The organism is Actinomyces bowdenii (assembly GCF_017592395.1).
Lineage (GTDB): Bacteria > Actinomycetota > Actinomycetes > Actinomycetales > Actinomycetaceae > Actinomyces > Actinomyces bowdenii.
This window is the reverse complement of record NZ_JAGFOU010000021.1, coordinates 1-57,671: the sequence shown is the minus strand read 5'-3', so window position 1 is coordinate 57,671 and position 57,671 is coordinate 1. Positions and strand designations below refer to the sequence as shown.

Annotated in this window: 43 protein-coding genes, 3 tRNA genes and 3 pseudogenes (1 of these 49 running past the window's edge); 32 read left to right on the top strand and 17 right to left on the bottom strand. The window is 72.4% G+C overall.

Annotated elements, in window-relative coordinates:
- On the bottom strand, positions 1-758 hold the 5' portion of the coding sequence (locus tag J5X07_RS09905) for an alpha/beta hydrolase (RefSeq protein WP_208479692.1). 967 nt of this gene lie to the left of the window's left edge; the window shows 758 of its 1,725 coding nt (coding positions 1-758); its start codon is at positions 756-758; the stop codon falls past the left edge of the window.
- Between the two features lie 96 nt (positions 759-854).
- Positions 855-1,148 carry an MFS transporter gene (locus J5X07_RS09900; RefSeq protein ID WP_124934180.1) on the bottom strand — a complete coding sequence of 98 codons (294 nt, stop codon included), beginning with the start codon at positions 1,146-1,148 and terminating at the stop codon, positions 855-857.
- Between the two features lie 353 nt (positions 1,149-1,501).
- Between J5X07_RS09900 and J5X07_RS09895 the strand changes: the two genes are divergently transcribed.
- Both J5X07_RS09895 and J5X07_RS09890 read left to right on the top strand, forming a co-directional pair.
- Positions 1,502-2,761, top strand: coding sequence for a sensor histidine kinase (locus tag J5X07_RS09895; RefSeq protein ID WP_124934179.1), 1,260 nt, complete (start codon positions 1,502-1,504; stop codon positions 2,759-2,761).
- Positions 2,749-3,393 (top strand): annotated as a pseudogene (locus J5X07_RS09890) (response regulator transcription factor). The gene J5X07_RS09895 and the pseudogene J5X07_RS09890 overlap by 13 nt, the downstream one beginning before the upstream one ends.
- 40 nt (positions 3,394-3,433) lie before the next feature.
- On the opposite strand, the gene J5X07_RS09885 reads toward J5X07_RS09890, so the two are convergent.
- Positions 3,434-3,931, bottom strand: a complete 498-nt coding sequence (locus tag J5X07_RS09885; RefSeq protein ID WP_208479691.1) for a YajQ family cyclic di-GMP-binding protein — start codon at positions 3,929-3,931, stop codon at positions 3,434-3,436.
- A 211-nt stretch (positions 3,932-4,142) separates the two neighbouring features.
- Here J5X07_RS09885 and J5X07_RS09880 point away from each other — a divergent pair.
- The 6 genes from J5X07_RS09880 (at position 4,143) to J5X07_RS09855 (ending at position 7,214) form a co-directional block, all read left to right on the top strand.
- Positions 4,143-4,227, top strand: a tRNA-Tyr gene (locus J5X07_RS09880).
- A gap of 111 nt (positions 4,228-4,338) precedes the next feature.
- A tRNA-Thr gene (locus J5X07_RS09875) sits at positions 4,339-4,411 on the top strand.
- Between the two features lie 38 nt (positions 4,412-4,449).
- Positions 4,450-4,523: transfer RNA gene (locus J5X07_RS09870), tRNA-Met, on the top strand.
- Positions 4,524-4,583: 60 nt separating this feature from the next.
- Positions 4,584-4,754 (top strand): 50S ribosomal protein L33, encoded by a 171-nt coding sequence (gene rpmG, locus J5X07_RS09865; protein WP_124934176.1) that lies wholly within the window; start codon positions 4,584-4,586, stop codon positions 4,752-4,754.
- A gap of 304 nt (positions 4,755-5,058) precedes the next feature.
- Positions 5,059-5,949 carry a MaoC/PaaZ C-terminal domain-containing protein gene (locus tag J5X07_RS09860; protein ID WP_208479690.1) on the top strand — a complete coding sequence of 297 codons (891 nt, stop codon included), beginning with the start codon at positions 5,059-5,061 and terminating at the stop codon, positions 5,947-5,949.
- A gap of 518 nt (positions 5,950-6,467) precedes the next feature.
- A complete protein-coding gene (locus tag J5X07_RS09855) occupies positions 6,468-7,214 on the top strand; it encodes a MarR family winged helix-turn-helix transcriptional regulator (RefSeq protein ID WP_244925093.1) in 747 nt (248 codons plus the stop codon).
- A gap of 62 nt (positions 7,215-7,276) precedes the next feature.
- Here the strand turns inward: J5X07_RS09855 and J5X07_RS09850 are convergent, their stop codons facing one another.
- Positions 7,277-7,921, bottom strand: coding sequence for a Maf family protein (locus tag J5X07_RS09850; protein ID WP_208479689.1), 645 nt, complete (start codon positions 7,919-7,921; stop codon positions 7,277-7,279).
- A gap of 102 nt (positions 7,922-8,023) precedes the next feature.
- Here J5X07_RS09850 and J5X07_RS09845 point away from each other — a divergent pair, with 102 nt between their 5' ends.
- The 4 genes from J5X07_RS09845 (at position 8,024) to J5X07_RS09830 (ending at position 12,107) form a co-directional block, all read left to right on the top strand.
- Positions 8,024-8,923, top strand: coding sequence for a biotin--[acetyl-CoA-carboxylase] ligase (locus tag J5X07_RS09845; protein WP_208479688.1), 900 nt, complete (start codon positions 8,024-8,026; stop codon positions 8,921-8,923).
- Positions 8,924-8,991: 68 nt separating this feature from the next.
- Complete coding sequence (locus tag J5X07_RS09840) at positions 8,992-10,056, top strand: adenylate/guanylate cyclase domain-containing protein (RefSeq protein ID WP_124934189.1); 1,065 nt, start codon at positions 8,992-8,994, stop codon at positions 10,054-10,056.
- A 136-nt stretch (positions 10,057-10,192) separates the two neighbouring features.
- On the top strand, positions 10,193-10,864 hold the full coding sequence (locus J5X07_RS09835) for a response regulator transcription factor (RefSeq protein WP_124934172.1): 672 nt from the start codon (positions 10,193-10,195) through the stop codon (positions 10,862-10,864).
- 163 nt (positions 10,865-11,027) lie between these two features.
- On the top strand, positions 11,028-12,107 hold the full coding sequence (locus tag J5X07_RS09830; RefSeq protein WP_208479687.1) for a sensor histidine kinase: 1,080 nt from the start codon (positions 11,028-11,030) through the stop codon (positions 12,105-12,107).
- Between the two features lie 78 nt (positions 12,108-12,185).
- Here the strand turns inward: J5X07_RS09830 and J5X07_RS09825 are convergent, their stop codons facing one another.
- The 3 genes from J5X07_RS09825 to J5X07_RS09815 all read right to left on the bottom strand — a co-directional run bounded on the left by J5X07_RS09825 (position 12,186) and on the right by J5X07_RS09815 (position 15,248).
- Positions 12,186-13,172: a DUF368 domain-containing protein gene (locus J5X07_RS09825; RefSeq protein WP_208479686.1), complete on the bottom strand. Its 987-nt coding sequence runs from the start codon at positions 13,170-13,172 to the stop codon at positions 12,186-12,188.
- A 192-nt stretch (positions 13,173-13,364) separates the two neighbouring features.
- Positions 13,365-13,838 (bottom strand): GtrA family protein, encoded by a 474-nt coding sequence (locus J5X07_RS09820; protein ID WP_208479685.1) that lies wholly within the window; start codon positions 13,836-13,838, stop codon positions 13,365-13,367.
- 54 nt (positions 13,839-13,892) lie between these two features.
- Complete coding sequence (locus J5X07_RS09815; protein WP_424924123.1) at positions 13,893-15,248, bottom strand: hypothetical protein; 1,356 nt, start codon at positions 15,246-15,248, stop codon at positions 13,893-13,895.
- Between the two features lie 350 nt (positions 15,249-15,598).
- Between J5X07_RS09815 and J5X07_RS09810 the strand changes: the two genes are divergently transcribed.
- The 4 genes from J5X07_RS09810 to J5X07_RS09795 all read left to right on the top strand — a co-directional run bounded on the left by J5X07_RS09810 (position 15,599) and on the right by J5X07_RS09795 (position 20,073).
- Positions 15,599-16,924 (top strand): 5-(carboxyamino)imidazole ribonucleotide synthase, encoded by a 1,326-nt coding sequence (locus J5X07_RS09810; protein ID WP_208479683.1) that lies wholly within the window; start codon positions 15,599-15,601, stop codon positions 16,922-16,924.
- A gap of 150 nt (positions 16,925-17,074) precedes the next feature.
- Complete coding sequence (purE, locus tag J5X07_RS09805; RefSeq protein WP_124934187.1) at positions 17,075-17,605, top strand: 5-(carboxyamino)imidazole ribonucleotide mutase; 531 nt, start codon at positions 17,075-17,077, stop codon at positions 17,603-17,605.
- Positions 17,606-17,785: 180 nt separating this feature from the next.
- On the top strand, positions 17,786-18,775 hold the full coding sequence (gene galE / locus J5X07_RS09800; protein ID WP_208479681.1) for a UDP-glucose 4-epimerase GalE: 990 nt from the start codon (positions 17,786-17,788) through the stop codon (positions 18,773-18,775).
- Positions 18,776-18,960: 185 nt separating this feature from the next.
- A complete protein-coding gene (locus J5X07_RS09795) occupies positions 18,961-20,073 on the top strand; it encodes a PDDEXK family nuclease (RefSeq protein ID WP_124934166.1) in 1,113 nt (370 codons plus the stop codon).
- 61 nt (positions 20,074-20,134) lie between these two features.
- Here the strand turns inward: J5X07_RS09795 and J5X07_RS09790 are convergent, their stop codons facing one another.
- Complete coding sequence (locus J5X07_RS09790) at positions 20,135-21,325, bottom strand: LCP family protein (RefSeq protein WP_341769451.1); 1,191 nt, start codon at positions 21,323-21,325, stop codon at positions 20,135-20,137.
- A 743-nt stretch (positions 21,326-22,068) separates the two neighbouring features.
- Positions 22,069-23,343, bottom strand: coding sequence for an LCP family protein (locus J5X07_RS09785; protein ID WP_244925091.1), 1,275 nt, complete (start codon positions 23,341-23,343; stop codon positions 22,069-22,071).
- A 118-nt stretch (positions 23,344-23,461) separates the two neighbouring features.
- Between J5X07_RS09785 and J5X07_RS09780 the strand changes: the two genes are divergently transcribed.
- The gene (locus J5X07_RS09780) at positions 23,462-24,376 is read left to right on the top strand and encodes a glycosyltransferase (RefSeq protein ID WP_244925090.1); all 915 of its coding nucleotides are present in this window, start codon (positions 23,462-23,464) and stop codon (positions 24,374-24,376) included.
- Between the two features lie 226 nt (positions 24,377-24,602).
- Here the strand turns inward: J5X07_RS09780 and J5X07_RS09775 are convergent.
- Positions 24,603-24,953 (bottom strand): annotated as a pseudogene (locus J5X07_RS09775) (DUF2304 family protein); the annotation flags it as partial.
- Positions 24,954-24,981: 28 nt separating this feature from the next.
- A complete protein-coding gene (locus J5X07_RS09770) occupies positions 24,982-25,704 on the bottom strand; it encodes a glycosyltransferase family 2 protein (protein ID WP_208479696.1) in 723 nt (240 codons plus the stop codon).
- Between the two features lie 181 nt (positions 25,705-25,885).
- On the opposite strand from J5X07_RS09770, the gene J5X07_RS09765 reads away from it, so the two are divergent.
- From J5X07_RS09765 to J5X07_RS09735, 7 genes are all read left to right on the top strand, one after another.
- Positions 25,886-26,497, top strand: coding sequence for an acyltransferase (locus J5X07_RS09765; RefSeq protein ID WP_208479679.1), 612 nt, complete (start codon positions 25,886-25,888; stop codon positions 26,495-26,497).
- On the top strand, positions 26,497-27,618 hold the full coding sequence (locus J5X07_RS09760; protein WP_208479678.1) for a DegT/DnrJ/EryC1/StrS family aminotransferase: 1,122 nt from the start codon (positions 26,497-26,499) through the stop codon (positions 27,616-27,618). The genes J5X07_RS09765 and J5X07_RS09760 overlap by 1 nt, the downstream gene beginning before the upstream one ends.
- 1 nt (position 27,619) lies before the next feature.
- Entirely contained in the window at positions 27,620-28,729 is a 1,110-nt protein-coding gene (locus J5X07_RS09755) for a Gfo/Idh/MocA family protein (RefSeq protein ID WP_208479677.1), read from the top strand.
- A gap of 142 nt (positions 28,730-28,871) precedes the next feature.
- Positions 28,872-30,206 (top strand): lipopolysaccharide biosynthesis protein, encoded by a 1,335-nt coding sequence (locus J5X07_RS09750; protein ID WP_243896693.1) that lies wholly within the window; start codon positions 28,872-28,874, stop codon positions 30,204-30,206.
- A 402-nt stretch (positions 30,207-30,608) separates the two neighbouring features.
- The gene (locus J5X07_RS13430; protein ID WP_341769449.1) at positions 30,609-31,898 is read left to right on the top strand and encodes a glycosyltransferase; all 1,290 of its coding nucleotides are present in this window, start codon (positions 30,609-30,611) and stop codon (positions 31,896-31,898) included.
- A gap of 176 nt (positions 31,899-32,074) precedes the next feature.
- Entirely contained in the window at positions 32,075-33,406 is a 1,332-nt protein-coding gene (locus tag J5X07_RS09740) for a glycosyltransferase (protein ID WP_208479676.1), read from the top strand.
- A 111-nt stretch (positions 33,407-33,517) separates the two neighbouring features.
- Positions 33,518-35,098, top strand: coding sequence for a hypothetical protein (locus J5X07_RS09735; RefSeq protein WP_208479675.1), 1,581 nt, complete (start codon positions 33,518-33,520; stop codon positions 35,096-35,098).
- Positions 35,099-35,448: 350 nt separating this feature from the next.
- Here the strand turns inward: J5X07_RS09735 and wecB are convergent, their stop codons facing one another.
- Positions 35,449-36,543, bottom strand: coding sequence for a non-hydrolyzing UDP-N-acetylglucosamine 2-epimerase (gene wecB / locus J5X07_RS09730; protein WP_208479673.1), 1,095 nt, complete (start codon positions 36,541-36,543; stop codon positions 35,449-35,451).
- 118 nt (positions 36,544-36,661) lie between these two features.
- Here wecB and J5X07_RS09725 point away from each other — a divergent pair, with 118 nt between their 5' ends.
- Positions 36,662-37,783 (top strand): glycosyltransferase family 4 protein, encoded by a 1,122-nt coding sequence (locus J5X07_RS09725; RefSeq protein ID WP_208479672.1) that lies wholly within the window; start codon positions 36,662-36,664, stop codon positions 37,781-37,783.
- A gap of 243 nt (positions 37,784-38,026) precedes the next feature.
- Here J5X07_RS09725 and J5X07_RS09720 read toward each other — a convergent pair whose 3' ends face one another.
- The gene (locus J5X07_RS09720) at positions 38,027-39,679 is read right to left on the bottom strand and encodes a 7-cyano-7-deazaguanine synthase (RefSeq protein ID WP_208479671.1); all 1,653 of its coding nucleotides are present in this window, start codon (positions 39,677-39,679) and stop codon (positions 38,027-38,029) included.
- Positions 39,680-40,116: 437 nt separating this feature from the next.
- Between J5X07_RS09720 and J5X07_RS09715 the strand changes: the two genes are divergently transcribed.
- The 6 genes from J5X07_RS09715 (at position 40,117) to J5X07_RS09690 (ending at position 51,372) form a co-directional block, all read left to right on the top strand.
- Positions 40,117-41,262, top strand: coding sequence for a glycosyltransferase (locus J5X07_RS09715; RefSeq protein ID WP_341769448.1), 1,146 nt, complete (start codon positions 40,117-40,119; stop codon positions 41,260-41,262).
- A gap of 9 nt (positions 41,263-41,271) precedes the next feature.
- Positions 41,272-42,516, top strand: a complete 1,245-nt coding sequence (locus J5X07_RS09710; RefSeq protein ID WP_208479670.1) for a glycosyltransferase family 4 protein — start codon at positions 41,272-41,274, stop codon at positions 42,514-42,516.
- Positions 42,513-44,699 (top strand): DUF6541 family protein, encoded by a 2,187-nt coding sequence (locus J5X07_RS09705; RefSeq protein ID WP_208479669.1) that lies wholly within the window; start codon positions 42,513-42,515, stop codon positions 44,697-44,699. Before J5X07_RS09710 ends, J5X07_RS09705 begins: the two co-directional genes overlap by 4 nt.
- A 136-nt stretch (positions 44,700-44,835) precedes the next feature.
- Positions 44,836-46,140, top strand: a complete 1,305-nt coding sequence (locus J5X07_RS09700) for a nucleotide sugar dehydrogenase (RefSeq protein WP_208479668.1) — start codon at positions 44,836-44,838, stop codon at positions 46,138-46,140.
- A gap of 53 nt (positions 46,141-46,193) precedes the next feature.
- On the top strand, positions 46,194-48,416 hold the full coding sequence (locus J5X07_RS09695) for a DUF6541 family protein (RefSeq protein WP_208479667.1): 2,223 nt from the start codon (positions 46,194-46,196) through the stop codon (positions 48,414-48,416).
- Between the two features lie 511 nt (positions 48,417-48,927).
- Entirely contained in the window at positions 48,928-51,372 is a 2,445-nt protein-coding gene (locus J5X07_RS09690) for a DUF6541 family protein (protein ID WP_124934151.1), read from the top strand.
- Positions 51,373-51,391: 19 nt separating this feature from the next.
- Here J5X07_RS09690 and rfbB read toward each other — a convergent pair whose 3' ends face one another.
- Entirely contained in the window at positions 51,392-52,387 is a 996-nt protein-coding gene (gene rfbB / locus J5X07_RS09685; protein WP_124934150.1) for a dTDP-glucose 4,6-dehydratase, read from the bottom strand.
- A gap of 411 nt (positions 52,388-52,798) precedes the next feature.
- Between rfbB and J5X07_RS13300 the strand changes: the two genes are divergently transcribed.
- Positions 52,799-55,696, top strand: coding sequence for an N-acetylmuramoyl-L-alanine amidase (locus tag J5X07_RS13300; RefSeq protein ID WP_208479666.1), 2,898 nt, complete (start codon positions 52,799-52,801; stop codon positions 55,694-55,696).
- 103 nt (positions 55,697-55,799) lie between these two features.
- On the opposite strand, the gene J5X07_RS09675 is transcribed toward J5X07_RS13300, so the two are convergent.
- From J5X07_RS09675 to J5X07_RS09665, 3 genes and pseudogenes are all read right to left on the bottom strand, one after another.
- Positions 55,800-56,030 carry a hypothetical protein gene (locus tag J5X07_RS09675; protein WP_208479665.1) on the bottom strand — a complete coding sequence of 77 codons (231 nt, stop codon included), beginning with the start codon at positions 56,028-56,030 and terminating at the stop codon, positions 55,800-55,802.
- Positions 56,031-56,087: 57 nt separating this feature from the next.
- Positions 56,088-57,272, bottom strand: coding sequence for an MFS transporter (locus J5X07_RS09670; protein ID WP_208479664.1), 1,185 nt, complete (start codon positions 57,270-57,272; stop codon positions 56,088-56,090).
- An 82-nt stretch (positions 57,273-57,354) separates the two neighbouring features.
- Positions 57,355-57,671: pseudogene (locus J5X07_RS09665) on the bottom strand (hypothetical protein); the annotation flags it as partial.

The following is a 57,671-nucleotide window of genomic DNA, read 5'->3' as shown; positions in this document are numbered from 1 at the left end:
TGGTCCTCGACCTGTTTATCGATTCGGGCTTTCATGACCGACAGCCAGACCATGTTGGCGGCGTGGCGGTCCTGGGCGGGGATGCCGTCGAGGTTGCCGATCCAGGCCGGGTGGGTGTCGATGATGTGCTGGCGCTGCTGGGGGGTCATGGCCGTCCACCAGTCGTTGACGTCCTGGGCCGACCAGGACGCGGGGGGCTGGCGATCGCCGTGGTTGACCACTGAGGCACTGGGCCCCTGGGCGATCGTGCTGACCTGGGCGATGTTGTTGTAGACCCCCTCCAAGAAGACCTCCACATCCCCCGCCTGCTCCAAGACCACGCCAATGCGCGCCTTGAGGGCGAGCTTGGTCGCCTCCCGCGAGGAGGGCCAGGTATAGGCATCATTGAGGGAGCTGTCCGATTCCAGCGCGGGTGAGACGTCGGTGACCTCGCCGCTGTCGCTGATGGTGAAGTGGTCGTTGGTGGCGGTTGCCTGGATATCCAGCGCCTCGGCGGCCAGCGCATCAGCGCTGTTGCCGGCGTCCTGCAGATCCTTGCCGCCGCGATCCAGGGCCGTCCACAGGTCCATGGCGTCATCGGCCAGGATCCGCCGCGCCTTGGCCTCGGCCTCAGCGATCTCACCCTCCAGGCCCTCCACCTTCAGCCCGTCGAGCTCCCCATAGACAAACTCATAGCTCTTGGAGGCCACCACCAGCTCCTCACCCGCATCACGCAAAGCCGTCCCATCCCACGTAAGAACATCCTTGAACGACGGCATCAGCGAGACCTCCCCATCTCATCGTGTCTTCTTATCGGGGGCAGGCTGTCTCCCAGCGACGGGCAGCGGCGTCCCGGCCGGGTAGGCTGTGTGGGCTTAGAGGCTCCTCGTGCCGTTGGCCGAGCCCTCATCGGCTGCTGCGACGTCCTTGGCGGCGTTGTACATGCCGTTGGAGTGCTTGGTCAGGCGCGAGGAGAAGGTCGTACGGGCGCTCGAAACCGCGGTGCCGGCGGTCGAGGCCTTGTCCGTCAGGCTGGTGCCCGCCAGGGTCGCCGAACTGGTGACCTCCTGGTCCCCTGTGGTCCGGGTGATCTCATCAGCGCAGTCCGAGGCAGAGGTACTGACCTTGGACGCCGGCTCCGCGGAGAACTCGAGCTGGCTGCCCACCATGCTTGCCTACCCTTCCCACAATCACGAGCTCGTAGCGGCTCGCGAACCGATCGAGCCCCACCACCCCGGCAGGCCCTGGGCCCGGGGCAGGTGAGACATGCCTGTGACCTCAGCAGAGTACTACGGTCCAGACCTCATCGAGCGGATATTGCCGTCTTTTTCCCGATCAGTCTCCACCGGCCAGTGCTGGTCCCGACTCCCAGAGCCGTGATGGCTACGGCCTCGCCCTGGTCGCCGTCCTCCCGGCCACCTTGCCGCACGGGTGGCCCACCTATGGGCGTCGGGCCAGCCCGACACCCATCCGGCCAGGTCGCTGGGCTGCCTGCGGGGGAGCGTGCGATGAGAATTGAGCCATGAACCTCCTCCGCTCCTGGTCCCGCCGCCTGCCGCAGGCCCGCAGGGACGCCGCCTACCTCCTACTGGCCTGGCCCGTCCACCTGATGGCCTTCTGTCTGGTGATTCCCCTGGCGGCCACCGGCATCGGCACGATCGTCATCTGGGTGGGCCTGCCCATCCTGGTGATGACCCTCCTGATCACCGGCGGCTTCGCGGACATGGCCCGCCGGGCGGCCAGCGCCGTCGACGGCTCCGCCCCCGTTCCCGCCCACTACCTCCCCGTGCCGCAGGGCGCCAGCACCATCCGGGGCCTCCTGCACCCCCTCAAGGACCCCCAGCGGTGGATGGACCTGCTGTGGATCGTGGTCTCCTTCCCGGTCTCCCTGGCCCTGTGGTCCCTGACGGTGATATGGCTCTCCGTTGCCGTGGGCGGCCTGCTGGCGCCGATCGTCGAGGTCGTCCCGGAACTGATCGTCCCCGAGAGCAATCAGGGCTGGGCCGAGCTGCTGGGACTGCCGTACCCCCTCCTGTGGAACATCGTCGTCGACCTCATCATCGCAGTCCTCTTCCTGGCCGCCGCACCCGCCGTCCTGCGGGGCCTGGCAGCCGTGCACAGCGGACTGACCCGTCTCATGCTCTCCTGGCGCGGTGAGGTGGGACGCCTGGAGACCTCCCGGGCCGCCGTCCAGCGCGCCGAGTCCGACACCCGCCGCCGCCTGGAGCGCGACATCCACGACGGCCCCCAGCAGCGCCTCGTGCGCCTGACGATGGACCTGGCGCGCGCCAAGCGCCAGGCGGGCAAGGACCCGCAGGCCACCACCCAGATCCTCCAGGAGGCCATGGGCCAGGCCCAGGCCACCCTCGACGAGCTGCGCCACCTCTCGCGCGGCATCGCCCCGCCGATCCTGGTGGACCGTGGCCTGGGTGCCGCGATCTCGGAGGCCGCGACGCTCTCGGCCGTGCCCGTCACCGTCAGCGCCGACCTGCCCGACCTGCCCGACCACGCCGCCCAGGCCGCCTACTTCGTCGTCAGCGAGGCCCTGGCCAACGTCAACAAGCACTCCGGGGCCACCCGTGCCCACGTGGGCGCCGCCGTGCGCGACGGCCTCCTTCACGCCTGGGTGGAGGACAACGGCATGGGCGGGGCCTCGCCGGCCAAGGGCCACGGCCTGTCCGGACTGGCCGAGCGCCTGGCCGGCGTGGATGGGCGCCTGACGCTCACCTCCCCGCAGGGCGGCCCCACCCGTGTGGAGGCGGTGATCCCGTGCGCGTCCTGATCGCCGACGACTCCGTCCTGCTGCGCCAGGGGCTCGCGCTCATCCTGGCCGAGGGCGGCCACGAGGTGGTCGCCGATGTCGGTGACGGCCAGGCCCTGGTGGACCGCGCCCTGGAGCTGCGACCCGAGATCGTCATCGCCGATATCCGCATGCCGCCCTCGCACACCGACGAGGGCCTCAGGGCCGCCGCCGCCATCCGCGCCCAGTGACCCCAGGCGCCCATCCTCCTGCTCAGCCAGTACGTGGTGGCCGGCTACCTGCCCGAGCTCATGGCCGATGGCGGGGGAGCGCTGGGCTACCTGCTCAAGGACCGGGTCAGCGACATCGACTCCTTCCTGGAGGCCGTCGAGCGCGTGGCGCGCGGCGAGCTCGTGCTCGACCCCGACGTCGTGGCCCAGGTGATGCAGCGCGGGCGGCGCGACGACCCCGTGGAGCGCCTCACCCCGCGCGAGAGGGAGGTGCTCGGCCTCATGGCCGAGGGGCACACCAACGCCGCGATCGCCGCGCGGCTGGTGGTCACCGAGGGGGCCGTGGAGAAGCACACCCAGCGGATCTTCGCCAAGCTGGGCCTGCTGCCCGACGCCGCCGTCCACCGCCGGGTCAAGGCGGTCCTGACGCTCCTGTCCTCGTAGGGCTGTAGGGCCAGGGTAGGGCCAGGCGCCCGCGCGGCCCTCAGCGGTAGTTGACGAATTGCAGGGCCGCGTCGACGTCGAGGCCCTTGAGCAGGGCGATGACCGCCTGGAGGTCGTCGCGCGACTTGGAGGACACGCGCACCTCATCGCCCTGGATCGTGGCCTTGACCCCCTTGGGGCCCTCATCGCGGATCGCCTTGGTGATCCTCTTGGCCACCTCCTGGGTCAGGCCCTCCTTGAGGGGGCAGGCCAGGCGGTAGATCTTCCCGCTGGGCCGGGGCTCCTTGTCACCCAGGTCCAGGGCCTTGAGCGAGACGCCGCGGCGGAAGAGCTTGGACTCCAGGACATCCAGGATCGCCAGGACCCGCTCGGGGCTGTTGGCCTCCATGGTGATCGTGTCCCCGGACAGGGAGACCGCGGCATCCACGCCCCGGAAGTCGTAGCGCTGGGAGATCTCCTTGGCGCACTGGTTGACGGCGTTGTCCACCTCCTGGCGGTCCAGGCGGGAGACGACGTCGAAGGAGGAGTCGGATGCCATGGTGTGCCTCTCTGGTCTGTTCTGGTCAGGAGCGCCGGCCCCGCGGGGCGCGCATGCCGGGCGCGTGCGGGCCCCGCCGCCGGATGGCCCGATCCTCCCACGGAACCCCCTGTGAGCAGGGTCCTACGGAGGGGATTGGCGCCCCGGCTGAGGACTTGCTATTCTTCCACGGCACCGAGCGGCGGCCCTGTCGGGCGCCGCGTGGAGCGAAGGCGGGTTGCCCGAGCGGCCAATGGGAGCTGACTGTAAATCAGCCGCGGAATGCTACGGGGGTTCGAATCCCTCACCCGCCACCATGATCATCCCGGTGATCAGATCCGCCCCCGGGCGGAGGCCCGCGATGAGAGGGAGACCACGGGAGACTGGATTGCCAAGGCGATCCGGATCTGCCTAGGATTCCGCTCGTTGCCCCGATAGCTCAGTAGGCAGAGCGTCTCCATGGTAAGGAGAAGGTCAAGGGTTCGATTCCCTTTCGGGGCTCTCACAGCGGGGGCCGATGGCCCCCATTGTGTTCCTATGGCGAGGTAGCTCAGCTGGTTAGAGCGCACGACTCATAATCGTGAGGTCGAGGGTTCGAGTCCCTCCCCCGCTACGCAAGGTTCGAGTACAGCGCTTCTGACGCATGCTCGAGGATCGACACGAGGAGTCAAACGTGGCCAGCAAGTCCGCCGACGTTCGCCCCAAGATCACTCTGGCCTGCTCGGAGTGCAAGGAGCGCAACTACATCACCAAGAAGAACCGCCGCAACACCCCCGACCGCCTGGCCGTCTCGAAGTTCTGCTCCCGCTGCGGCAAGCACACCGAGCACCGCGAGACCCGCTGATCCTCTCTCCCAGTTGATCGGCCGCCGCTCAGAGCGGCCCTGCGAGCCCCGTCGACCATGCGTCGGCGGGGCTCCTTCACGCCCTCGCCCCCCGTTGCACATCTTGGGATGGGGTGGTGACCGGATCATGCGGAAAGGTCGGGGTTGGCAGGCGCAGGCGGCGCTGAAGATGTGCAGCGGGGTGGGTGTTGCACATCTTGGGGCGGGGTGGTGACCGGATCATGCGGAAAGGTCGGGGTTGGCAGGCGCAGGCGGCGCTGAAGATGTGCAGCGGGGCCTCGGGCGGGCCTCTAGCATCGAGCAGGTGAGCCCCGACCACCCCGACGATGCGCGCGCCCAGGCGCTGGCCGCAGCCCTCCTGCCCATCCTGCATCGGGCGCGGGAGGCGGCGTGCGCCGGCCCGAGCCCGGCCGACGGCGGCGCGCCCTGGCCCGTGGGGGCGATCCACGATGCGGTGCAGCAGCCGCAGGGCCTGGCTGCGGCCGCCCGCCGCGGCGCCCAGGGCATCCTGCCGGCAGTGATCGCCCTGGAGGAGCTGCATGGCGCTATCACGCCCTGGGACGGGCTCCTCCACCGCAGGTGCGCCCAACGGCTCCTGGCAGCGGCGCGGGAGGAGCACAGCCCTCCAGGAGCGGGCGGGGCCGCGCGGGGCAGCGAAGGGGCCGGCGCGCCCCACCGGGCGGGCGCTCCTGAGGTCTCGGTGGTCAGGAGATCGGGATGGGAGCTCATCCGCACCCGCTCCACGGTCCATGTCCTCGGCGGCACCTGGCTGGTGCGCCACGAGCTGGCCCGAAGGCTCGACGCGGTCGAGCACGCGGCGGTGGCGGCCACCGCTGCTCCGGGTGGCCCCCGGCGGGAGGGCGCCCGCAGGACCGCGCTCCAGCTGACCCTGAGCCGGCAGGACCTCCGGGCATGGGCTCACAGCAGCGGGGACGGCAATGCGCTCCACCTGCGCAGCGGGGCGGCGGCGCAGGCGGGGCTGGCGGTGGGCTCGTCCGCCGTCATCGCCCACGGGCTGCTGATCGGTGCCCTCTCCCTGGCACTCGTTCCCAGGGGCGGGGCAGCAGCGCCCGACGACGTGCTGCGGTTCCCCGCCCCTGTGGAGGTCCCGCGGACCGGGACGGCCCCGCTCCGCCTCGATCCAGACGGATCCTGTATGAATGATGAGAATAAACTTGTTCTCCTTCGTGATTGACGTGAGCGATACCTGTGCTTGAGCGCGACGGTGACAGATAGGCTGCGGTGAAGAGAACCGGAGTTGTTCCGGAGTGCTATCGGCGGTCAGTGATCGCTGGGAGCGCGGTCCTCCGGGGGCTCCCGCCCGGGTCGTCATGCGCGGGTGGTAGTGAGAAAAGTCAAAGGCTCCCGGCGGTGCGGCCTTGCCGCCGCCGGGCCGTCGCCAGGGCCTTGCTCGCCGGCGGCGGATGCGCGCCGCGGAAATGCGCAGGTCACGGAATGGCGTCGATACGAGCGCTCCAATGACCGCCGTTCCGGGGGCTGCGACCATGATGGGACTATGCTCGGCGGCGGCCTCCGCCGCCCGTCCCCAGGCACTTGTCCGTGTCCCATGGCACTTGCCGACCGCGGCGAAGGGGGCGACGATAGCCTTAGCAAGTGTTATAAATGGATGATGTGAGTTGTTCAACCCTGAACGACAAGCAGATGGTGGCGAGTGGCTGTGGTGCGCAGCCGTGGTCGAAAGGAGTCAATGCGGTGAGCAGTGCCGACGAGAGGGTCACCGGCATCGACAAGCCCGGTGGCGTTGCCACCGCCTGCGGGCAGGCGGCCATCGATGCGCCGCATGCGCCCGGGCGCATGGTCCCCGGGCCCGCTCAGACCTGCGGTCAGGAGCCCGCCCCCGCCCAGGAAGTACCGACCACTTGTGGCCAGGAGCCCGCTGAGCCCGCCCGGACCTGCGGTCAGGAGCCCGCCCCCGCCCAGGAGGTCCCGACCGCCTGCGGCCAGGCCCCCGAATCGGCTCCGACCTGCGGGGAGACGGCTCAGCACCGCCGTCTCGATCCGCTGGAGATGGACTCCTGGCGGGCCTTCCTGGCCGCCTCCACCGCCGTGACCGCGCGCCTCAACCACGAGCTCGAGGCCGGCTGCGGCATCTCCATGCACGAGTACGAGATCCTCGTGCGCCTGTCCGAGGCCCCCCAGCGCTCCATGCGCATGTCCACCCTCGCCGAGCACGTCTCCCACTCCCGCTCCCGCCTCACCCACACCGTCGGGCGCCTGGAGAAGGAGGGCTACGTGGTGCGGGTCTCCTGCGCCTCCGACAAGCGCGGCGTCAACTGCGAGCTGACCGAGGCCGGCCTGGCCTTCCTGCGGCAGGCCGCACCCGTCCACCTCGACGGCGTGCGCCGCCACGTGCTCGACCGGCTCAGCCGCGATCAGCTCGGCCTGCTCTCCCAGCTCATGAAGGTCATCTCCGAGGCGCCCGGCACCCAGGCCGCCTGAGCCTCCACCGGGCCCGCGCCACAGCCCGGGCCGAGCACCGCCCCGGCTCGGGGCCCGCGTCCTCAGGCGATCGCCTCCGGAGCGGACGACGGCGCTCCCCACAGGTCGGTCCAGGTCACCCCCAGCTGCGCCAGCAGGCGGCGCAGCAGCGGCAGGGAGATGCCCACCACCCCGTGCGGATCGCCCTCCACCCCCTCGATGAAGGCGCCGCCCAGGCCATCGATCGTGAATGCCCCGGCGCACCACAGGGGCTCGCCGGTGGCGATGTAGGCCTCGATCTCCTGCGGGCTCGGCTCGCCGAAGCGCACCACCGTCGAGCTCACGCCCTGCGCGCTGGCGCCATCAGCCGTGCGCACCAGGAAGTGCCCGGAGTGCAGCGTGCCGCTGGCCCCGCGCATGGACGCCCAGCGCTCGCGGGCCTCCTGGGCGGAGGCGGGCTTGCCCACCACGACGCCGTCGATCTCCAGCATCGAGTCGCAGCCCACGACGATGCCGGCCTCATCAGCGCCCGTGCGGCCGGCAACCTCCAGGGCCTTGGCCCGGGCCAGCTCCTGGACCTGCTGGGCGGGCCCCGCGCCCGGATCGCGCCGCCTGAGCGCCTCCAGCACGGCCTCCTCATCGATCGTCGAGACGCGGACGCGGGGCTCGATGCCGGCGGCGCGCAGCGTCGCCAGGCGCCCGGAGGACTGGGAGGCCAGGAGAATCACGCACCCCACCCTAGCGGCCGGCGCCGCAGCCCGGCGGCCAGGCCCCGCCCGGATCCGTCGGCCGCGGCCCCGTTCGCCCTCCACCAGCGGTAGGCTCGGATCATGACCTGCGCCACCTCCACTGCGGGCAGTGACACCAGCGCCTTCTCCCCGCTGCGGGTCGTGCCCATGACCGGCTCCACCCAGGACGACCTGCGCGCCGAGCTCACCGGAGCCGGGGCCGGGCACTGGCCGCACTTCTCGGCCCTGCACGCGCTGGGGCAGAGCGCCGGGCGCGGCCGATCGGGCAGGGCCTGGACCACCCCCGCCACCGGGGCGCTGACCGTCTCGGTCGTGCTGCGCCCGCTCGTGCCCGTCGAGGCCTTGGCCTGGCTGCCGCTCCTGGCGGGGCTGGCCGTCCGCGACGCCCTGGCCCCCCGCGTGGACCCCCTGCGGTGGCGGTTGAGCACCAAGTGGCCCAACGACGTCGTCGCCCTGCCCGCCCCGGGGGGCGAGCGGGCCCCCGCGCCCCCCGAGGTCGAGGGCTGGGGCACCAGCCGCAAGCTCGCCGGAGTCCTGGCCGAGCTGGTGCCCCTGCCGGGCCTGCCCCTGCCCGAGGGCCTGCCCTCCACTCGCGACCAGGCGCCCGCCGTCGTCCTGGGCATCGGGGTCAATGTCCGCCAGGGCGTCGAGCAGCTCCCCGTGCCCTGGGCCGCATCGCTGCGCACGCTGGGCGTGGCGGCGAGCCCGGAGGAGGCGCGCGAGGAGATCGGCGCCCAGCTGCGCCGGCGCCTGGCGCAGTGGGAGGAGGCCGGCGGTGACCCGCAGGCCGCCGGCGGTGGGCTCGCCCACCAGCTGCGCGAGGCCTGCACCACCCTGGGCCAGCACGTCAGCGTCCAGGCCCCCAGCGGCTCGGTGGAGGGCCTGGCCATCGACCTCGCCCCGGGCCTGGTCCTGCGCACCGGGAGTGGGACGGTCGTCCTCCAAGCGGGGGATGTCAGGCTCGTGCGCGCTCATTCCTGAGCTCCGCGTTTCACGGAGTGAAAGCCCAACGAGCGTTCGCGTGTGACCTGCGCTACTCTAGCGCGGTGATGGCAGTGAAGGAGAGCCCCGAGGGGGGCGAGAGTAGTAGGCAGGCGGCGGTCGGGGGATGGGCCGCGCTGGCAGGCCACCAGCGCCTGCTCCTGGGGGAGGATCCCAGCCTGACCCTGGAGCAGATGGCCGAGCAGGCGGGCACCGACCTGGAGATGGCCAAGCGGTTCTGGCGGGCCATGGGCTTCGCCGACGTCTCCCCCGAGGAGGTCCGCTTCACCGGTAGCGACGCCGCAGCACTGCGCAACACCCTGTCCCTCATGGGCCAGGACGGCAGCCAGGGCATGGAGGTGGCCGGGGCTCTGGAGCTCCTGCGCGCCCAGTCCTACACCATGGACCGCCTCGTGCTGTGGCAGTTCGAGACCCTCGTGGGCGACCTCATCCAGCGCCGCGGCCTGGATGACACCCAGGCGCGCCTGGAGGCCCTCAGCGAGGTCGGCGACATGGTCGACACCCTGTCCAAGCAGCTCGCCTACGTCTGGCGCCGACATCTGGCCTCCCTGCTCAGCCGCACCGACGCCGAGGTCGCCAGCCGCGACCGCGAGGAGACCGGCCCCGACCTCTACCCCCTGACCCGCTCCCTCGGATTCGTCGACATCGTCTCCTTCACCCAGCGCGCCCAGGGCATGAGCAAGCGCGCCCTGACCCTCCTGCTGGAGGACTTCGAGACCACGGCCCGCGACGTCGTCACCTCCCGGGGCGCGCGCGTGGTCAAGACCATCGGCGACGCCGTCATGTACATCGCCGACGACCTGCCCACCGCCGCCGACGTCGTCACCTCCCTGGTCGAGGAGCTCCAGAGGGGGCCCGACGCGATCCGGGTGCGGGCCTCCCTGGTGCACGGGCGCGTGGTCTCCCGATCCGGGGACGTCTTCGGCCCCACCGTCAACCTCGCCTCCCGCCTGGTCGACGCCGCCGACCCGGGAGGCATCCGCATGGACGAGAGCACCGCCATGGCCATCATCCACGGGCCGGCCGCCCGCAAGTACCGCGTGGGCCAGTGCCACGAGGTGGTGGCCAAGGGGCTGGGGCAGATCGTCCCCTGGTCCCTGGAGCGGGCCTGATCAGCGCCTTCCCCGCACGGCCGAGCGCGGCGGCCCCGCCCGTGCCGGCCACCCCGGCGCCGTCCCGTCCCCGGTGATCGGATCTCGGCCTGCCGGACGATGGCGGACCTCGCCATCGTCGCCTACGATCACCGGTGTGACCACTGTTCTGCTCGTTGAAGACGACCCTGCTATCTCTGAGCCGCTCGCCCGAGCCTTCGGCCGGGAGGGCTACGCGGTCCTGACCCACGGCACCGGCAAGGGCGCCCTGGAGGAGGTCGGGAGCGCGGACATCATCGTGCTCGACCTCGGACTGCCCGACATCGACGGCCTGGACGTCGCCCGCGAGGTGCGCGCCCAGGGCCTGACCATCCCGATCCTCATGCTCACCGCCCGCAGCGACGACACCGACCTCGTCGTCGGGCTGGACGCCGGCGCGGACGACTACGTGACCAAGCCCTTCCGCCTGGCCGAGCTGCTGGCCCGGGTGCGCGCCCAGGTGCGGCGCGCCTCCGGCGAGGCCACCGAGGACGAGCTGGCCCTGGGGCAGGTCCGCGTCGACGTCGCCGCCCACCGCGCCTTCGTGGGCACCCGCGAGCTCCAGCTGACCATCCGCGAGTTCGAGCTGCTGCGCGTGCTCGTGCGCGGAGGCGGGGCCGTGGTCCACAGCGACGACATCCTCAAGGAGGTGTGGGGGGAGGACCCCACCGGCAGCCCCCAGACCCTGGAGATGCACGCCACCTGGCTGCGGCGCAAGCTCGGCGACGACGAGGAGGCCCCCGGCCTGCTGCTCGCCGAGGCCGACGGCTACCGCCTGGCCGAGGGCTGAGCCCGGGGCAGGAGGGCCCGGGCGGCCCCGCGGCGGCCCACCGCCGTCGGCACCGCCCACCGCGGCCCGCACCAGGGCCACCGCACACCACCGCACCATGCGCCCCGGCCGCACCTCGTGGGCCGGGGCGCCGCTCGCCCGACCTGTTGAGAAGAGGTAGCAGATGCGCCGTCGAACCATGGTGACCTCGATGTCCGCCGTCGCCGTGGCCGTCGTCCTGCTGGGGGTGCCCCTGGGCGGGGGGTGGATCATCCTGGTCCTGCGCACGACGCCGGACCGCGGTGATCAGGTCAGCGCCATCCTCACGGTCGTGGCCACCATCGTGATCCTCACCGTCGTGGCCCTGGCCGCCGCCTCCGTGGTGGCGTCCAAGGCGGCCCGGCGCCTGTCCGCCCCCCTCATCTACCTGGCCGCCGAGGCCGAGCAGCTGGGCAGCGGGCAGGTGCGCCCCCGCCTGCGCTCCTCGGGCATCGAGGAGATCGACCTGGTGCAGGCCGAGCTGGTCCGCTCCGCCGAGCGCGTCGCGGGGCGCCTGGCCGCCGAGCGCCAGTTCGCCTCCGACGCCTCCCACCAGCTGCGCACGCCCCTGACCTCCCTGAGCCTGCGCCTGGAGGAGATCGAGCTGCTGTCCGACCAGGAGGAGGTGCGCGCCGAGGCCCACGCCTGCCTGGAGCAGGTCGAGCGGCTCACCGGCGTCGTGGAGGACCTGCTCAAGATCTCCCGGCGCACCGGCGGGGGCACCACCGAGGCGCTGCACCTGGCCGACGTCTTCGCCCAGCAGCGCGAGGAGTGGGAGCCCGCCTACCAGCAGGAGGGGCGCACGATCACCTTCAGCGACGAGGTGGGCCACCCGGTCCTGGCCACCCCCGGCTCCCTGGCTCAGGTGCTGGCCACCGTCATCGAGAACTCCCTGCGCTACGGCGGGGGCGCCACCACCGTGAGCGTGCGCGGTGCCAACGGCGGGCACGGCGTATTCATCGACGTGGCCGACGAGGGGCCGGGCGTGGGGGACGAGCTCGCCCCCTACATCTTCGACCGCCACGTCTCGGGCCACGGCTCCACGGGGGTGGGCCTGGCCCTGGCCAAGGACCTCGTGGAGGCCGACGGCGGCCGCATCGAGCTGTCCCAGCGGCGCCCGGCGGTCTTCTCCATCCTGCTCAATGCCGTGCCCAAGTCCCTGGACCCCAACAATGTCCTGCCCCAGGGCGCCTTGGTCTCGGTGGGGCGGCGACGCCGCTTCTGACGGCGCCGGCCCCGCGGCCCCGGCGGAGCGGCGTGGCTACAAGGAGCGGGCGCGGGTCCCGGCGGAGGGGCAGCGGGCTCAGGCGCCCGTCTCGGGGAGCTGCCGGGGGGCCGCTGAGCGCCGGGCGACAGCCAGGTCCACCACGATCATCGCGGTCACCAGTGCGAAGCCCAGCAGGCCCAGGGCCAGCACGGTGCCCAGCGGCTGGCCCGGGGGCAGCGCGCGGTTCATCTCGTCCTGCCATGGCCACAGCGCCCTGAGCCCTCCCACCATGAGTCCGATGAGGGCGCACAGGGTCATCACCTGGTGGTGGGCCAGCAGCCACTGGAGCGACTTGACCACCAGGGCCAGGCCCAGCATGGCGCCCAGCATGAACAGCCCCAGGTAGCCCATGTCGCGCTCATCCACGGCCCGAAGCGTGGGGGCGTACAGGCCGAAGGTCAGCAGCAGGAAGGATCCGGACAGCCCCGGCAGCACCAGGGCGGCCACGGCGATGGCCGCGGCGGGGACGATGACCAGGGGGTGGGGCTCGATGTGGGAGGGCTGGCGCGAGACGAGCAGCCACGTGATCGCGGCGGCCGCCGCGCCCGTGCCCAGCAGCCGGGCGGCCAGCCACCGCGGGCGCGGCCCGGGGGCCAGCGGCCTGCTGTTGAGCGAGTTGCGCACCATGCGCACCGGCACGCTCACCGAGGCCAGCACCATGCCGAAGAACAGGCCCCGCATCTGCACCGGGTAGTGCTCGACGGCGTCGGCCATGGGCCCGGCCACCGAGAGCACGACGGCCGGCATGCCGATGGCCACGGGGATGAGCAGGCTCCAGTGGATCGCGGCCAGGTGGGCCTTGGCCGCGGCCAGCCGGTCGGGGCCGGTGATCAGGGCCTTGAGGGCGGAGACCAGGTGGGAGGCCGATCCGATGAGCTCATCGTAGATCCCCACCACCAGGGCCACCGTCCCGCCTGAGACCCCGGGGACGGTCTCGGCCAGGCCGATGAGGCCCCCGCGCAGGAGATTGCCGGGGATGGAGGTGCGTCGTCGGGGGGCGGTCTCGGTCGTGCGGGCGCTCATGGCCGGGGCTCCTTCACCAGGGATGCGGACGGGGCGGCTGGGAGGGCAGGGGCCGGCGCAGTCGGTAGGGCGGTCACGCGGCTAGGCTAAGGGGCAGGGTCGGAGCCGTGCGGCGAGAGCTGTGCTCTGAGCATGTGGGATCGGGCACCACCGGCCCCGGCCCGCGTGGGCCGCAGGGCGCCCGGCTGCGGGTCAGCGGTGACCGGTGAAGACGACGTAGTGGTAGAACAGGAAGCGGAAGGCGGTGCCCAGGCCGAATCCCACGACATAGGCGGCGAAGTTGTCCGCCAGGGGCGAGGCCATCCCCAGGATGTGGTGGGTGAACAGCAGGCAGAACTGGGTGATGAGGATGCCCCCGAGGTTGGCGAAGGCGAAGAGGAAGGCCTCCCGGGCCGTGCTCTCCCGGGTGCGGCCGCGGTAGGTCCACGTCCGGTTGGCCACCCAGGAGAAGAAGGTGGCGGTGACCGCCGCCACCGCATTGGCGGTGTTGGGGTGGCCCGCGAGGATGCCCGTGGGGCCGTGCTGGAGCAGGTTGAACAGGCCGATGTCGATGACGAAGGCCGCCGCGCCCACCGCTCCGAACTGCATGAACTCCTTGACGATGGCCACCAGTCGAGCAGACAGGGAGCGGGGCCGGGCGCCGGGGGAATCGGTCATGCCCGGCATCCTAGGGAAGCCCCCACCAGCGGCGTTGCATTGAGACGCGCGGCGCTCGCGTGTTCAGGGCACCCACTGGATGTGCACCGTGCCCAGGTCCCACACCCAGGCCACCCACCACAGCTGGCCCCCCAGGCAGGACGCGAGCAGCGCCAGGCGCCCGCGCGCGCCCAGCACCGAGGCCGCTCCCCAGGCCAGGGGCGCCAGGGGGAGCAGGAGCCGGATGAGGGAGGTGGTGGGGTCGAAGAAGGCCAGGAGGTAGACGATGTAGCCCGCGCACCAGAACCAGGCCGGCGCCCCCAGGAGGCGCGAGGCCCGGGCCGAGAGGATGAGCGCGGCGGCCAGGAGGGCCACCAGCACCAGCGCCCATCCCAGGTGGTCCCCCACCCACCACCCCGCGCGGATGAGCCAGGGCGTGAAGGGGACCAGGTGGTCGCCCCGCCAGGAGGTCTCGGTGGCCGTGTAGGCATCCGCCCGGCCCGTGACCGCCCAGGCGATGGCCGGCCAGGCCAGGGCCGCCGCGCAGGTGGTCAGGGCCGCCACCAGCAGGTGGAGCCGGGAGCGGGCGACCAGCGGCTCCTGGGCGGGCAGGAGGCGCCGGTACCAGTGGCGGGGCACCAGCCCCCGGGCGCGCGCCGTCTCCCAGGCCCACCACAGCCCCAGGGCCGCCCCCAGGGGCACCCCCACCGGGCGTGCGAAGGAGGCCAGCACCGCGAAGGGGATCGCGCTCAGAGCCCGCCCGCGCGACAGGCGAAGCAGGGCCAGCCCCACCAGGAGCAGCCCCAGGGACTCGGCGTAGGGGACCTGGAGGATCGCAGCGCAGGGGGAGGACCACACGAGCCCCACCGCCCACAGCGATGCCGTGGGCCCCGTGCGCGGCGCCAGCCACCTGTCGGCGACGATGGCGGCTCCTGCGGAGGCCGCCACCGAGACCGCCGCCGCGCAGGCGTGGAAGGACCAGCCGGTCCAGCCCAGCACTCCCGCCAGGAGCGGCAGCAGCGGCATGAAGGCCCAGGAGTTCTGGCTCACCCGGCCATCGCCGTCCACGGGCAGGGTCGCGGGGTAGCCCTCGCGCGAGATGCGCTCGTACCAGCCCGCATCCCAGAAGGCCATGTGCTGGGCCCAGCCGGGGGCCGCCCCTGCCCAGGGCGTGGCCGGGGTGTCCTGGGCCCCCAGGCGCAGGATGATGAAGGTCGTCAGGCTCGCTGCCGCCCAGACCGCCAGGACCTGGATGGAGCGCGGCAGGCGCGTGAGGGCCGGCCCCTGGCTCGGGGCGGCCCCGGACCTGGAGGGGCCGGAGCCCGCAGGGGAGCCGGAGGGGGCCTCGGGGCGGGCGGCGGCGCCTGGGGCCTCAGGGGCGGGAGGCGCGCCGGCATGCGACGGGGAGGAGGCCGTGGGCGCCGTGGCTGGAGTCGTCACGGGGCTCACCCTACGGGCAGGAGGGATCGGTGCCGATGACCCCGGGTGCCTGCCATGCCCCGTTGCACATCTTCGGCGCCCCGTACCGCCCTTGCGGGTGGTGGATCCGCATGATTTCAAGGGCCCGGCTGGTGGTGCGGCGCTGAAGATGTGCAACGGGACCGGCGCTGCACATCTTCGGGCGATGGCGGGCGGGTTCTGGATCTGGGATCCGCGGGATTCCAAGGCTCGGGTCTGAGGAGGCGCGCTGAAGATGTGCAGCGGGCGCGGGCGCTGGGGCGGGCCTGAGCGGCGCGGGGCGGGCGCCGAGGTGCCCGGCTCGGGCCGGCGGGGCCGGGTAGCCTGAGCGCGTGAATGCACCGATCGTGGCCGTCATCGGGGGCGGGCAGCTGGCCCGCATGATGCAGGAGGAGGCCAGCGCCCTGGGCATCGACCTGCGGGTGCTGGTGGAGAGCCTGCGGGGCTCGGCCGGGCAGGTCGTCGTCGATGCGCCCGTCGGCGACGCCGACGACGAGGCCGCGGTGCGCGCCCTGGTCACCGGCGGCCGGCTCTCAGCCGCCGATGCGACTGGTGCCCCCGGCGCCGTCGGCCCGGGCGGGAGGAGCGGCGGCCCGAGGGCCGCGGTCCTCACCTTCGAGCACGAGCACCAGGACTCCGCCCTCCTGGAGAGGCTCCAGGCCGAGGGCCTCAGCGTCCAGCCCGCGCCCCGGGCCCTGGAGCTCGCCCGCGACAAGCTCGCCATGCGCCGGGCCATGGACGAGGCCGGCCTGCCCCAGCCCGCCTGGGCCGAGATCGCCGGCCAGGCGCCGCAGATGACCAGCGCTGTTGAGGACTTCGCTGCCGAGCACGGCTGGCCCGTGGTTCTCAAGACCCCCCGAGGCGGCTACGACGGGCACGGCGTCCTGCTGGTGCACGACGCCGAGGAGCTGCGCACCGGACGCGCGGCCCAGTGGATCGACTCGGTGGCCCGCACCCGGAAAGGCGAGTCCGGGGCGGGCGCGGGAGGCGGCGGGAGCCTGGGGGGCAGCGCCGTCACCAGCCTCCTGGTGGAGCAGGCCATCGCCTTCACCCGTGAGCTGGCCGTCCTGCTGGCCCGCAGCCCCAGCGGTGAGATCGCCGTCTGGCCAGTGGCGCACACCCTCCAGGAGGGCGGCATGTGCGCCGAGGTCATCGCCCCCGCCCCCGGGCTGGACTCCGCCGCCGCCCAGGAGGCCGAGCGGATCGGGCGGGCGGTGGCCGAGTCCTTCGGCGTCACCGGGGTGCTCGCCGTCGAGCTCTTCGCCATCGAGGTCTTCGGGGAGCCCACCCGCCTCTACGTCAACGAGCTGGCCATGCGCCCCCACAACTCCGGGCACTGGACCCAGGACGGGGCCGTGACCAGCCAGTTCGCCCAGCACCTGCGCGCCGTGCTCGACCTGCCCCTGGGCGGGACCCGGGCGCTGGCGCCCTTGACCGTCATGGTCAACCTCATCGGCGGCCGGCGGCGGCCGGGGCCCGGCGCGCTGGCCCGGGCGATGGCCGCCGAGCCCGAGGCGCGCATCCACCTCTACGGCAAGGAGTGGAGGCCGGGGCGCAAGCTCGGGCACGTGAACATGACCCTGGGGCCGGGCCAGGAGATCGCCGAGATCCTGGAGCGGGCCCGCGACGTCGTCGCCATCCTGCGCGGGGACCGGTGAGAATGGTGACGGCGCCGGCTGGCCCCGACCGGCCGGCCGCACGGGCTGGCCCCGACCGGCCGGCCCGCGCAGCCCACGCGGGGGCGATGGGGGATGGGTGGAATGAGCAGCAATAGGAACCACAGGAGGGATGGCGCGATGGGCGCAGGGATGAATCAGGGGCAGCCGGTGGTCGGCATCGTCATGGGCTCGGACTCCGACTGGCCGGTGATGAGCGCCGCAGCCGGGGCGCTGGAGGAGTTCGGCGTGCCCTACGAGGCCGACGTCGTCTCGGCCCACCGCATGCCCACCGAGATGATCGACTACGGGCGGACCGCCGCCTCCCGGGGCCTGCGCGCGATCATCGCCGGGGCCGGGGGAGCCGCGCATCTGCCGGGCATGCTGGCCGCCGTCACCGAGCTGCCGGTCATCGGCGTGCCGGTGCCGCTCAAGCACCTGGACGGCATGGACTCCCTGCTCTCGATCGTGCAGATGCCGGCGGGCGTGCCCGTGGCCACGGTCTCCATCGGCGGGGCCAGGAACGCCGGGCTGCTGGCGGTGCGGATCCTGGCCTCCGGCGCGGGCCCGGAGGCGGCGCGGCTGCGCGAGGCCATGCGAGCCTTCCAGGCCGACCTGGCCGAGATCGCCCATGCCAAGGGCGCCGCGCTGCGCGAGCAGGTCGGGGGCGCGGCGTCGAGCTGATCCGCGGGGCTCAAGCGCTCGCGGCCCGGCGGTCTGTGGCCGGTGCTCGCTCCGAGGAGGCCCGGTCCCTGAGATTCCTGACAATTCCCGGCCGATGCGCCGTCCTCGTGGGGCGCACCACGGCAGTTGGCGCGATCTTGTTCCTTTCTGATTGTTTATGTTCGGTGTTACGATTCCGGCATGAGTATTCTCGTTGCTGGAGGCGCCGGCTACATCGGCGCCCACGTGGTCAGGCTCCTTCTTCAGCGCGGGGAGGAGGTCGTCGTCGTCGATGACCTCTCCTACGGCAACCTGGACCGGGTCGAGGGCGCGACGCTCGTCGAGCTCGACGTCGCCTCCGGGCAGGCCGTCGAGGTGCTCACCGGGCTCATGCGCCAGCGCGAGGTCACCGCCGTCATCCACTTCGCCGCCCGCAAGCAGGTGGGGGAGTCCGTGGAGCGGCCGGCCTGGTACTACCAGCAGAACGTCGGCGGCCTGGCCAATATGCTCCTGGCCATGGAGGCCGCCGGGGTCGACCAGATGATCTTCTCCTCCTCCGCCGCCGTCTACGGGATGCCGCCCGTCGAGGTCGTCCAGGAGGACGTCGAGTGCCGCCCCATCAACCCCTACGGCGAGACCAAGCTCATCGGCGAGTGGATGATGGCGGACGCCGAGCGCGCCTGGGGGCTGCGCTGGGCCGGCCTGCGCTACTTCAACGTCGCCGGCGCCGGCTGGGACGACCTGGGCGACATGGCCACCCTCAACCTCATCCCCATGGTCCTGGACCGCCTCTCACGCGGCGAGACCCCCAAGATCTTCGGCACCGACTACCCCACCCCCGACGGCACCTGCATCCGCGACTACATCCACGTGCGCGACCTGGCCACCGCCCACATCGCCGCCCTGGACTACCTGGCCGGGGGAGGGGTGATGAGCGAGCACATCTTCAACGTGGGCACCGGCAAGGGCTCCTCCGTGCGCGAGGTCGTCGACCGGGTCATCGCCGCCACGGGCCTGGACATCCAGCCCGAGGAGCTCGAGCGCCGCGCCGGCGACCCGCCCCAGCTCATCGGGGACGCCACGCGGATCGGGCAGGTGCTGGGCTGGAGGGCCGAGCATGATCTCGATGACATCGTCACCTCCTCCTACACCTCCTGGCAGGCCGACCCCGCCCGCCCCCACTTCTCCTAGCCTCCCCCTCCTTTCGACAATTTGCATGAGATCGTCCTTTTCCAGGCCCGGAGAAGGACGATCTCATGCAAATTGTCGAAAGTACGGGAGGGGCTGGGCTCCACAGGCGGGCCTCGTGCAGGGCCCCTCCACAAGGCCGACCGCTCCCGTGGCGCCGGACGGGCGCGGTGCCCCACAGTCCCGGCATGGAAACCGTGCCAGTCTTCTTCTCCTCGGCCTACCTCGGCTCCCACCAGCCCGCCCCCTCCGCCAAGCTCAAGATCCGCGACGGCGCCTACATCGAGCCCCTCGACCTCTCCGAGCCGGCATGGCAGCTCAAGGCCCGGGTCACCCGCGCCCGCTGCCAGGCGGCCCTGCACTGCTCGCGCACGGACGCCGTTCTGTCACACGAGGCGGCCGCCTTCATCCACGGCCTGCCGCTCTGGGAGGCCGAGCCCGATATCACCACGATCCAGCGCACCGCGCCCCGCCGGGTCACCTACCTCTACCCCGTCGTCGACTACCCCCACGCGGACGGGCCGGCTGAGGCGGGCCGCACGCATCCGGGCCCGACGCATCCAGGCCCACCCCGCCCGCGCCCCACGCGGCCCGGCAGGCGCGCCGTCCACCGGCGCCGGGTGCGGATCCTGCCCGAGGAGGACATCGTCTATGTCGACGGCCTGAGGGTGACCGGCCTGGAGCGCACGGTCCTGGACTGCGCCCGCGAGCTCCACCCGCGCGACGCCCTGGTGGTCGTGGACGGCCACCTGCGCGGCCGCGCCCTGGCCTGCGGGAGCGACGACGTCGATGATCCCCGTTACCGGAGCGCTGAGAAGGAGGCCCGCGCCTGCCTCCTGGCGCGCTTGGAGGCGCTCAAGGGCGGCGGCGCCCGCCGCGGGATCAAGCGCGCCCGGACGATTGTGGAGCAGGCCTCGGCACGAGCCGAGAGCCCTCTGGAGTCCGCGCTGCGCTGGGTGATCCTGCAGGCCGGCTTCCCGGCTCCGGTGCTGCAGATGCGCGTGCACGCCCCTCACGGCCGCTACCGGGTCGACCTGGCCTGGCCGAGGCATCGGATCCTCGTCGAGGCCGACGGGCTCCTGAAGTACTCCGGCCAGGATGGCCGCGCCCTGGCCCGGGAGAAGGTCCGGGAGGATGACCTGCGCCGGCTCGGCACTGTCCTGCGCTTCATCTGGGTCGACGTCGCCGCCCTCACCCCGGTGGTCGAGGAGCTCGCACGGGCCTTCCCCGATGACGTCGTCGCCAATCTCCATCCCGTCCCGGGCCTCCAACCCCCGCCCGACCTTCGACAATTTGCATGAGATCGTACTTCTCCAGGCCCGGAAAACGCCGATCTCATGCAAATTGTCGAAAGGAGGGGGGTTAGGCAGGCTGGTTGAAGTCGGCCGGGGTCAGCTCGCCCTCGCGCAGCCTGGTGAAGAACTCCGGCGCAGTGGTGCCCTCCAGGAGCACCGACTGGCCGATGCCGCCCGGCTCGTAGGCCAGGTCCTCGATCGGCGGCGCCCCGGTCATCTGCTCCCCGGAGGCCGAGCGGAAGGCCAGCACCATCTGGGCCAGGTCCATCACGCCGCTGCTCTCATCGACGGTGAGCACCTGGGTGCCGGCATCCACCAGCGCATCCTGCTGGGAGAAGCTGGTGATCGTCGAGGTCGAGGCCGCCTTGCTCACCACCGCCGAGATGACGGCGCGCTGGCGCAGCCCCCGGCCGATGTCCCCGGTGGGGTCGGCCTTGCGCATGCGCGCGTAGGCCAGCGCCTTGGTCCCGTCCACGGTCTGACAGGTCCCCTGGGAGGTGTCCCACACCAGCCCCGAGTCCGGGTCGTCGACGTCGTAGTCCAGGCAGACCTCCACGCCCCCCACCGCATCGACCATCTGGGAGACCCCGCCCATGCCGACCTCCACGTAGTGGTCCACGGTCAGCCCGGAGAGGGACTCCACGGTGCGCACCAGCAGCTGTGGCCCTCCCAGGGAGTAGGCGGCGTTGATCTTCTCGCCCCCGTAGTCGGGGATCTCCGCATAGGTGTCGCGCGGCAGCGTCGTCAGGCTCGCCTGGCCGTTGTCCGCGCGGTGCAGCAGCATGACGGAATCGGCGCGCGCGCCCTCCGTGCCATCCTGGATCGGCCCGTCGGCCCGCGCGTCCGAGCCCACGATGAGCCAGGTCTCCCCGGGGGTGTCCTGCGCCCCCGAGAGGGCCTCGACGCGCTGGAGCTGGGAGGACACCGAGTGCCACAGCCAGGCCACCCGCGCCCCCACCAGCACCAGGAGGACCACCAGGATGATCGCCGCCCAGCGCAGAGCCTTGCGCCCGCGCCGCCTGCCATCGCGGGGGCCGGGCGCCTCGGGCCGGTCCGGTGAGGATCCCGGGGGCACGACGTCGGGGCGCGGGCCGCTCCGGGGGGCGCGGGCGCCCGCGGGCATCACCCGGGTGCCCGCGTGGGCGCGGGGCCGGGCGGGGAAGGTCCCGCGCCTGGCCGAGGCCGGAGCCCCGGCGCGCGACGGCGGCGCTCCCGAGGGCCTGGGGGCGCCCGGGGCGGCATCGGCATCCAGGGGCACGGCCGAGGAGCCCGTCCGGGCCCGGCTCCTCCCCGAGGGCACCCGGGGGCGGGGGCCGGCGGCACTGCTCCTGCCGGCATCCTCACCGCCGGCGGTGCCGGCGCCGGCCGCTGGGCGGGCGGGTCGGGCCTGCCCGGGCCCGGCGGTCGGGCGCGCACCGGGGGACCGGGCCTCGACGGCGCCCGCCCCGCGCGAGGCGGCCGGCGGATGGGGGCGCCGGGGGCGCGCCCCGGAGGCCCCGGGTCCTATCGGGCCCCCGCGCTGAGCCGGCCCCTCCGGATGCGAGGGGGACTGCGCGCGCCCGGAGCCCGCGTCGGCGCTCCCCGTGCTCCGCGTGCTCCCTGTGCGCCGGGCGGGGGGCGGGATCGATCGCGGCGGCTGGGCCGGGCCCGGCTGGTCGGGCGCCCCGGGGTCTGTCCGCGGCGCTCGGGAGGGCCGCACTGCCGGGGGCGGTGAAGAGCTGGCGGGGCCACTGGAGGAGCCGCGGGAGCGTGAGGCGGATCCCGCAGTGCCCGGCTGCCCAGGGCCCGGGGCCACCCCCCGGCCGCCCCGGCCCGGACCGGCCGGATCACCGTTGGCGCTGCGACGACGACGCCAGTCCTGGCCTCCTGATCCCGGGGAGATGGAGGGGGGAAGCTGATCGTCAGAGCTCACGCTGTGGAATCCTTCCTCGCTGGCCTCACCGGCATCCCGTGGGGAGGATCCGCCTGGCGCCGGTATGCGGGCCGCGTGTCATGGATGGCTCACCGGCACTGCTGGATGGCGGCGGCCTTGGCAGCGGCCGCGCTCGGGTCCTCGCTGGGAGTGGCGCTGCTGTCCTGGCCCTCCTCGGCGGTGGGCTCCTCCTGCTCGGGCTCGGCGGACTCGGTCTGCTCGCCGCCGGTGGCCTCCTGGCTGGGGGCGCTGCCGTCGGCCTGGGAGGTCACGGAGGCCTCGGCCACCGGCTTGTCCGCCCGCAGGGCCTTCCACACGGCGTCGGCCTCGGCGGTGGGCTCGACCCGGTCCGGGTCCCACTCGGCCTCCTGGTGGGGCATGGTTATGAAGCTGATGTTCTCCATGCCCACGCTCTGGACGCTGGAGGCCAGGCCCATGAGGGTCTGGAGCTTGCCGATGCGCTCGGAGGTGGTCAGGGTCTCCAGGGCGGAGGCGGAGAAGGTGTAGAGCTGGTCGGCGTTGGTCAGCAGGTTCTTGGACTGGGCGGTGCGCATCATGGCGCCCACGAGGTTCTGCTGGCGGGGGATGCGGGAGATGTCGGAGCCGTTGCCCACCCCGTGGCGCACGCGGGAGTACTGCAGGGCGGTGGCGCCGTCCATGGTGTGGCAGCCCTCGTCCAGGACCAGGCCGGTGTAGTCGGGGTCGTCGATCGGCTCATCGACGTAGACCTTGACCCCGCCCAGGGAGTCGACCATCGTGGACAGGCCGTTGAAGTCCACCACGACGAAGTCGTCGATGCGGATGCCCGTCATCTGCTCCACGGTGCGCTGCGTGCAGGCCGCCCCGGAGGCCACGTCCTTGGTGTCGTTGCCGCCGTTGGAGCCGTTGGAGAAGGCGAAGTTGAACTGGGTGTCTGTGGAGGCCTCGGTGGTCTCCCCGTCCAGAGTGGTGCACTCCGGGATGTCCACCAGGGTGTCCCGGGGCACGGAGACGACCTCGATCCGCTTGCGGTCTGCCGAGACGTGCATGATCATCGCCGTGTCCGAGCGGGCCCCGGCCCCCTCCTCGGTGCCCTCGGAGTTGTCGACGTTGTTGGCGCCACTGCGCGAGTCCGAGCCCAGGACCAGGAGGTTGACGGCGCGGCCCTCGTAGCTGTCGGGCACATCGTCCCCGGGGCGGTCCCCGCCCAGGATGTCGTCGACGTCCACGGAGTTGATGCGGGACTGCAGGTCGTGCCAGGCGAAGCCGAGGCCGGAGGCCGCGAAGAGCGTCACCGCCAGGAGGCACAGCATGACGCGCCGCCCTGCATGGCGGCCCAGGTCCTTCACGGAGTGCCGCGCGTGCGGCCGGGCTATCTTTGGCACGTTGGTGATCATAGGGAACTCCGCGGCGAATCCCCATGGGTTCTTCTCCTCCCCGCGGATGAGATTCGCCTATGGGAGGTGAAGCCCCTCACGTCGGTCACGGCGCTAGGCTCCCACCGTGACCAGAACTGTGGATCCGGCGGCCCCCGACCGCCCCGTGGACGGCGAGCGCGTGCGCGTCGTCACTGTCGCCTACAACCCCGGTGCCGAGCTCGACCGCTTCCTGGACTCCCTGGCCGGGGCGACCCGGCGCCCGCTGAGCGTCGTCATCGCCGACAACGGCACGCAGCACGACGTCGTCGAGACCGCCGCCCGGGCCCACGGCGCCCGCGTGGTGGGCGACGGCCGCAACCGGGGGTACGGGGCCGGGGCCAACCTGGCGGCCGCCGGCCTGGAGGAGGAGTGGCTGGTGGTGGCCAACCCCGACCTGGTCTGGGAGCCCGGCAGCCTGGACCGCCTCCTGGACGCCGCCCTGGCCAACCCCCGGGCCGGGGCCCTGGGGCCGCGCCTGCTCAACCCCGACGGCAGCATCTACCCCTCGGGGCGCGCCCTGCCCTCCCTGCTCAAGGGCGGGGGCCATGCGCTGCTGGGCCGCATCTGGCCCTCCAACCCCTTCTCCAGCGCCTACCACACGGCGGTGGGGGCCCAGGAAGGCGTGCGCGAGGTGGGCTGGCTCTCGGGGGCCTGCCTGCTGCTGCCCGCCGCCGTGTGGCACCGCCTGGGCGGTTTCGACGAGAGCTACTTCATGTTCTTCGAGGATGTGGACCTGGGGGAGCGCGTGGGCCGGGCCGGGTGGCTCAACGTCCAGGTGCTCGACGCCGTGGTCGTCCACGAGCAGGGGGCGAGCTGGAAGGCCCGCCCCGAGAGGATGATCCGGGCCCATCACGTCTCGGCGCGCCGCTACCTGCGCGGCGTCTACAGCGCCGCCTGGCAGGCCCCCGTGCGCTGGGCGGTGGGCCTGGGGCTGCGGCTGCGCGAGGAGGCCGTCGTCCTGGCCGCCCGGCGCGGCCGGCGCCAGGACGAGGCGCGGTAGGGGCAGGTAGGGGCACCGGCGGGGCGGTCGCGCCCCGAGCCCGCCGCGCCGTGAGGGCGCCCGGTCCCGCGCGCGCCCGCCTCAGGGGTGCGCCTCAGGGGCGCTCGGCCCGCTGCCCGGCCCTGTCGGGCTGCTCCGCGGGCGCGGCCTGCTGCGGGGCCGGCCCGTGCGCGGCCCCCTGCGGCTGACCGCCGGCACTGGTGGTCAGCGCGGCGCTGGAGGGCCCGGCCGCGCCGGGCGGCGGGGGAGCGGCGTCCAGCGCGACGCGCCGCGCCAGCCGGGTGATCTGCCGCTCCCTGGCGGCGTTGCGCCGGAAGGAGGACAGGACCTGGGCCAGGAAGGCGACCACCAGCGCGTAGAGCAGCAGGTCGGCCCCGCGGCCCACGCCCACCATGTGGGCCACGGTGGTGGTCAGCGAGGGGGTGATGATGGCGATGACGGCGAACAGGGCGAAGGCCAGGGTCGCCACCCGGCGCGCGGCCTGGTGGCGGGCCCCGCCGGGGCTGCGCAGCATCATCCACCCCACGGCGGCGACGGCGGTGATGAGGAGGACCTGGATGATGATCTGGGAGCTCATGGCGACTCTCCTTGTGCGTGGGCGGTGCTCAGGAGAAGAGCAGGTCGACGAGGATGTTCACGGAGTTCCACAGGGACTGGCCCTTGGCCTTGGAGTACTCGGTGTAGGTGATGGTCACCGGGAACTCCCTCCAGGGAAGGCCCATGGCCCCGATCTGGCGGACGATCTCGCTGGCGTGCGCCATGCGGTTCTGCCTCAGGTCCAGGCGCTCGAGCGCATCGCGGCGCAGGACGCGCAGGCCGTTGTGGGCGTCGGTCAGGCGCATGCCGGAGGTGCGCGAGCTCACCGCCGCCGCGGTGCGCAGGACCAGGCGCTTGAGCCAGCCCACGGGGGAGGGGCCCTTGAGGAAGCGAGAGCCCAGGACGACGGCCAGGTCCTCCTGGCGGGCGGCGCGCACCATGTCGGCGGCGTCCTGGGCCGAGTGCTGCCCGTCGGCGTCGAAGGTGACCGCGTAGGCGGCGTCGGTGCGCTCCAGCAGGTAGCGGAATCCGGTCTGCAGGGCGGCGCCCTGGCCCAGGTTGACGGGGTGGCGCACGACGACGGCCCCCGCCAGCTCGGCCTGGTGCGCCGAGTCATCGGCCGAGCCGTCGTCGACGACGACGACCAGGGGGAAGATCTCCCGTGCCTGCTCGATGACCCGGCGGATGACCTGGGCCTCATTGAACAGGGGGATGACCAGCCAGGCGTCGGTGAGCGCGGCCGGGGGGCACGGCGGCGCTGGAGAGGTGCCGGGGGCGGGGTCAGGAGAAATCACCCCCGCATTCTCGCACGGCGCGCGGCCCAGGCCGTCGAAGGCGGTTAGGATGACTGCGTTCGTCAGAGCCTCAGGCGGCCTTCGGGTGCGTCTCGCCCCGCTGTGAGGGCGCTGCCGCTCCCCGGGCAGCAGGGGCCTCCGTCGGGCATGACCCCGTCGTCCACCCCCAGGAGCCGCTGTGGCCACCCGTATCGCCCCGACCGCCGATGTCTCCCAGGAGGCGAGCATCGGCCAGGGAACAAGCATCTGGCACCTCGCCCAGGTGCGCGAGCACGCCGTGCTCGGTGAGAACTGCGTCGTGGGCCGAGGGGCCTATATCGGTGAGGGGGTGCGCATGGGGGCCAACTGCAAGGTGCAGAACTATGCCCTGGTCTACGAGCCCGCCGTCCTGGCCGACGGGGTGTTCATCGGCCCGGCGGTGACCCTGACCAATGACCACTTCCCCCGCGCCGTCAATCCCGACGGCTCCCTGAAGTCCGCCAGCGACTGGGAGCCGGTGGGGGTGACCATCGAGGAGGGCGCCGCCATCGGGGCGCGCGCGGTGTGCGTGGCCCCGGTGCGCATCGGGGCGTGGGCCACGGTGGCCGCGGGCGCCGTGGTCACCAGGGATGTCCCCGCCCACGCCCTGGTCGCGGGCGTGCCCGCCCGCCGCATCGGCTGGGTGGGGCGCGCCGGCGAGCCCCTGGTCCCCGCCGAGGGCGGCTCCCAGGGGGTGGCGCGCTGGCGCTGCCCCGTCACCGGGGTCCTGTACGAAGAGTCCGACACCACCATCCGAGAGGTGACCCACTGATGCCACGCGAGTTCATCCCCGCCGCCAAGCCCATCATCGGCCAGGAGGAGCGCGAGGCCGTCGATGCGGTCATCGCCTCGGGCATGGTGGTCCAGGGCCCCCAGGTCAAGGCCTTCGAGGAGGAGTTCAGCGCCCAGGTGGTGGCCGGGGCCGAGTCCGTGGCCGTCAACTCCGGCACCTCGGCCCAGCACGTGGCCACCCTGGCCAGCCGGCTGCCCGAGGGCGCCGAGGTCATCGTCCCCTCCTTCACCTTCGCCGCCACCGGCAACTCCGTGGCCGTCTCGGGCGCCCGGCCGGTCTTCGCCGATATCGACCCGGCCACCTTCACCCTGGACCCGGCCAGCGTGGAGGCCGCCATCACCGAGCGCACGGCCGCCATCGAGGTGGTCCACCTCTACGGCCTGCCCGCGAACATGCCCGCGATCCTGGACATCGCCGAGCGCCACGGCCTGGCGGTCTTCGAGGACGCCGCCCAGGCCCACGCCGCCGCCATCGACGGCCGGCCCGTGGGCACCTTCGGGGCCTGGGGGTCCTTCTCCTTCTACCCCACCAAGAACATGACCAGCCTCGAGGGCGGCATGATCACCACCTCCGACCCCGAGCTGGCCCGCCGCTGCCGCCTCATCCGCAACCAGGGCATGGAGAAGCAGTACGCCAACGAGGTGGTGGGCCTCAACAACCGCATGACCGATGTGGGCGCCGCCGTGGGCCGCGTCCAGCTGGCCAAGCTGGCCGGCTGGACCTCCGCCCGCCAGGCCAATGCCGCCGCCCTGGACGAGGGCCTGGCCGGGCTCACGGGAGTGGTCACCCCCGTCGTGCCCGAGGGGTACACCCACGTCTACCACCAGTACACCATCCGCCTGGAGGGGGCCGGCGCCGAGGAGCGCGACGCCGTCCAGGCCGCCCTGCGCGAGGAGTGGCAGATCGGCACGGGCGTGTACTACCCGATCCCCAACCACCGCCTGGAGTCCCTGGCCCCCTACGCCCCGGGCCTGGAGCTGCCCGGCACGGAGAAGGCCGCCCGCGAGTGCCTCTCCCTGCCCATCCACCCCAGCCTGAGCCGCGAGGACCTCGAGCGCATCGTCGAGGGCGTGGCCGCGACCGTGAAGGCGGGTGCCTGAGATGAGCGAGCACATCACCCCCGATGGCCTGGCCTCCGCCGTCCCCACCCCCGGGCCGGGTGGGACCCCGCCCGCCGGCGGGGCCCCGGTGCCGCTCAAGCACCTGAGCGGCAAGGGCACCGCCGAGGCACCCCTGCGCGTGGGCCTCATCGGCCTGGGCTCCATGGGGCGCCACCACGCCCGCGTCATCCGCGCCACCGAGGGCATGGACCTGGTGGCCGTGGCCGATCCGGGCGGCGACCGCTTCGGGGTGGCCGGGGATCTGCCGGTGCTGGGCAGCATCGAGGAGCTCATCGACGCCGGGCTGGACGCCGCCATGGTGGCCGTTCCCACCGTCTACCACGAGCAGGTGGCCCTGGCCCTGGCCGAGGCCGGCGTGCACACCATGGTGGAGAAGCCCATCGCGCACGACGCCGCCGCGGGCCGCCGCGTGGCCCAGGCCTTCGCCTCCCGGGGCCTGGTGGGCGCCGTGGGCTACGTCGAGCGCTGCAACCCCGCCCTGCGGGCCCTGCGCGAGCGCCTGGACCGGGGCGACCTGGGCGAGGTCTACCAGGTCATCACCCGCCGCCAGGGGCCCTTCCCGGCGCGCATCAGCGACGTGGGCGTGGTCAAGGACCTGGCCACCCACGACATCGACCTGACCGCCTGGGTGGCCGGGGCCCCCTACGCCGCCATCAGCGCCCAGGTGGCCCACCGCTCCGGCCGGCAGACCGAGGACCTCATGGTGGCCAACGGGCGCCTGGCCAACGGCGTCATCGCCTGCCACGAGGTCAACTGGCTCACCCCCTTCAAGGAGCGGGTGACCATCGCCCTGGGGGAGAAGGGGGCCTTCGTCGCCGACACCCTCACCGGGGACCTGACCTTCCACGCCAACGGGACCGTGGCCTCCACCTGGGACCAGGTGGCCAACTTCCGGGGGGTCAGCGAGGGCGACGTCATCCGCTACGCCATCCCCAAGCGCGAGCCCCTGGCCCTGGAGCAGGAGCACTTCCGCGACGCCGTGCGCGGGGTGGGCTCCCACCACGTCACCATGGCCGAGGGCGTGGCCACGCTCGACGTCGTCGAGGCGGTGCTGGTCTCGGCGGCCGAGTCGCGGACCATCACCCTGTGACCCGCCCTGCGATCCAGCCTGTGAGCCGAGCCGCTCCTCATGCGCCGGCCCGCGGCGCGGCCGGTGCTGCGGGCCGTTGCGCCGTCGGGCGGGTGCCGTGAGGGGGGCGGTGCTCCGGCTGCGCGAGCACGCCGCCTCGGTCCTGCGCTCCTCGCCCTTCCTGGGCCATGTGCTCACCCTCATGACGGGCACAGCCGTGGCCCAGGCCGTCACCTTCCTCATGACGATGGTCCTGGCGCGCATCTACACCCCCGAGGACATGGGGCACCTGGCCGCCTACATCGCGGTGGCCTCCATCGTGGTGGCGGTGGCCGCTCTGCGCTACGACATGGCGATCATGCTGCCCAAGACCGAGGCCCAGGCGCTGAGCGTGGCCAGGCTGGGCACGTGGTGCATCGTCGTGGTCTCCGCGCTGGCCACGGCGCTGTCCTTCCCGCTGCGGGGCCTGGCCGCCCGCTACTGGGGCGGGGAGCTGGCGGCCTGGCTGCCGCTGCTGGGCCTGACCACGCTGCTCATGGCGGGGGTCGAGCTGCTCAAGTACTGGTTCAACCGCCACAGCGACTACCGCGTCATCGCGGTCAACCAGGCCGAGCAGCAGATCGGCCTGACCGGGGGGCAGCTCATCCTGGGGCTGACCTGGTTGGGCGGCCTGCCGGGCCTCATCGTGGGGCACACGCTCGGCCAGGTCTTCGCCTTCCTCAACCTGGGGCGCCAGGCACCGGCCCTGCGGCGGCGCCTGCCGGCCGGGGCGCCGAGCCTGGGCTGGGCGGCCCGCCGCTACCGGCGCATGCCGCTGCTCAACGCCCCCAACGCCCTGGTGGACGCCGTGCGGCTCAACGGCATCCAGCTGCTCATCGGCGGGTACTCCGCGGCCGCCCTGGGCCAGTTCCAGCTGGCCTGGCGGGTGCTGGACGCGCCCCTCATCCTCATCAACGGCGCGGTGGCGCGCGTGTTCTTCCAGAAGCTCTCCGCGATCGAGCCCGGCCAGATGCGGCCCCTGGTGCGCGCCACGATCAGGCGGGCGGTGCTGGTGGGCGCGGCGCCCTTCGCCCTCATCTACCTGCTCTCCCCCTGGTTCTTCCCCCTGTTCTTCGGGGGCCAGTGGGATCAGGCCGGCGACTTCGGCCGGGCGCTGACCCCCTGGCTGTTCATGCTGCTCATCACCTCCCCGATCTCCAACCTCTTCGTGGTCACCGAGCACCAGGACTGGCTGCTGGGCTTCTCCGTCCTCTACGCCGCCGCGCCCCTGGCCTGGCTGGCCCTCTCCCCACTGGACCTGCTGGCCACCAGCTACATCCTGGGGGCGATCATGGGCGGGCTGCTGGTCCTCATGACCCTCATGGCCGACCTGGCCGCGGGCCGCTTCGACCGCACGCCGCACCGCCCCGGCGCCGGCGGGGTCAGTGGTGAGGATGAGGCCGAGGAGGCCGGTGAGGGCGCTGGTGAGGACGGGGCGGGCGTGGAGGGCGCGCGCTGAGGCCGCGCCAGCGGGTCGGGGTCCTGGCGCGGATCGGGGGCTGCCGCCCCTGATGCCGCATGATCCGGGCGCCCGGGCCCCAGGGCCCGGTCCCCGCCTCGCCGTCCAGCCGGCCGGCGGCCAGGCGCGCCCAGCTCAGTCCCGCGCCCGGTGCACTCCCGCGCCCGGCGCAGTCCCGGGCCCGGTGCGCACCGGGGACGCAGGCCCGGGTTGATCCCCAGCCATCGTCCTGGTCCCGGTCTCCCGATCATCACGGCGGTCACAATCCGGTACCGGCTCCTCCGCGTCAGGGAGCGGCGGCGGGCGCGCGCCCCGCTCCATGCCACAGTTCCCGTGGTCGGCGCGCCTCCGCTGCTGCGCCGGCCAGATCCTCTCCCCCTGCTGCAGAAGGCCCGGTACCAGGTGCATGTCGTCCTCACCCCGGCCTGGTACCCGGACCGGGCCCGGCCCCACAACGGCTCGTTCTTCCGGCATCAGGCCCAGATGCTCAGGCGCGCGGGAATGCGCGTCGGCGTCCTGGCCCTGGAGCCGGTGTCCTTCTGGCAGGCCGGTGCCCGGCTGGAGGCCAGTGTGGAGGAGGGCATCGTCGTCGTGCGCGGCACCATCCCCACCATCCCCAAGGGGGCCCTCCCGGGGGACCGCGCCATCGCGCGGTCGGTGGCGCGGCGCGCCGTCCGCCTCTACGACGAGATGATGGAGGCCCAGGCCCGCCCGCGAGCCGGCCATCAGGCGGGCCATCGCTCAGGGCGGGCGGCGGGAGCCGGGCCGATCGCGCCGCCGCAGGCAGTGCACGCCCACTCGGTCTTCGCCGGGCTCCATGTGGGTGCCCTGGCCGCCCGCCACTGGGGGGCCGGCCTCGTGCTGACCGAGCACCGGCCCTCCTCCCTGCAGCGGGCCAGGGCCGGGTGGCGCTACCGCGCCCTGAGCCGGGATATGCGCGACGCCGTCGTGCGCTCCTCGGTCTCCACCCCCTTCAGCCGGCGCCTGGAGGAGTACTGGGGGCAGGGGCCCTGGGAGGACATCGCCCTGCCGGTGCCGCAGGAGCACTTCAGCATCCCGCGCCGCCCCTCCGGCGGCGCCCTGGCCTTCTGCCACGTCTCCCACCTGGACGCCAACAAGCACACCCCCCAGACCCTGGAGGCCTTCGCCCGGGCCTGCCGGATCCTGACCGCCGCGGGGCACCAGGAGCCGAGCCTGACGGTGGTGGGCGGGAACGAGGCCGAGGTCGCCTCCCTGCGCGGTGTGGCGAGATCCCTGGGGATCGGGCACCGCACGGTGCTCACCGGCCGGGTCGCCCACCAGGAGGTTGCCCGCCGCATGGCCGCCGCCGACGTGCTCATCCTGGCCAGTGGGGTGGAGGCCGGTGGCACTGTCCTGGCCGAGGCCCAGGCGCTGGGATGCCTGTGCGTGGCCACCCCCACCTGGGCGGGGCGCTTCATGGTGGAGCGCGCCAGCGGCATCGTCCTGCCGGAGCGGTCGCTGAGCAGTGACGAGGCGCTCGTGGCCGAGCTCTCCCGGGCTCTGGTGGAGGCGGCCCGGGGCCTGGACGGGGAGGCGCCCCGCTGGTCCGCCGAGCAGATCCGCCGGCGGGCCCGTGAGCGCTTCGGCGAGGAGGCCTTCGTGGCCGCGAGCCGGGACATCTACGAGCGGGCCGCGCAGGGGCGGGCCGGCGACAGGCGGCACATCGGGTAGAGCCTCGGCCGCCGATCGGGCCGCGCACGTGCGGGCCGGCGGCTTGAGGCCCCGGGCAGGTGCGTGGAGAACCGGGTCTTCGCCCATGCGCCTGAAGGCTGGCGACGAGGTCCGCTCACGGGTGCGTGCCCTATCCTGGGGCGACGTCCGCCTTGTAGAAGCGAAGGGACCGCACCATGACGCAGGCACCACGGGCCGGGAGCGAGAGCGTCGAGAACGCGACGAGGACCGCTGCGGCCGGTGGGCAGGGGCGGGGCCGTCTGCTGCTGCTCACCGACTTCTACCCCTACGAGGTGGGCGAGGAGTTCCTGGAGCAGGAGATCGAGACCCTGTGCGCCGCCTTCGAGGAGGTGGTCATCGTGCCGGTGCGCCTGAGCCAGGGCGCCCGCCAGACCCGCCCCCTTCCGCCCAATGCCCGCTGCGCCCTCCTGCCGGCCTCGCGCCTGCCCGACTGGCGGGCCCAGGCGCTCCTGCGCGCCCCCCAGATCCTCCTGGGGCGCGAGCGCATGGTCGAGACGCCCCCGTGGCGCAGCCCAGGTCGCTTCGGCATGGATGTGCGCTTCGCCGCCATCGCCCTGAGCGCCTACAGCCGGATGCGCCGCCTTCTGCCCTCCCTGGGCCTGGAGGGCTCGGGTGGCCTGGTCATCTACTCCTACTGGTTCTTCACCGGGGCCGCCCTGGGCGGCATGCTGCGCCGCCGCGAGCTGGCGGGGCGGAAGGTGCGGGTGGTGGCCCGGGCCCACGCCTACGACGTCGATGAGAGGGATGCCCCGCGCGGGTACGTGCCCGCGCGCCGATTCGTCATGCGGGCGGTGGACCGGGTCTACCCGATCTCCCAGTACGCGGCGGGGTTCCTCCACCGCCGCTTCCCGGGGGCCGCTGACAGGATCGAGGTGCGGCGCCTGGGCGTTCCGGCCGCGAAGGTGACCCGGCGCCGCCCCACCGAGCCCTTCCAACTCGTCTCCTGCTCCCACATGGCCCCCTACAAGCGGGTGGACCTCATCGTGGCGGCGGTGGCCGAGCTGGAGCGGCGCGGGCGGCGGGTGGCCTGGACCCATATCGGGGAGTTCGACGCCGAGCGCCTGGAGGCGATGCGCGAGCGCGCCCGGGCCGCCATCAGCCACAGCCCGGTGACCTTCACCGGTCACATGACCAACGCCGAGGTGCGCGAGCTCTACGCCTCCACCGACTTCTCCTGCTTCCTCAACTGCTCCGACGGCGAGGGGGTGCCGGTCTCGGTCATGGAGGCCCAGGCCACGGGCCTGCCGGTGGTGGCCACCGCCGCCGGGGGCACCGGGGAGATCGTCCACGACGGGGTCAACGGCCGCCTCATCCCTGTGGAGGTCAGCGCCGCGCAGATCGCCGACGCGGTGGAGTCGGTGATCGACCTGGACGAGCAGGCCTACGAGGCCATGAGCCGGGAGGCGCATGCCACCTGGGCGCGCATGTCCGACGCCGGGCGCCAGTACCGCGAGTTCACCGAGGGCCTGGTGGCGCTGGAGGGATGACATCCAGCCTTTAATAGTTGAATCTCCGGCTAATCCTGCCTGAGCGCGTGGCCGGTGCCTGAGTTGCTGGAACGCCTGACAGGTGCGCCCCTCCGTGACTATTGTCATGGCATGGGAAGAAGTATGCACGACCCAAGTCCAGGGATCACATCAAACGTAGGTGCTCATCTGTCAAGCGAAGGCGACTTCATTGGTGCGGGTGAGGGTCGTTTCAAGTCCGCGAAGCTCTCAAAGCCGACTTTTTTGGAGAGTATTTTTCTTGTCGGGATGATGACCGTATGCTGGTGCTTTATCGCGCTTTCAGTGGACATTATTCGCCGCCCCGTAGTGTATGAGCACCTTGATTCAGGCATGTTGAGTGCCGTTTATGATTATGTCCAGCTATTCAAGAGTCTTGATGGCGGTGATCGAGATAAGGCTTTGTCGGGGTTGCTTACCCTCCTTGCTGGCGTGGCGACGCTCGCCTTGGCGTTAAGAGGTATGACGTGGCAGAAGCAGGATCTTCCAGAAAATGTGAGAATGCATGGAGCCTGGCTGCAGAGAGTGGTGGATACCTCTGCCAGAGAGACTGCGGCTGTAATGCTCATGGCTGCGCTCTGCGGCGCCTACGGCTTTATTGTGGTTTGCTACGGTTTCTTGGTGGGTGCTAACGGGTGGCGGGGGCTCGGGTTGCCGTTCTTTATTATCCTTCTAGTGCTATATGCTGTTGTCGCAGTCTTGCCTGCATTTATCTCGAAAAGCGATGCTGGAGAGATTAGTGGCTACGCGTCGATCCTTATTGAGGTCGTCAACCTTGCGGAGTGGCGTTATCAGGATCAACGCGACGCTATGATTGTCGGGGGTGGCGCGGAGGTTGGGGGGTGGTGCGATAGGCTGTGCGGTTGGCTGCGGGCTGTGTGCGCATTCTTATGTCGAGGGTGCGGTGGGTTGAGGGGGCTGGTCGGTAAGTATGCTGGCCTTGCTGGTGTTGCTGTGGTAGTTGTTTCCGTGACGTCCTGTATTTATCTTGATAAAGATTGGGGAACTGCTCTTCTGGCTCTGGCTGCCCTGATTGGGGTGGCGTTTGTACTTGAATTAGCGGTATGGGATGCGGTTCTTGCGAGGGTGCAGATTGTTTCTGCGGGTAGGGTGAGTTTTGGGTCGGTGTTTCTTCGCATACCCTTCTTTGTTGTCGCGCTGTTGATTTGGGTGCTGTATGCGATGTGTGTCGTTCTGGCTTTCTCTGAGGAGGAGAGGGAGTCTAAGAAGGCGGTGCTGACTTTTCCTGGATGGGTGGGGCTGGTGGTACTTGTCGTGCTGGTTGTGTGGTGGGTGTGCCGGATGCTCCTGGCGTGGAACCTGAAGCCTCGGGATGAAGGGGGCCGGCGGGGGCGTCAATGGCTTGAGGAGACGGCTGGGTTGAGGAGTGAGATCGAGTATCAGCTGGACCTGGTTCTATTGAAGGATAAGCTGCGACTGGATTCGTACTCTGGGGAGGGTTCTTGGATTTCGGGCGAACTTGCTGTGGTGACCGATCTGGTGGCGCCGAAGAGCTATGTGATGAGACGCAGCTCCGAGTCGGAGAGCTTGAGAGAGTACTTGTCGGATATTGTGGGGCTGTCGCTTCCCTCCATGCTGGTGCGGCGCGACGCGTTGCCTCAGAGCACGAAGCCGTTCGTGATGCCACGTGGTGGGAGCGGTAAGCGTAGGTAATTCCAAGCCGCTCTGGGATGAACGCCCGCGCTCCTCGGCGATGGAGGTCGAGCCCGGGATGCAGGGGCGCGGGGTGTCGTGCTTGTTGCAGGGACGGTGCCCCGGGGGCCTTCCCCTTAGCTCGGTGACGGTTCCCTGGGGACTTGGGCGGCGGGTGCCGGGAGGCAGGCGCGGATCGCCGGGTTGTCCGAGGTTTGCGGGGTTGTCTGCGGATCGGTGGGGTTGTCTGCAGATCGGAGGGGTCCCAGGGGTGCGGAGTGCTGACATCCCCTGCAATTTGCGGCCGACCCCGGCGGCATGGGGCCAGGCCCGGTGAGCGGGGCCGTGGCGGCCGGATGGGGCCGGCCGGCTCAGGCCTGCGGGGGCCTGCGGGCGGACAGCTCCTGCACGACGCGCTCGGCGGCATGGCCGTCCCCGTAGGGGTGGGCAACGTCGTCAGCGGGCTCGGCGGGGCGCGCGCGGCTGGCGGCGGCGATAAGCGCGGGCCCGGGCTCGACCAGCACATTCCACCCCAGCTCCACGGTCTCCACCCACTCGGTCTGGGGGCGCACCGTGGTGGTGGGCACGCGCAGCAGGAAGGCCTCCTTCTGCAGGCCGCCGGAGTCGGTGATGACGCCGCGGGCGTGCAGGGCCGCGGCGATGAGATCGGGGTAGGCCAGGGGCGGGTGAACCAGCAGCGAGCCGCGCCCGGAGGCGGGCAGCTCCAGGCCGTGCTCGGCGCACTTGGCCACCAGGCGGGGGTGGGCCAGCAGCACCACCGGGTGGTCCACGGCCGCCAGGGAGTCCAGGACGGCGGCCAGGCGCGCGGCGTCGTCGGTGTTCTCGGCGCGGTGGATCGTGGCCAGGGAGTAGCCGCCCTCGGCCAGGCCCAGCTCGGCCATGATGGGGGAGGGTCGGCCGGCCGCGCGGTCGCGCACCTGGAGCAGCACATCGGTCATGACATCGCCCACCACCACGGTGCGCCCGCTCAGGCCCTCATCGGCCAGGTGCCCGGCGCCCACTGCGGTGGGGGTCAGGAGCAGGTCGGCGGCGTGGTCGGTCAGCACCCGGTTGATCTCCTCGGGCATGGCCCGGTTGAAGGAGCGCAGCCCCGCCTCCAGGTGGGCCACCGGCAGGTGCAGCTTGACGGCGGCCAGGGCCGCGGCCAGCGTGGAGTTGGTGTCCCCGTAGACCAGCACCCAGTCGGGGGCCAGGCCGGGCAGGGCCTCATCCAGGGCCGCCAGCATCGCCCCGGTCTGGGCTCCATGGCCCCCCGAGCCCACCCCCAGGTGCAGGTCCGGGGCGGGGATGCCCAGGTCTGAGAAGAAGACATCGGAGAGCATCGGGTCGTAGTGCTGCCCGGTGTGGATGATGACGTGCTCCACCCCGGCGGCGGCCATGGCATGGGCCACGGGGGCGAGCTTGACGAACTGGGGCCGGGCCCCGACAACAGAGACGACGCGCATGCCCCGATCCTACGGGGAGCCCGCCCGCCCCATCACCACCAGCCGCCCGCGCCGCCCGACGGTGGGGACCGGCCGGCGCCTGGCCGATACGGCTGGGCCGGGGGCTTAGAGTGGAGCCATGCGTGTGACCGTCGTGACCACCTGGCTGCCCACCGACCTCGCCCCCAGCTCCGGATCCTTCGTCCTGCGCGACTGCGCCGCCATGGTGCGGGCCGGCCAGGAGGTGCGCATCATCCACCTGGCCCCGCCCCACCAGGACGACGGGCGCCGCCACCGCACCGTGGAGGGCATGAGGGTCCTGACCATCCCCATGACCCCGGCCAACCCGCTGTCCGTGGCCCGCGCCGCGCGCGCCCTGGCCCCCGCCCTGGAGGGCGCCGAGGTCCTGCACTCCATGGCCATGAGCTCCCTGCTGCCCCTGACCGCCCTGGACCACGCCCACCGCCTGACCCTGCCCTGGGTCCACACCGAGCACTGGTCGGGCCTGACCAACCCCGACACCCTCGGGCCGGCCCTGAGCGCCGCCGTGCCGGTCGTCGGCCACGGCCTGACCCGCCCCGACGTCGTCACCGCCGTCTGCGAGTACCTGGCCGCACCCATCCGCGCCATGCGCCACGGGCTGTCCACCCTCGTCGTGCCCTGCATCGTCGAGCCCCAGGAGCACCTGGAGCCCGCCCCCCGGGGCGAGTCCATCGGCATGGTCACCGTCGGGGGCCTCATCGAGCGCAAGAACCCCCTGGCCTGCCTCGACATCCTGGCCGAGCTGCTCGCCGCCGGGCGGCCGGCCACCATGACCTTCGTGGGGGAGGGGCCGCTGCGCCAGGACATCGAGGCACGGCTGGCCGCCTCCCCGGCCCTGGCCCAGCACACCCGCCTGACCGGCAACCTGGACGCCGCGGGCGTGCGCGCCGAGCTCGCCCGCGCCGACGTCTTCATCGGCCCCACCCTGGGCGACAACTTCTTCGTCTCCGCCGCCGAGGCCATCACCAGCGGCCGCCCCGTCGTCGTCTCCGACGCCGGGGGCCAGAGCGAGTACGTCACCGAGGCCAACGGCACCGTCCTGCCCCTGGCCTCCGACCCCGCCCAGTGGGCGGCCGCCGTCGTGGAGACCCACGAGCGCCTGGCCGACGCCGGTCCCGCCGCCATCGCAGCCACCATCGGCGACCGCTTCTCCTCGGCCGCCGTGGGAGCCGCCTACCGGCGCATCCACGAGGAGTGCGCCGGCGGCATCAACCGCTGACCGGACGCTGGGCCGGCCCCGCCCTCTTGCACATCTTCACGGCCCCGCCACCCGGGGCAGGGGCTGGATTCCGGGGAAAGGCGGCCGGAGGCGGCGCTCACGAGGGCTGAAGATGTGCAGCGAGGTCCGGCTTGCACATCTTCAGGGGCCCCGGGCCGGCCCAGCCGGCGATGAGCCCCGGGATCACGCCGATGAACCGATCGAGCGACTGCTGAAGATGTGCAGGGTGGGGGAGAGCCCGGCTCAGATGCGGGGCAGGTCGGAGAAGAGCCGGGAGGCCGGGCACCAGGTGTCGGCCAGGAAGGCGCTGGTCCAGAAGCCCAGCAGCTTGCGGCCGGCCATCAGCTGGGCGGCCGCCACCGGCCGCGGCGTGTCGGTGATGAGGGCGTCGAAGGCCATGGAGTCATGCAGCGTCGACCAGGTCGAGAAGCTGCGCTCGGCCAGCGGCAGCAGGCCCGTGGCCGCCAGGGCCGACTTCAGGCGCGAGCGCGTCGCCTCATCGACCCGGGTCACCGCGAAGTAGGGCAGGTCCTCCTGCCCGCCCTGCCCCGAGCCCGTGGCCCTGTCCCACAGCCGCCCGATGAGCACGCCGTAGAAGTCGCGCGTGGCCGTCAGCCCCACGCCCCCCCGGTGCCAGGCGTCCCAGAACTCCACATCCAGCATCGGCAGCGCCCAGTCCAGGCCCAGGTGCTCGTAGGCGCGCACCGAGTTGTTGATGTACTTGGTCTGGCGCTCGCGCAGGTTGTAGGACTCCAGGATGCTCTGCACATCGCGGGCCTCCCCCGTGAAGGGCCGCAGGGCCAGGAAGTCCTTGAGCTTGGCGGCCCGGTAGGGATCCGCCCAGGCCCGGGCCTGACGGCCCTGGAGGTCCTGGTGGTGCCAGCACAGGGCCCGGGCCACCTCGGATCGCCGGACCCGCCCGGCCTCCAGCAGGTGCTCGTCATGCATATTGCCCACCAGCGTGTGCCCGGGGAGCACCACGTCCCCGGGGCGGACCACGCCCCGGTCCATCAGGCGGGTCAGGGCGTACCAGTCCTGCACATGGGGCAGGGCGCTCAGGGCGTAGGACTGCGCCAGGAAGTCGGCGGCCTCCTGGGTGCCCCAGGCCCCGCGCAGGGCCCGGGGCTCGTAGTCCACGGCATGCCACTGCATGCCCACCGCCTGGGCCACCGCCCGCGAGACCTCCATCTCCCGCGCGCCCGGCCTGCCATAGGTGAAGGAGACCACGCGGTCGCCCAGCCCGTGGAGGGCCAGCCAGGCCACCAGCAGCCGCGAGTCCAGGCCGCCGGAGAGGGGCAGGACGATCCGGGCCTCGCCCAGCCTGTCCACCAGGCGCCCCATGACCGCGTCCAGGGCCCCCTCCAGCAGGTCGGAGAAGGCCTGCGGGTCCTCGATGACGCCGTCCTCATCGAAGCGCCCCAGGGAGTGGGAGGTGGTGCTCGCCCGCCCGCTGCGCAGGTCGATGCGCACCATCGAGCCCTGCTCCACCTGGAAGACATCCCGCAGGAGCGTGTCGGCGCCCGAGACGAAGCCGGCGTCGACCATCTCGCGGCAGGCGCGCTCATCGAGGGCGGGGGCCTCCAGCGCCGCGCGCATGGCCGCGGCATCATCACTGATCACCAGGCGCCGGGGGCGCCCGGGGGCCGAGGGCTGGATCGACCAGAACAGCGGCCAGGAGCGCAGGCGGTCCTGGGCCAGCACCACCTCGTCGGCACCCACCTCCACCGCCGCCAGGCGGCCGGGGTGGGCGCGCAGGGCGGCCGGGTCGGTGGGGGCGGGGCAGGGAAGGTCGCCGCGCACCCACAGCCCCGGGGCGCCGGGGGCGGCGGCCCCACCGGTGCCCCCCTCGCGCCAGTGGGGGCTGATGAGCCGCAGATCCACCTCAAGGTCGTTCACGTCGCGCTCTCCCATCCCGGCAGCTCGTCAGGCCGATCATCGGGGCGCCCGCGACCGGGCCGGCCGTCATCGGGGCGGGCCATCAGCGGGGTGACGCCGAGTGATCACCCACAGTGTGCCACACACCGATGGGGCGGCCGGCCGGCTGCCATCCCCCGGATCGCGCCTCATGGCGCCGCCCCGCCCCATCGCCGCGCCGCGGTGGGGGCCTGGGCGGTCCCCACCGCGCGCTGGTCTGTGCGGATCGCCGCCCCGCATGCGTCAGCCCTTGGCGGTGGAGCGATTTATGATGGGTAGGCTGATGGCAGGAATCAGCCCGGGCCGGCAAGGGCCCCGGCTCGTGCACCACGCCCACGCCAGTGCCACTCGATGCCCATGCCGATGCCCATTCACTACCCACAAAGCCAGACATCTATGCAGTCAATGGAGGTGACGGCGTGAGCCAGCACGTCGCGCAGCGCGGACTCATGGTCTTCCACGCCCCCTTCCCGCTCCAGCCGGACCGGGTGGCCGCCTCGATGCTGCGCCCCCTGGCCATGCGCCGCGCCTTCGCGGAACTGGGCTACGAGGTCATGGAGGTCACCGGCTACGCGGCCCAGCGGCGCCGGGCCATGGGGCGGGTGCGCCAGGCCATGCGCCAGGGGCGGATCCCCGCCTTCGTCTACTCCGAGAACGCCACCATCCCCAGCGCCCTGACCGAGCCGCGCCACCTGCCGCCCCACCCCCTGCTCGACACCGCCTTCCTGGCCCACTGCCGCTCCCGCGGGGCCGGGACCGGGGTCTTCTACCGGGACGTGTACTGGCGCTTCCCCCGATTCCGCGAGGGCATCCACCCCGTGCTGGAGGCCGGGCTCCAGGCCGCCTACCGCGGCGAGCTGCTCGGCCTGCGCGCCGCCGGGGCCCACCTCTTCCTGCCCAGCCAGGCCATGGCCCGCCACGTCCCCCTCTTCCCCGTCCAGCGCATGAGCGCCCTGCCACCCGGGGCGCCGCAGGCCACCAGCGTCTCGCGCCCCTCGGGGGAGGGCCTGGAGCTTCTCTTCGTGGGCGTCCTGCAGGACAACTACCGGCTCGACGCCTGCCTGGAGGCGGTGCGCCAGGTGGAGGGGACCCGCCTGACCCTGTGCGTGCGCCAGGAGACCTGGGAGGAGTCGCGCGACCACTACGCCCCCCTCCTGCCCCCCGGGCGCCACGAGGTCCTCCACCGCTCCGGGGCCGAGCTGGAGCCCCTCTACGCCCGCGCCGCCCTGGGGGTGCTCTTCACCGAGCCCAACCCCTACTGGGACTTCGCGGTGCCCTACAAGCTCTACGAGTACCTGGCCCACGAGCTGCCCGTCATCGCCGTGCGCGGCACCCAGACCGGCCGCCTGGTCGAGCAGATGGGGATCGGCTGGACACTCGACCACGACCCGGCGGCCCTGGCCGCCCTCCTGCGCCGCCTGGCCGGCGCCCCCCAGGAGCTGGCCGCCGTGCGCGAGCGGATGCGCCGAGTCCTGCCCACCCAGACCTGGCAGGCCCGGGCCCGCACGGTCGCCGAGGTCCTCAGCGGCCCCGCCCCGGCAGGATCCCATGACCGACATGACTGAGAGGACGCCATGACCAGGTTCCGACGTGGAGGGGCGCTCCTGGCCACCCGCATCCACCTGCCCGAGGCCGCAGCCGCCTCCTTCCGCCTCGACGGCGTCGAGCGGGCCCTGGCCCGCCACGGCGTGCCCGTGCGCGTCCTGACCACCACGGTCCCCGGCCGCGACGGCGCCCCGGCGCCCCAGGTCCAGGACCCCCCGGGGGTGTCGGTCTCGCGCTGGCCCGCCCTGCGCGACGAGTCGGGCTACCTGCGCGGCTACCTGCCCTACCTGTCCTTCGACGTCCCGCTCCTGCTGCGCCTAGGGCTGGCCCCGCGCCCCGATGTGGTCCTGGTCGAGCCCCCGCCCACCACCGGGGTGGTGGCCCGCACCATCTGCGCCCTGCGGCGCACCCCCTACGTCTGGTACGCCCCGGACGTGTGGTCCGAGGCCGTGGCCTCCACCGGCGCCCCCGGCATCGTGGCGCGCGCCGTGCGCAGCGCCGAGGCCTGCGCCGTGCGGGGAGCCCGAGCCGTCATCGCCGTCAACGAGGAGGTCGCCGAGCGGGTGCGCGCCCTGGGGGCCCGCAGGGTCGTGGTCATCCCCAACGGGATCGACACCTCCCTGTTCGAGCCCACCGGCCCCACGCCCTCGCTGGCCGAGCGCGAGGCCCTGGGCATCACCGGCCCCTACCTGGTCTACGCCGGGACCGCCTCGGAATGGCAGGGGGCCGGCATCTTCGTCCAGGCCCTGGCCCGGGCGCGCCGCACCCACCCCGGTGCGCAGGCCCTGTTCATCGGGCAGGGCTCGGACTGGGAGGCCATCGCCCGGGCCGCCGCCGCCCTGCCCCCCGGCCCCGACGGCGCCCCCGCCGTCGTCATGCACGACCTCATGGCCCCCCAGGACGCCGCCCGCTGGCAGCGCGGGGCCGCCGCCGCCCTGGTCTCCATCCGCCCCGGCCAGGGCTACGACTTCGCCTACCCCACCAAGGTCCTGGCGGCCCTGGCCTGCGGCACCCCCGTGGTCTACGCCGGGGTCGGCCCGGTGCGCGCCGACCTGGAGGACGCCTCCCTGGGCTGGGCGGCCGCCTATGAGCCCGACGACGTCGCCCGCGCCCTGAGCCTGGCCCTGGACCAGGACGCCGCCTGTGAGGCGGACGGCGGCCAGGGGCGCCGGGACCGGGCCGAGCGCCTGCACGCCTGGGTCCGGGCCCACCGCTCCCTGGAGGCCACCGGGGAGTCCGTGGCCCGCCGGCTGCGGGAGGTGGTGCGCGGGTGAGCCCCTGGATCACGGCCCTGCCCATCCTGGGCCTGCTCGTCCTGACCACCTTCGCCCCCGGATGGCTCATCCTGATGGCCGGGGGAGCGCGCTACCGGCTGGCCGCGATCGCCTGCGCCCCCGCCATGACCTTCCTGCTCATGGGGGTCGGCGGCCTGCTCTTCCGCCTCCTGGGGGTGCGCTGGCACGCCCCCACCGTCATCGCCTGCACCATCGTGTGCGCCCTGGCCGTGGCCGCCACCCGCTGGGGGTGGCTGCGCCTGCGCGGGGAGGCCCCGGGCCTGCGCACCTGGCTGGCCCCCGCGCCCGAGGCCGCCCCCGGGGCCACCAGCAGCTCGGGCGCGCCGGGCGAGCCGCCCATGGCCGATGCCCGTGCCACCCTGGGCTCGCCCGCCCTGGTGTGGGGGGCCATCGCGGCCGCCTGGGTGATCATGACCCTGCCGGTGCTCCCGGGCACGGGGCCGGGCATCCCCATCCAGTCGGCCGACTCGATCTACCACTACAACCAGGCCTGGCTCATCGAGCACACCGGCAACGCCTCCATGCTCGACGGCAATGCCGGCATGTTCGGCCTGGACGGCAAGTACAGCTTCTACCCGATGGTCTGGCACGAGATCATCACCATCGTGGCCGTGGGCTGGACCCAGGTGGTCCCCGTCACCAATGCCATGCTCCTGGTGGTGCCCCTGGTGTGGCTGGTGGGGATGGTCTACCTCGCCCGCGTCATCCTGCCCGAGATCCGCGGATCAGTGCTCCTGACCCTGGGGGCCGCGGGCCTGACCCCCATCTTCCCCATGCGCCTGCTCATGGACACCGCGGTCTGGCCCTACTGCCTGGCCCTGGCCGCCAGCCCCGCCGTCGTGGCCTGGATGGTCGCGGCCTGGCGGCGCTGCATGTGGCTGTGGGCCATGGGGCGGCGGCGCCGCACCCCCCTGGTCCTCCTGGCCCCCATGGCGGGCCTGCTGGGCGTCATCCTGGCCCACCCCTCGGCCAGCGTCATCATCGGCTGGCCCCTGGCCGTCGTCGCCTGGACGGGCATCCTGCTGGCCGGCGCCCGCCACCTGCGCTCGGGCGAGGCCCGACGGCGGCGCCGGGGGATGCTGCTGCTGGGCCTGGCCGCCATGGTGGTGGTGGCCGGCATCATCTTCGTCCTGGCGCCCGGGCCCCAGCAGGAGCACTTCAGCCGCAGCCCCGACCGCAACTGGGACAACCCCATCATCAAGCTGGCCATCCCGGTGCTGCTGTTCTACGGGGGCGGGGGATGGATGACCAAGACCGTCTACATCACCCTGGCGCTCCTGTGCTTCCTGGGCGTGGCGGTGTCCTACGCCCGCCACCGCCACCGGGGGGTGGCCGTGGCCTGGGTGGCCTGCCTGCCCCTGACCCTGGCGGCCACGGCCCCGGTGCCGATCCTGTCCTCCCTGACCGGCACCTTCTACAACAACCCGCACCGGCTCAAGGCCATGACGGCCGTGCCCGCGATCCTGCTCGCCGTCATCGCCATGGCGGCCCTGGGCCCCTGGCTGGAGGAGGCGTGGCGCTGGTGGCGCGGCCGGGCCGCAGCGGCCGGTGCCCCGACGGCGTCCCGCGAGGGCCCGGGGCAGGCGGCCGGCGCCCCCGGACCCACGGCCCCGGTCCGATCCCCCGGGGGGCCGATGAGGCGCTGGGCCCCCGCGGTGGCGGCCCTCCTCGTCCTGGTGGCCGGGACGGTGGGGAGCCTGCCGGCGCTGCGCCTCGACGTCGCCGGGGCCTTCGCCCCCCGCCTGGGGCACACCCGCATGGTCGTCTCCTCCGCCGAGCTGGCGATGATCGAGCGCCTGAGCAGCGAGCTGCCGCCCGACGCCCTGGTCGTGGGGGACCCCGTGGCGGGCACCGCCATGCTGCCCTTCACCTCCGGGCGGCGCAGCGTGTGGATGTTCGCCGGCCAGGCCGACTCCGACGCCGACGGGCTCTATCTGCGCTACCACTTCCGCGACATCCACCGCGACCCCCGGGTGTGCGAGATCGTGCGCAAGCACGGCATCACCCACTTCTACCGGGACGTCTCCCAGCCCTTCAACGGCGTCCCCACCCCGATACTCCGCCCCGGCCTGTACGGGGTGGGCGTGGCCCAGGGCTTCACCCTGGTCGACCGTGGCGGCCAGGCCGCCGTCTACCGTATCGATATGTGCCACATGGGCTGAGGCATGCGCCCGCCCGGCTGAGCGGCCCCGCCCCTGCATTATCCTGGGCCGGTGCCCGGTGGGCGCACAGACAGGACCCCAAGGAACCTCATTCCCCCTCGGCGCAGCGCCGGGCGGGGCCGAAGAAGGGACAAGCATGCGTATCGCCGTCGTCGCCCTGGGCAAGATCGGGCTCCCCCTGGCCGTCCAGTACGCCGAGAAGGGCCACGAGGTCATCGGGGTGGATGTCAACCCGGCCACCGTCGAGGCCGTCAACGCCGGGATCGAGCCCTTCCCCGGGGAGGCCCACCTGGCGGAGAAGCTGGCCGCCCTGAACCCCACCACCGGCAACGGCTCCCTGCGCGCCACCACCGACTACTCCCGGGCCATCCCCGGCGCCGAGGCGATCGTGCTGGTGGTCCCGCTGTTCGTCGACGACGCCACCTGGGAGCCCGACTTCGCCTGGATGGACGCTGCCACCGCCTCCCTGGCCGAGCACCTGAGCCCCGGCACCCTCATCTCCTATGAGACGACCCTGCCCGTGGGCACCCTCAGGGGCCGCTGGAAGCCCATGATCGAGGAGATCTCGGGCCTGCAGGAGGGCAAGGACTTCCACCTGGTCTTCAGCCCCGAGCGCGTGCTCACCGGCCGGGTCTTCGCCGATCTGCGCCGCTACCCCAAGCTCGTGGGGGGCCTGAGCGAGGCCGGGACCCGGGCCGGCATCGAGTTCTACGAGCAGGTCCTGGACTTCGATGAGCGCGAGGACCTGCCCCGCCCCAACGGCGTGTGGGACATGGGCACCGCTGAGGCCGCGGAGATGGCCAAGCTCGCCGAGACCACCTACCGGGACGTCAACATCGGGCTGGCCAACCAGTTCGCCGTCTACGCCGACAAGGCCGGCTTCGACGTCGAGCGCGTCATCGAGGCCTGCAACTCCCAGCCCTACTCCCACATCCACCGGCCCGGCATCGCCGTGGGCGGCCACTGCATCCCCGTCTACCCGCGCCTGTACCTGTCCACCGACCCCGAGGCCTCGGTGGTGCGCACCGCCCGCGCCTTCAACGCCACCATGCCCGGCTACGTCGTGGGCCGGGCCCAGGAGGTCCTCGGCTCCCTGGAGGGCCTGCGCGTGGTGGTCCTGGGCGCCTCCTACCGGGGCGGGGTCAAGGAGACGGCCTTCTCCGGCGTCTTCCCCGCCGTGGAGGCCCTGGAGGCCGCCGGGGCCAGGGTCAGTGTCCACGACCCCATGTACACCGACGAGGAGCTGTCCTCCTTCGGCTGGACCCCCTACCACCTGGGCGAGCAGGCCGATGTGGCCATCGTCCAGGCCGACCACGCCGAGTACCGCGAGCTGTCCCCCGCCGACCTGCCCGGCCTGCGCCTGCTGCTCGACGGGCGCCGCGCCACCGACCCCGCCGCCTGGAGCGGGGTGCCGCGCCTGACCATCGGCGGGGGGCAGTAGGCCATGGGCCGCCCGATGCCCCGGCGCAGCAGCCCCCGAGGGGCTGAGGAGGCGTGACCCTCCTCCTGGCGGCCGCGCTCTTCGCCCTACTGGTGTGGATCCCGGGGGGCCTCGTGGCGAGGGCCGCCGGCCTGCGGGGCTGGGGTGCCCTGGCGGCGTCCCCGGGCATCACCGCGCTGCTGGTGGCCGTGGCCTCCATGGTCCTGCCACTGCTCGGCCTGCCCTGGACGGTGGCGGCCCTGCCGGCCCTCGCGCTGCTGACCCTGCTGGCAGCGCTCCTCTGCCTGGTGCCGGCCCTCACCCGGCGGTCCCGGGCCGCCTCCCGGGACGGGGCCGGGGGAGCGCCCCAGGGCCCGGGCGGCACCCTGGCGGGTGCCCGCCGGGTGGTCCTGGCCCGGGCGGGGAGCGGGGCGCGCGAGAGGCTGCCGGTCATCGGCGCGGTCCTCCTGTGCGCCGCGGCCTGCCTGTGCTCCTACCTGTGGGGCGCGGTCCACGACCGGTGGCCGGCGCAGGCCTTCGACGCCACCTTCCACCTCAGCGCCGTCGCCGCCATCCGGGAGGAGGGCGACGCCTCGCTCCTGGGCGGCCTGCGCACCCTCTACCAGGGGGCGGCCCTGTACTACCCCAGTGTGTGGCACGCCCTGGTGGCGCTCCTGCCCGGGAGCATCCCGGTGGCCACCAACGGCGCCCTGCTGGGCCTGGGCGGCCTGGTCTGGCCGGCCTCGCTGGCCGGGATGCTCCTGGGGCTGCGCCCCGATCTTCCCGCCGGCCCGCGCGCCGGAGTGTGGGCGGTGGCCCTGAGCGTCCTGGTGGGCGGGAGCGCCGCGGCCTTCACCGTGCTGACCACCGCGCTGACCGTGTGGCCCTACGCCCTGAGCGTCACCGCACTGCCCGGGTGCCTGCTCCTGGCCCACCTCCTGCTGACCCCCGCGCCGGATGGCGGGAGGGCCCCCGGTGCGGGCGCCGTGCCGCAGGACGGCCCGCCGGCGTCGGCGGGACCAGCCGATGCGGATGCGGCCGATGCCGTCGACGGGCCCCCGGCGGTGCCGGCCCTCCTGCCCGGGCCCGGTGCCACGGCCCTCCTCCTGGCCCTGGCCGTGGGCGGCACGGTGGCCTCTCACGGCACGGGCGCCTTCAACCTCCTGGTCCTGGGCGCGGCCTGGATCCCCCGGCTGTGGCGGGCGGTGGGATGCTGGTCGGTGCGGCTGCGCTCAGCGGGGCTGGTCCTGGCCCTGGTGGTGACGGCCGGCGCCCTGTGGGCGCTGCGCCGCCCCCTGGCCTCCGTCATGGGCTACCAGCGCGACGACGGCGGTTGGGCGGGCCTGGCCTCGACCGCCGGGCAGGCCCTCGCCGACCTGCCCATGTACGGGCGGGTGTGGAGCCCCTTCGCCCTGCTGGGCATCCTCATGGCCGGGCTCACCCTGGTAGGGGCCTGGGCGGTCCGGGCCCATCCCCGCCTAAGGGCCTGGGGCGCCATGTGGGGCATCTCGCTCCTCCTGCTCATCAGCGTGGGCGGCCCCTCCTGGTGGGGCCGCCAGCTCGGATCGCCCTGGTACCTGCAGAAGGCGCGCCTGGCGTCCCTGGTGCTGGTGCCGGCCCTGGCGCTCATCTGCCTGGCCTGGGCCGGGCTGCTGGAGCGCCGGGGCGCGGGAGGGCGCCGCGAGCCGCAGCAGGACGCGGCAGGGCAGGCCGTGCTGCGGCAGAGCGGGCCGTGGCGGTCAGTGCCCCTGCCGACCGCCCCTCGGCGGGCTCTGGCCGCGGGGCTCATCGCCCTGCTCCTGGTGGTGGGGCGCCTGCCGCTGCAGCGGGACCTGGTGGCCAGCGTCCACGACCCCGATCAGGTGCGCTACGGCACCCTGGTGGCCCGAGAGGAGTTCGGCTTCTTCCAGCGGGCTGCCGGCATGCTGCCCCAGGACGCCGTGGTCCTGGGGGCACCCTCGCGCGGCGCCTCCCACCTGTGGGCCGTCGAGGGCATCCGCGTGGTCTACCCGGTGCGATCCGCCCCGATGCCCGACAGCGCGCAGGACCGGCTCATCGCGGCATGGCCCGGGGTGGTTGCCCAGGACGGCGGGGGACTGGCGCAGGCCTGCCCACTGCTGGAGGAGCTGGGGGCCGAGTACCTCTACACCGACTCCTCCCCGGATGCCGGGGGGTCCCGCGCCGGCCAGCCTCCTCTGCGCTGGGACGGCGCCCTGACCGTGCTGCCCTCCGACGGGCTGGAGCTGGTGCACCGCGAGGGGCACTACGCCCTGTGGCGCATCACCGCCTGCCAGTAGGGGCAGTATCCCTCGTCGCGGGCTGCGCCAGTCCCCTCCTCGTTGCACATCTTCATGCCCCGATCCGCCAGCAGGCCCCCGCTTTTCCGCAGGATTCCGGTGGAGGCCGAATCCGGGCGGGGCTGAAGATGTGCAACGAGGGCGCCGCTGCACATCTTCAGCCCCTGCAGACCGGCCTCCGGCCGGGCGAACCGCGGAATCATGCGGATCGACCGGGCGGTCTATTCTTGAAGATGTGCAACACCCGGGGCTGGTGATCTCCGCCGGCACGGCCCTGAATCGGCAGCTGTGATGAGAAGGGCCCCTGTGCCTCGGGCCCGCATTCCCGGCTCCCGAGGAGCGGCACCGCGGGAGAGGCGGCTGTCTGTCGGCCCCGGCATTCGCTGAGACGGTGGATGAGGGGGCTATGAGGGCCGGGCTATTGCGAGGAGTGGTGGCACTGAACATCACGAATAGGTCTCCCGGGGCGCGCGTCACGGGATGAGAAGAGCCATGGGATAGCCTTTCAATCGTGATCGAGTGGACAGTCGCCATAGCTCTCGCGAGTCTGCTCTTCCTGGCAATCGTGCTGCCGGGCGCACTGCTCCTGCGCGCCCTGGGCGCCAGCGGATCCGCCGCCCTGGCCGGGGGTCCCGGGCTGAGCATCACGACGATCACCGCGGCCACCATCGTCCTGCCATTGCTGGGCATGCGGTGGACGCTGGGCACCGCAGCGGCACTGCTCCTGGCGATCTGCGCGCTCAGCGCCGTCCCCGTCGCGCTCCGGTGGAGGAGGCGCGGCGCCGGGCGCGAGGCCGGCGCGCAGGAGCGCGGCAGCAGCGAGGGGACGACCGGTGACGACGGCCTCGACGGGGGCGGGGACCCGCAGGGGTCTGATGATGCCGAGGAGCCCGGACTCCTCAAGGATGACGACGACGCCGATGAGGGTGAGCGCGCTGACCACGTGCAGGAGGCGGCCGGCCCGGAGGAGCGGGACGACTCTGAGGGGGCCGGCGTTCCGGAGGCGGCCGATGGCCTTGCGGATGCTCGTGGCCATGTCCTTCGCTTCGTCATCGGCAGCGTGACGCACGATGATGACTCCACCGGTGAGGAGGCTGACGAGGAGGGGAGCACCGAGGAGCCGGATACTGCTGAGGATCCCGGTCCTGCCGAGGATCCCGGTCCGGTCGAGAATCCCAGTCCAGCCGAGGAGCCGGAGCCGGCTCCCGCCTCCGCCCCGCTCCGGGCCGTGGCCGGCCCCCTGGCCGCCCGGGCCCGCGAGTACTGGCCCGCGCTCATCGGCGTGCTGGCCGTGGCCGTGCCCCAGATGGTCGTCCTGATCCAGGTCATGGGCCGCCCCACGGCGATCCTCCAGAACCACGACGCGATGTTCCACCTCAACCTCATCGCCCAGATCGAGGACAGCGGCAACGCCTCCCTGCTGACCTCGGCCGATGCCGTCAACGGCGGGGGCTACTACCCCAATCTGTGGCATGCGGTGGCGGCCATCCTCCCCGGGGTTCCCGCCACCGTGGCCTTCAACACCGTGCTGCTCACGGTGGTCGCCCTCCTGACCCCTCTGGGGTGCATCCTCCTGGTGCGGGCCCTGGGCGGTGGTGGGGCGGCCATGACCCTGGCCCCCTTCGCGGCCACCGTGACCATGTGGTTCCCCGGCCTCATGCTCTACTTCCACGGCCAGACCCCCACGGCCCTGTCGGTGGCACTCATCCCCTTCGCCCTGGCCGCGATCCTGGAGTGGTCCGGAGACAAGGCCCGGCTGGGCGCGCTGTGCGCGGCCGTGGCCGCCATGGCCGGTGCCGGGATCGCCCACGCCGGTGCCGGGCAGATCCTCATGGTGGTCGGCGCCGTCCTGGCAGTGGTGTGGAGCGCCCGGCTGCTGGCCCACTGGAGGAGTCTGGGACTCCGGGCGCGTCTGGCCTCGCCCCTGCCGGCGATCTGCGGCCTGCTGCTCCTGTGGGGCATGGGCTCCTCGCCGACCCTTCGGTTCATGGGCACCTACTACCGCGCCGAGGTGCCCGCGGGCCGGGCCCTGCTCAACGCCCTGACCCTGGCGCCCTTCGCCGAGCTCGGCACCGTCTGGCACCACCTCGTCCTGGCGCTGGCCTCCCTGGCCGGCCTGGTCCTGCTCATCGCCGGGCGCCGGTGGACCTTCGTCATCTGCTGGGCCGTCATCCTCATCCTCGACCTCATCGCCGTGCTGCCCGAGGGCTGGTGGCGCGCCTACGTGGGTGGCTGGTGGCGCGATGAGGCCCGCTTCCGAGCCGTTCTGGCCGTCCTGGCCGGGGTCCTGGCCGCCTACGCCCTGGGCCGCCTGGCGACCTGGTGCCTGGATGCGCTCCGCCGCCGAGGGGGCCGTGCCGGCGGGAGGGCCGGTGCCAGCCGCCCGGCGGCGGTGGGAGGGCTCCTGGTGCTCGCGCTCGCGGTGGGCGCCATCGGCCACGGCTCCCTGGAGGACGACTCCCTGTGGGCGCGTCGGGCCTACGATGTGGACCACATGATCCACTCCCCCTGGTTGGACCCGGGGGAGGAGCGGTTCATGGCCTACCTGGAGCAGCACCTGCCCGACGACGCGGTGGTCTACGGCTACCCGGCCTCCGGGGCCGGGCTGCTGCCCGTGCTCACCGACATCGAGTCCTTCCACCGCATCGACAGCGTCGGCGGCGACCGCCTGGACAAGCGCTACGTGGGCAGGGCCTTCGATGAGCTCCGCACCGACCCGAAGGTCTGCGCCATCATCAACGACATCGGGGGCACGCCCCTGTACTACGAGGACCGCACCGCCGACCCTCGGGAGATCGGGGGGGAGTTCCCCGGCTACCTCGAGGTCGACACCTCACAGGGCTTCACCCTCCTGGCCACCAATGGGCGGGCGGCCATCTGGCGCATCACCGCCTGCGACCCGCTGGCACAGGCGGCACAGGAGGGACTGCTGGACCAGCAGCGGGACGGCTCCTGAGAGCAGGGGCGGTGCCGGGCTACTGGCCCTGGGCGGCGTACTTGGCCTCGACCTCGGCCTTGAGCGGCCGCCACCAGTCCTCGTTGTCGCGGTACCAGGCGATGGTGGCCTCCAGGCCCGAGCGGAAATCGGTGTACCGGGGCTGCCAGCCCAGCTCCTGGACCAGCTTGGAGTTGTCGATGGCGTAGCGCAGGTCGTGGCCGGGCCGGTCGGCCACGTGCTCGTAGTCGTCGGGCTCGCGGCCCATGAGCTCGCAGATGAGCTCGACGACCTCCTTGTTGCTCTTCTCCCCCTCGGCGCCGATGAGGTAGGTCTCCCCGATCCGGCCCTTCTCGATGATGTCCCACACGGCGTCGTTGTGGTCCAGCACGTGGATCCAGTCGCGCACGTTCTGCCCGGCGCCGTAGAGCTTGGGGCGCACGCCGTCGATGAGGTTGGTGATCTGGCGGGGGATGAACTTCTCGATGTGCTGGTAGGGGCCGTAGTTGTTCGAGCAGTTGGAGATGGTGGCCTCCACCCCGAAGGAGCGCACCCAGGCGCGCACCAGCAGGTCCGAGCCCGCCTTGGAGGCGGAGTAGGGGGAGGAGGGGTTGTAGGGGGTGGTGGCCGTGAACTTCGCGGGGTCGTCCAGCTCCAGGTCCCCGTAGACCTCGTCGGTGGAGATGTGGTGGAAGCGGACCCCGTGGCGGCGCACCGCCTCCAGGAGGGTGAAGGTGCCCACGAGGTTGGTGCGGATGAAGGGGGAGGGGTCGCGCAGGGAGTTGTCGTTGTGGGACTCGGCGGCGAAGTGGACGACGACGTCGGCCTGGGCCACCAGCGGGTCGACCGTGTCGGCGTCGGCGATATCGCCCACGACCAGCGTGGCACGATCCCCGAGGTCCGCCAGGGAGCCCTTGTTGCCCGCGTAGGTGAGTTTGTCCAGGACGGTGACGGCGGCGTCGGGGAAGCGGTTGAGGGTCTGGTGGACGAAGTTGGCGCCGATGAAGCCGGCGCCTCCGGTGATGAGGACGTGCATGGAAACTGCTCCGATACTGACGGGTTCGCGGCCTGAGGGCGCCGCTGTGAGACGGCGTCATCATGCCACAGGGCCAGCACCGCCGTCGGGCCCCGGACGGGCCCGCCCGGGGCCCGACGGCTTCGGCGGGAATCGATCCGTGATCATGGGCCCAGGATCGTGACGGTTCTGTAGCGCCTCCGGGAGAAGTCCGGAATTCCGGGAGAAAGCGGTGGCCGGCGGGGGCCGGGGGCGCGGTGCTGACGGTTGCGGGGGAGATTCGGGGGCAGTTGCGGTGTTGCATTCAGGAACTTCTCGGTAATGTGTCACTTACGCCCCAGTGTTCACACGTGACACTCTCTGCGCGCGATAGGCGCGCTCCCGGGGTGCTTCCTCTCCATATCACTCCTGTCCCCTGCCGAAAGGAACCCTATGTCGGCACGACGCTTCCTCGGTGTCGCGGTGGCGATCCCCCTCCTCCTGGTGGGAGCGCCGCCAGCGGCGATCGCCGAGCCGCCGAGCTCCCAGGACCCCGCACCCGTCCAGATCCTGCCCCTGACGACCTCCTCGGGGGCCAGTACGGAACTGGGCCAGGGAGGGCTCGACTCGCCCGGCGATGCCGCCTCCCCCGAGGCGCAGGACCCCTCCTCCCCGCAGGGCCGGGGTGACCAGGCTCCCGCCGGCACCTCCGGGGGCATGGCCGTGCGCCCGGGACTGCCCTCCCTGCTGGCAGCCGAGCTGGGAAGCGGGGTGGACCCCGAGGCCGACGCCGTGCTGCTCACCGACCCCCTGGAGGTCGACGACTTCTACGTCGCGGGCTTCACCTGGAGCGGCGGGGAGGGCCTGGCCGAGGGCGTCCAGATCTACCTGCGGGTGCGCGAGGGCGGTGCCTGGTCCCCGTGGTTCCTCAACGAGATGGTCGACGGCGGCCCGGATGAGAGCACCTTCAACGGCACCTCTGAGTTCATCACCGGTGGGGCCGAGGCCGTCCAGGCCTCCGTCGTCGGCAGCGCCGAGGCCCTGCCCGCCGACCTCAAGCTCGCCCTCGTGCCCGGCCAGCCGCAGGGCGAGGAGGTCCTGGAGGCATCGCAGCTGGCCACCTCCCAGGCGGAGCCCACGGCGGTGGCATCCCAGAGCGCCCAGCCCGCCGGTCCTCCGGCCACCCCCGTTGAGCCGACGACGGCGCCCGGGGCTGCCGAGGCCCCCGAGCAGTCCGCGGCCTCGCCGGCGCCCCAGCAGTCCGCGGCCTCGCCCGCGGTGCCCGGCTCGGCCTCGCCCACTGGCGGGATGGGGCTCGCCCCGGGGGTGGGCACGGCCCTGGCGGCGGCCACGGCCAATGGCCTGCCGGTGTCGGTGACCACTCGCGAGCAGTGGGGGGCCAACCCCGCGTACATGTCCTGGAGCCCCACCTATGCCACGGCCACCCACGTGGTGGTCCACCACACCGCGGGGACCAATAACTACTCGGCCGCCCAGTCCCCCTCCATCGTCCGCGGCATCTACCACTACCATGCCGTCACCCTGGACTGGGGCGATATCGGCTACAACTTCCTCATCGACAAGTACGGCCAGGTCTTCGAGGGCCGCTACGGCTCCACCAGGGCCGCCGCCGGCAAGATGCCCGCGGGCGCGCACGCCCGCGGGGCGAATACCGGCACCATGGGCCTGTCGATGATGGGCGACTACAGCTCGGTGGTGCCCTCCGCCTCCCAGATCAAGGCCGTGGGCACGATGGCCGGCTGGTTCCTGGGGCGCGCGGGCGTGAGCGACGCCCGTGGCTCGGCTCCCTTCACCATCAAGACCACCGAGAAGTACGCGGCGGGCGCCACCGTCACCCTGCCCCGCATCCTGGGGCACCGCGACGTGGGCTACACCGCCTGCCCCGGCAATGTCGGCTACTCCCGCCTGGGGGAGATCCGCTCCATCGCCCAGTCCCAGACTCATGACGGATCCCGCTGGGTCAAGAACGGCGGCGTGTGGAACCACTACGGCGCCAACGGCACCAAGTCCACCGGCTGGGTGTCCTACAAGGGCGAGTGGTACTACCTGGGCTCGGATGGCGCGATGGCCACCGGATGGGCCAAGGTGGGCGGGTCCTGGTATTTCCTGGGCTCCAGTGGGGCGATGGCCACGGGGTGGTTGAAGTCCGGCGGCTCGTGGTACTACTTGGGCTCCAGTGGGGCGATGGCGACCGGCTGGCAGAAGGTGGGCGGCTCGTGGTACTACCTCAGTCCCTCCAGCGGTGCCATGGCCACCGGGTGGCAGAGGATCGGCGGGTCCTGGTATTTCCTGGGCTCCAGTGGGGCGATGGCCACGGGGTGGTTGAAGTCCGGTGGCTCGTGGTACTACCTGGGCTCCAGTGGGGCGATGGCGACCGGCTGGCAGAAGGTGGGCGGCTCGTGGTACTACCTCAGTCCCTCCAGCGGTGCCATGGCCACCGGGTGGCAGAGGATCGGCGGGTCCTGGTACTTCCTGGGCTCCAGTGGGGCGATGGCCACGGGGTGGTTGAAGTCCGGCGGCTCGTGGTACTACCTGGGCTCCAGTGGAGCGATGGCGACCGGCTGGCAGAAGATCGGTGGGTCCTGGTACTACCTCAATCCCTCCAGCGGCGCCATGGCCACCGGCGTGGTGCAGATCGACGGCGCCTCCCACGGATTCGCCAGCAGCGGCGCGTGGACCGGCGAGGCCTCCGCGGCCAAGGAGGTGAAGGACGGGTGGAGCCTCCAGGGGAGCACCTACACCCTCTACCGGGGCGGACGTGCCGTGGAGTCCCAGCCCCTGCGCTCGATCATGGCCTCACCGAGCGCTGGCAAGGCGCAGGTGATCTCGGCGATGACCTCGGCCTACTCCTCCTCGGGGCGCTCCTATCCTGCCAGGGCGCTGGGCAGCGGTGGGGCTCCGAGTGCCAAGGACTTCTTCACCATCCTCTATGAGGAGGCCGTGGCCGAGGGAGTCAGCCCCGAGCTGCTCTTCGCCCAGGTGGTCAAGGAGACCGGCTGGCTCCAGTTCGGTGGGGATGTCAAGGTCGGCCAGTTCAACTTCGGCGGACTGGGCGCCACTGGGGGAGGGGTGGCGGGCAACCGCTTCCCCAGCGTGCGCGTGGGATTGCGGGCCCAGGCCCAGCACCTGCGGGCCTATGCGGAGGCCGGTGTGAGCGCCGGCTCCCTGGCGAACCCGGTGGTGGACCCGCGTTTCCAGTACGTGCGCAAGGGCTCGGCCCCCTACATCCAGTACCTCGGCATCCAGGAGAACCCCCATGGCGGGGGCTGGGCGGCCTCGCGCCACTACGGCATCGAGCTGGTCAAGCTCATGGACCAGTACTTCGGCTGAGCCGGGGCCTGGCCCTGCCCGGGCCTTCTCGGTGACCGTCGTCGGGCTGCAGTGCTCATGTCGCGCTGCAGCCCGACGGCGGTCACTGCCATTGGTCGGCGGGTCAGGGAGGTGCGGTGCGCATCTGGGGGTCGGGACCCGGACTGCTGCTCCCGCCGATATTCTCGTTGACTGGGGAGGTCTCGCGGGCAAGGTGGTGAGTCAGGCCCGGGCAGGAGAGGAAGAGGATCATGAGGATGATGCCGACCGCGATCAGAGGGAGCTCGTCGGTCGGTCCGCCCCTCTTCTCATCCTTCTCATCACTGTTGGGCATGGGGGGCTTCTGGCGGGTCATGCCCCGTCTTGCTCCTCGCCTGGTCGGTCATATGGCCGTCGCCGGTGGCTCATGCTGCTATGGGGTGCTGCTCCGCAGCGCGGAAGTCTTGCGACTCGCATGACGCAGCACGCCGAAGAGGACCAGTAGCGCGGCGGACAGGAGCATAGCGCTTGATATGATCTGCGCTCCTGCTGGGCCGAGATCACTGACCATCAGTGCTGCAGCGGGGGGTGCAATGGTGAGCACGACTCCGATGCACGCATCGAACCCCGCCTGTGCTTTGCCCAGTACTGAACGATCAACGAGCCTGCTGGTGAGTGTCACTCGTCCTACGAAGGCGGATGAGTCGCCGAAGCCGAACATGAATGAGCACATGACGATGGTGACGGAATTTTCCAGCATCCCCATGCCTGCGAGCGCCGCGCACATAATAGCGATGCCCACAACCGTGAGGACGCCGCCTCGTGCACTACTACGAGAGGCTACCAGCGCCGATCCGGACAGTGCGCCGAGCGCACGAGCGCTGAGCACGACCCCGAGCAGGCCGGAGAAGTCCTCGGTGGAGGAGATCTCTTCTGCTCTGAACGGGTCGGAGACCACGAGCAGCGAGGCGACCGCGGCAACGATGATCCAGGCGACCACGAGTCTCCTCAGTGCAGTATTTCCGAGTACCTCGGCGAAGCCTCCAAACCTGCTCTGGTGGTTCCCCGACTCGGCCGCAGGGAAACCGTGAATCAATGAGATCGCGCAAGCCGATACGAGAAAAGTGAGTGAGTTCGCCGCAAAGGCAAAGCTGGCGCCGAACGAGGACACCAATACTGCTGAGGCCGCTGGCCCGATGACGTTCCCCACATTTCGTGCGGATTCGATGGTGCCGAGCACTTGGCTCACTCGCTCGTCATCCTGTCGGCCGATCGCCGCGATTCCGGCGGTGTTGGACGACCCTTCAAAGAGTGCCGATAGGACGCCAAAGGTGATGATCCATATCGTCGCTCCCTGGGACAGTGCCGCCGCGAGGAAGCACCCGGCGCACAGTAGGTCGCTTGTCACGAGGACGTGCTTTGCGCTGGCCTTGTCGGCCAGGTATCCGTTCAGTGGGGCGAAGGTCACACTCACGAAAGCCACTGCGCCCATGTAGAAGCCGACGTAGGATCCGCCTTCGGCTGCTAGCACCACGAGCAGCGCCACATGTGCGCCGTTACCGCCGAAGTTGCTGATGCCCCGAGCGAAGGCGAACAGGCCGACATCACGTCCACTCATCAATATCGCCTCACAATCGTATTGCCTAGGGCGACGGAGCCGGGCTCAGGCATCCGGCACGCATGAAGGGCTTCTTCGTCATCTACTGACAGGCCATGAAGTCAGGATCGTCTGCGTCGCTCCGTGAATAGTCTGCCGTCATCAGCTCCCCGTCGTGATCACTCGCGCGTCCTCTCGCTGAGGTTGTGGGTGTGGTCCAGCCTGGTGAGGGTGTGGGGTTGGTGGGCTCCTGGGGGCTCCAGGTCTCGTGGTCGCGGTGTCGTCTGCCGATACCGCGTAGGTGGGTGGGGATGTTCTCGGTTCCGGTGGGCCAGTCCTGGTAGATGGTGCCGGGGTGGCAGCCGGTGGTGATGACGACGGTGGTGTATCCGGGGGCGGCGGCATCGAACCAGATCCTGG

Excerpts from the sequence above, each read along its gene's own strand:
- J5X07_RS13300 (WP_208479666.1), top strand. The coding sequence starts at position 52,799 with ATGTCGGCACGACGCTTCCTCGGTGTCGCGGTGGCGATCCCCCTCCTC.
- J5X07_RS09755 (WP_208479677.1), top strand. The coding sequence starts at position 27,620 with ATGAGCGAGCACATCACCCCCGATGGCCTGGCCTCCGCCGTCCCCACC.
- J5X07_RS09885 (WP_208479691.1), bottom strand. The coding sequence starts at position 3,931 with ATGGCATCCGACTCCTCCTTCGACGTCGTCTCCCGCCTGGACCGCCAG.
- J5X07_RS09820 (WP_208479685.1), bottom strand. The coding sequence starts at position 13,838 with ATGCCGGGCATGACCGATTCCCCCGGCGCCCGGCCCCGCTCCCTGTCT.
- J5X07_RS09760 (WP_208479678.1), top strand. The coding sequence starts at position 26,497 with ATGCCACGCGAGTTCATCCCCGCCGCCAAGCCCATCATCGGCCAGGAG.
- purE (WP_124934187.1), top strand. The coding sequence starts at position 17,075 with ATGAATCAGGGGCAGCCGGTGGTCGGCATCGTCATGGGCTCGGACTCC.
- J5X07_RS09725 (WP_208479672.1), top strand. The coding sequence starts at position 36,662 with ATGCGTGTGACCGTCGTGACCACCTGGCTGCCCACCGACCTCGCCCCC.
- J5X07_RS09900 (WP_124934180.1), bottom strand. The coding sequence starts at position 1,148 with ATGGTGGGCAGCCAGCTCGAGTTCTCCGCGGAGCCGGCGTCCAAGGTC.
- J5X07_RS09710 (WP_208479670.1), top strand. The coding sequence starts at position 41,272 with ATGACCAGGTTCCGACGTGGAGGGGCGCTCCTGGCCACCCGCATCCAC.
- J5X07_RS09675 (WP_208479665.1), bottom strand. The coding sequence starts at position 56,030 with ATGACCCGCCAGAAGCCCCCCATGCCCAACAGTGATGAGAAGGATGAG.
- J5X07_RS09670 (WP_208479664.1), bottom strand. The coding sequence starts at position 57,272 with ATGAGTGGACGTGATGTCGGCCTGTTCGCCTTCGCTCGGGGCATCAGC.
- J5X07_RS09735 (WP_208479675.1), top strand. The coding sequence starts at position 33,518 with ATGGGAAGAAGTATGCACGACCCAAGTCCAGGGATCACATCAAACGTA.
- rfbB (WP_124934150.1), bottom strand. The coding sequence starts at position 52,387 with ATGCACGTCCTCATCACCGGAGGCGCCGGCTTCATCGGCGCCAACTTC.
- wecB (WP_208479673.1), bottom strand. The coding sequence starts at position 36,543 with ATGCGCGTCGTCTCTGTTGTCGGGGCCCGGCCCCAGTTCGTCAAGCTC.
- J5X07_RS09795 (WP_124934166.1), top strand. The coding sequence starts at position 18,961 with ATGGAAACCGTGCCAGTCTTCTTCTCCTCGGCCTACCTCGGCTCCCAC.
- J5X07_RS09700 (WP_208479668.1), top strand. The coding sequence starts at position 44,836 with ATGCGTATCGCCGTCGTCGCCCTGGGCAAGATCGGGCTCCCCCTGGCC.
- J5X07_RS09840 (WP_124934189.1), top strand. The coding sequence starts at position 8,992 with ATGGCAGTGAAGGAGAGCCCCGAGGGGGGCGAGAGTAGTAGGCAGGCG.
- J5X07_RS09895 (WP_124934179.1), top strand. The coding sequence starts at position 1,502 with ATGAACCTCCTCCGCTCCTGGTCCCGCCGCCTGCCGCAGGCCCGCAGG.
- galE (WP_208479681.1), top strand. The coding sequence starts at position 17,786 with ATGAGTATTCTCGTTGCTGGAGGCGCCGGCTACATCGGCGCCCACGTG.
- J5X07_RS09740 (WP_208479676.1), top strand. The coding sequence starts at position 32,075 with ATGACGCAGGCACCACGGGCCGGGAGCGAGAGCGTCGAGAACGCGACG.
- J5X07_RS09825 (WP_208479686.1), bottom strand. The coding sequence starts at position 13,172 with ATGAGCGCCCGCACGACCGAGACCGCCCCCCGACGACGCACCTCCATC.
- J5X07_RS09830 (WP_208479687.1), top strand. The coding sequence starts at position 11,028 with ATGCGCCGTCGAACCATGGTGACCTCGATGTCCGCCGTCGCCGTGGCC.
- J5X07_RS09845 (WP_208479688.1), top strand. The coding sequence starts at position 8,024 with ATGACCTGCGCCACCTCCACTGCGGGCAGTGACACCAGCGCCTTCTCC.